The organism is Arthrobacter sp. 2RAF6 (genome assembly GCF_052115205.1).
Taxonomy (GTDB): Bacteria; Actinomycetota; Actinomycetes; order Actinomycetales; family Micrococcaceae; genus Arthrobacter.
The window spans coordinates 1-57,671 of sequence record NZ_JBFRGF010000019.1; the positions used below are offsets into that span (position 1 = coordinate 1).

The following is a 57,671-nucleotide window of genomic DNA, read 5'->3' on the forward strand; positions in this document are numbered from 1 at the left end:
GGCCGCAACGTAGTCGAGCGGAACTTCAACACCTTCAAGCAATGGCGCGGCCTGGCCACCCGATACGACAAACTCGCACTCACCTACCGCGGCGGAGCCGTCCTCCGGGCGGTCACCATCTGGCTCGCCGCTTTAGGAGACACGCTCTAACCCCGGACGCCCGCTCACATATGACCGACTAATCCCGGACGCCGCCCGCTCACATATGACGCAAAACAACGGATCGCTTGTGCAGATCACCTGCAGGAGCGATCCGTCGATTGGGCCCCAAGGTGGGCGAGCGTCAGGGATTCTGACGACATAGGTGAGCGAGCGTCGGGGAAGATCGGCACATAGGTGAGCGAGGGTCGGGGTGTTATCTGCCCAACCCGAGCCCGGGTATCTGCAGCCTAAACATGTCCTTCAAGGCATATTTAGCAGCATGGTATCCGGGCATTCCGGTGACTCCGGGTCCAGGCGGCGTCGATGAGGAGCACAGGTACACGCCCGGAAGCGGCGTCCGCCACGGCACCAGTGAAAGCACGGGACGCTGCACCAATCCCCGAATGTCCATCAGTCCTGCACTGAAGTCTCCGCCAACATAGTTCGCGTTGTAGTCGGCCAAGCCTGCCGCCGTCGTCGTTTTCCACCCGACCACCACGTCGCGGAATCCCGGCGCGAATTCCTCGATCCTGGAGATGACTGCTTCGGCCATGTCCACAGTCGAACCCTTGGGAACGTGGCAATAGGACCAGAGAATGTGCCGCCCAGCCGGAGCGCGCCCCGGATCCACAATGGATGGCTGGGCCACCAGGACGTACGGTTTCGCGGGATGCCGGCCCGCAGCTACCAAGTTCTCAGCCTCGGCCATGACGGCACGCGTGCCACCCACGTGCACCGTCCCGGCGCCGGCCAGCCGTGGAGCTGCCCAGGGCACCGGCCCGGACAGGATGAAATCCACCTTGCATGCTGCATTCCCGAAACGGAATGTTTCCAGCGACCGCCTATATCGATCGGGAAGCGCCGCACCCGCCATACGCAGCAGTCCCGGAGGCGCCACATCCAGCAGGATCGCCTTCGCCGGCCGGAGCTCTTCCAACGAATCGATCTGCACGCCGGTCTCAATCACTCCACCGTGGGCTTCGATATCCCGGACCATGGCCTCCGCCATTGCCACAGACCCACCAACGGGAATGGGCCACCCGCCGGCATGGGCCAACGCACCCAGAAGGAGTCCCGCCCCCGCCGCAGCGAGCGAAGGAAGGGGAGCCACAGCGTGTGCGGCGACCCCGGTCAAGAGTGCGGGAGCCGCATCCCCGGTGAAGCGCCGGTTCCACCACGGCGAACCCTGCTCCAGGGTCGCCAAGCCCAGTCGTAGCGCCGACACCGGATCGGCCGGTATCCGCAGCAGTTGGTTCTGCGTTACGTCCAGCACCCCGCCGATCCGCTCCACGAGCGGTCCCATCAGACGGACAAACGCGGCTCCGTCGGCCCCGAGTTCAGAAGCGGTCCGCTCCAGCGAGCGATACGCAAGGGCTGCCCTGCCGCCGTCGAGCGGAGTTCCGTATTGGACCTCCGGCAAACGCAGCTCCACGCGCCGCTCGAGTTCAAAATCCCGGAAGAAGCGCGAAGCCAACGCCATCGGATGGACCGCGGAACACACGTCGTAGACATGCCCCGGTTCCAGCAGTTCGGCTGTCCGTGTTCCCCCACCGATCGTCCCGGCAGCCTCGTACACCCGCACAGCCAGGCCGGCGCGGGCCATGACCACCGCGGCGGCCAAGCCGTTCGGTCCGGAGCCGACGACGGCGACCTCAGCCATCGCGTTCGGCCTCGCCGTGCGTAGGGAGCACTGAGTCGTAGGAAGGTTTGGGCGCGTCGAGCCCGGACTGCTCCTCCACGGACTTCAAGGCACCGCGCCGCCAAGGCAGCACTGATGCCGCCGGACTCTTGAGGTCTATCCGGAACCAATCCTTGGCCCCGTTGAACACGCCGCCGTGGGGGTCGTCCTCACCCTGGGCTCGGAGGGGATCCAGGTGGGGTTCCCAGACGTCCCAGGCAACCCTCAACATCAAATATGCCGTTGCAACCATATGTAGCATCACGGCCATGACGTAGTACGGCATGTCGATGTTGTTCTGTGCGGCCCCGCCGCTGCTCGTCTGGCCCAGATACATCCATGTGGCGGTCCAATGCAACGCCTCGGCGGCCTGCCAGAGCAGGAAGTCGCGCCAGCGGGGTCTGGCCAAAGCGAGCAATGGCACTAGCCAGAGGACATATTGGGGCGAATAGACCTTATTGCTCAGGATGAAGGCCGCCACAATCAGAAACGTCAACTGGGCCATCCGCGGGCGCCGTGGCGCTGTCAATGCCAATCCAGCAATCAAAACGCAGGCAACGAGGAACATGTCCATCGCCAGGGCATTGATGGCTTCGGGGCCAAGCTGGACCAGTTGAAGGCGTTCCGCAACGAGGTTGTAGGCGAACCACGGCGAGCTGTATCCAGCGGGGCGATCACGGGTGTAGTCGAAAAAGTAGCGCCAACCGGCCGGGTTGATGGCCGCGATCGGGACATTGACTGCCAGCCAGGCTATCGTCGCGGACAGGGTGTTCACAAAGAGGACCCGCAGCCGGCCGCTGCGCAGCGAGAGTAGAAAGACTGCGCCCAGCATGAGCAGCGGGTAAAGCTTGGTGGCCGTCCCCAAACCGATGAACAGACCGGCCAGGACGGGACGTTCCTTTGCGAAGAAGTACATCCCCACCGCGAGCATGGCCACGGCCCACATGTCCCAATTGATGACTCCGGCGAGCACGATCCCGGGCGCCAGGGCCACCATGGCCGCGTCCCAAGGCCGGCGCCGATTGATGCGCGCGGTGGCCAAAACGACCACGATCCACATGGCCGCAATCAGGGTGGCATTCATATCGAAATAGCCAAGGATCCGTTCGGGGCTGGCACCGCGCCCTGGTACGAGCCATGCAGTGACACCCGCTATGAGCCCCGTGATCACGGGATATTCAAAGAGGGCTTTCTGGTCGAAGAGCGGAAACACTCCATCCGCCAGGCCGCGGCTGCTGAAAAGTTCGGGGAAATCCGAGTAGCAGGTGGCGTAGAACTGCTGGGGAGTGTGCCAGCCGTTGACGCGGCAATAGCCCTTGATCATGATCGACAGGAGTGCCGCAACGATCGTGAGGATGATCAGGACCCGTTCAACGGTGAAGAATCCCGGGGAGGTGGCCCCGGGGGAGGACCGCTGCCCGAGGGGTCCACCGATCAACTCGGTGAAGTTCCTGAGCAAGGAATCACTACGGCTGGGAACCACAAAGCGAGCACGCTTTTCCTGGCTGTGCGGCTTCGTCTCCTGCATGGAATCGAGCTTACCTTCAGGCGCGGCGGACAGCCCCGCGCCTAACTCCCGCATTAAAAGGCGGAAGCCCACGCATAGCCGCGTGGGCTTCCGAGGCGAACGATCCGATGTGTGCCATCAGTCCCTCCTGAATTGCAGTGGTGGGGGACACTCAGCGGATGATGCCCATTTGGTGCAGGACGACGTAGACGTCTTCCCGGCGTTGGTCCAGCAGTTGTCCGTTGAAGAGGGTCTTGTCTTTGACGACGGGCTTGCTGTTGAAGACCATCAGGTCCTTGAGGCGCTTGGCCAAGGGTTCACCTCCTTTCGTTTTTGAAGAGAATTGCCGTAATTCGGGCATCACAATTAAGCCCCCTGAATTCGAAGAAAACAGCGGCTGAATTAGGCGTGTGAATGCCGGGCAATGATGGGTGGATTAAGCGGATTTCTCGAACACCGTGTGCGTACCGAAGCATGGAGTTCCGGTACGTGGTATCCGGGGGCAGACGTCCCCAACAAGAAGCTGGTTCCGAACTATGAGGAAACTGCGCACCACGTCAATCGCGTGATACCGCTCAATGGCAAGACCAAACTCGGAGCCTGATTGCACCGTGAACCGCCCCAAATAATCAGGGGAGGAAGTACATCAGGGGGAGTTAGGCCGCAAAACGGCGTCGAGCAGCGAAGGCCGGGGTGCCAGCAACGGTCATCTTCCATCCGCTAGTCAAAGTAATCATTTTCCCAACCTCCTTTTCTGCTTTGGCACTACCGCAGCTGACTGACTGGGTACTGCACGCCTCAATCCCGGCGGATCGCCCTGGGATCAAAAATAAAACTACACCATGAATCGGGCTATTGACCAGCCAATTACAAAGAATTTAGAAATTAATTCTTCCTACAGTCCCCAGCGAAGAATGGCAGGCGTCCGCTTGTCCCATCCCAAGGTACAAACTTTGGCTGTTCCCAGGACAAAGTGGCGTCCTTCCCTGGCATCCAATTCAAGCCAGCGGGCCGTAAGGATGCGGGAGAAATGGCCATGGGCGACAATCAGGACGTTGTCCATTCCAGACTCGAGGACGCGGGCAATGATCTTGTCGGCACGGGCTGCCACAGAGTCGAGAGTCTCGCCGTTGGGAACGCCGTCAGTCCAGATGAGGTAGTCCGGGTTGTCCTTGCGGATCAGGTCCGAGCTGATGCCTTCGTAGTCGCCGTAGTTCCACTCCACAGCGAGCGGTTCATGGACGGCGTCGGGGAAGCCCGCCAACTCCGCGGTGCGCCGGGCTCGGCGCAGCGGCGATGTCAGGACCAGGTCGAAGTCGATGCCTTCCAAGATCTTGCGGGCTTCCACGGCCTGCTGCTCGCCTTCCACCGTCAAGGGAAGGTCCGTCAAACCGGTGTATTGGCCACTCTTGGACCATTCTGTCTCGCCGTGACGCATGATCCAGAGCTGTGGCCGGGAAGGCTTGGCTGCAGGGTTCACTTAGGACTCCTCTGGTTCGGCGGTGCCTGCTTTGGCATCGACGGCTTGTTCCGATGAAAGTTCGACGGCGGACTCGGGTTGCACGGTCCACCACGCCAGGAGCTTGGACTCGGCCTCCTCCTGGGACAGCGGACCGTTTTCCATGCGCTCCTCCAGGAGGAACTTGTAGGCGCGGCCAACGACAGGTCCGGGTTTGAGTCCCAACAAGGCCATGATGCGCGCTCCGTCCAGGTCGGGCCGGATGGCATCCAGCGATTCCTGTTCGGCCAGGACCCCAATCCGTTGCTCAAGGTCATCGTAGGCAAAGGAGAGCCGCTCCGCCTTGCGCTGGTTACGTGTGGTGACGTCGGACCGGGTCAGTCGGTGCAGGCGCTCCAACAAGGGGCCCGCGTCTGCCACGTAGCGGCGGACGGCGGAATCGGTCCAGCCCGCGTCTCCGTAGCCGTAAAAACGCATGTGGAGCTCCACTAGCCGAGCCACGGCTTTGATGGTGTCGTTGTCGAAGCGCAGGGCCTTCATGCGTTTTGCAGTCAGTTTGGAGCCCACCATGTCGTGGTGGCGGAAGCTCACCGCGCCGCCCGGTTCGAAACGGCGCGTCGCCGGCTTCCCGACGTCGTGCATTAGCGCGGCGAAGCGCAACACAAAATCCGGACCCGGCACCGGGCCGTCCGGGCCCGTCTCGAGCGACGCGGCCTGCTCGAGGACCTGCAGGGAGTGCTGGTAGACGTCCTTGTGCCGGTGGTGCTCATCGGCTTCAAGGCGCAGCGCAGAAACCTCGGGCAGGACGAATTCGGCCAGTCCGGTATCCACGAGGAGGTCGATCCCCGCGCGCGGGTGCGCACCATTAATGAGCTTGACAACCTCCTCGCGCACGCGCTCGGCGGAAATGATCTTGATTCGCTCGGCCATCCCGGACATGGCGAGGCGCACGTCGTCGTGCACTGCAACGCCAAGCTGCGCCGCGAAGCGGGCAGCGCGCATCATGCGGAGGGGATCGTCGGAGAACGACGATTCGGGTGCGCCCGGGGTGGCGAGGACTGAGGCATGCAGGTCGCGGACCCCGCCGAACGGATCCACGAGTTCCAGGGTGGGCAGCCGGAGCGCCATGGCGTTGATGGTGAAGTCGCGGCGTAGGAGGTCGTCCAGCAGCGAGGAGCCGAAGGCCACCGCGGGCTTGCGGGAATCGGCGTCGTAAGCCTCGGCGCGGTACGTCGTGATCTCAATCTGGAAGCCGGACTTCTTCATCCCGATCGTTCCAAAGGCGCGGCCGATCTCCCAGAAATTGTCGGCCCACCTCTTGATGATGGAAAGGGTCTGGTCCGGAGTGGCGTCAGTGGTGAAATCCAGGTCCGGCGAGACACGGCCCAGGAAGAGGTCCCGCACCGGCCCGCCAACCAGCGACAGTTCGAATCCAGCGTCCACAAACCGCTGTCCGAGGTCCAGGACCACTGGATCCATCTGGAAATTAACTGAGGAACTGTCCAATACTTGCGCCATAGTTCCTTAAGCTTGTCAGATTTCGCAGCGCCATCCCACCGGATCCTTGTCATTGCGCTGCTATTGCCTGGCGACGGCACCGGGATCACCGCCGAACGCCATCCGCACGTCACCGCGAGTCCATGTCCCGGTCATCACCAACGGGCAAGAGTCGTTAGAGTGGACTTCATGGCCAACCCGATCCCGAGTGCTCCTGGCAGGAGGACGAACGCACCATTGCCGTCGGCAATTGGTGCCCACGTCGCGCCCGCTCCGCACCCGGCACAGGCTGCCCTTCCGACGGTGGAAGAAGTCTCCGCCGGCGGCGTCGTAGTAGACACGTCCGACGGCGAACTGAGGGTTGCGATCATCGCCCGCCTTAATAGGGGTGGCCGGCTCGAGTGGTGCCTGCCGAAGGGGCATCCGGAGGGCAAGGAGAACAACGAGGAAGCAGCCGTCCGCGAGATTGCCGAAGAGACCGGAATCGAAGGCAACGTCCTCGCTCCTCTCGGGAGCATCGACTATTGGTTCACCGTGAGCGGGCACCGCGTCCACAAAACCGTGCACCATTTCCTCCTGCGCGCCACGGGCGGAGAGCTGACCATCGAGAACGATCCCGACCAAGAGGCGATCGACGCCGCTTGGGTTCCCCTTCAGGAATTGGCCCGCAAGTTGTCCTTTCCCAACGAGCGGCGCATCGCCGATCTTGCCCGCGAAGTCCTCCCCGAACACCTCTAACGCGGTCGTTCCTACCGTCTGGCGCCGGTTTGACGCAACAGGCAGCCCGGCTCATGGGACGATAATGACAATGTCTGCCGCCAAAACAACCCAGTCAGTCCAGTCCGGAGAAACCCGTTCCAGCGCCGTCATGGCCGCCGGGACGCTCGTTTCACGGTTCCTCGGCTTCGCCAAAACCTGGATGCTTGGCGCCGCACTGGGCCTGGGCTCGACGGTCAACGACACATTCATCAACGCCAACAACCTGCCCAACCTGATCTTCCTCCTGGTGGCGGGCGGGGTGTTCAACGCCGTCCTTGTTCCGCAAATCATCAAGGCCAGCAAAGGCCCGGACCGCGGCGCCGACTACATCAGCCGGCTCCTCACCTTGGCCGTGCTGGTTCTCTTGACGCTGACGGCGCTGGTCACGCTGGCCGCGCCCATGGTCATCGACCTCACTACCCAGGGCTATTCACCCCAGCAGAAATCGCTGGCCGTAACGTTCGCGTTCTATTGCCTGCCGCAGATCTTCTTCTACGGTTTGTACGCTCTGCTGACCCAGATCCTCAATGCCAACGGCGCCTTCGGACCCGCCATGTGGGCGCCGATCCTGAACAATGTGGTGGCCATCGCCGGACTGGGCATGTTCATCTGGATCCTCGGTGCCAACAACACCAACCCCCACACCTTGGACAATTGGGGACCCTTCCAGACCTTCCTGATCGCAGGCTTCTCCACCGTCGGCGTGCTCGCGCAGACCGCCATACTCCTCGTCCCGGTGATCCGCTTGCGGCTCGGGCTCCGCCCCCGCTTCGGCTGGCGGGGCGTGGGACTGGGCCAGGCAGCAAAACTGAGCGTCTGGACGCTCCTGACCGCCGCCGTCGGGCAGCTTGCTTTCCTTTACGTCATGAGGATCGCCACGATTCCCGGCTCCGAGCGGCTTCGCCTGGAGCACGCGCAGGACCCGGCGGCCGCCACCCTCCCCGGTAACGCGGTCCTGGAAGTAGCCAGCCAGTTGTACCTGCTGCCGCACTCGATCATTGCGTTGTCGCTCGCCACGGTGCTGTTCAACCGCATGGCCCACGCGTCCCAGGCCGGCAACAAAGCCGAGCTGCGCGAAGCACTTTCGCACGGACTGCGGACCATGGCCGTCGCCACTGTGTTCGGGGCACTGGCGCTGTTCGCCCTCGCCGGACCGCTGGGCATGTTTTTCTCCGGCGGGAAGCCCCAGGACGGCGTCATGCTCGCCCAGACGCTGACGATCCTCGCGTTGAGCACGCCGTTCATGAGCGCCAACTTCATGATGTCCCGCGTCTTCTACGCCAACGAAGACGCCCGGACCCCTTTCTACATCCAGCTCATGCTGGCCCTGCTCAACGTTGTGGGCGCGTTCATCATCCAGTTCCTGCCGGTCGGCCGGATCATCTTCGCGATCGCCGTCCTGTACACACTCGGCAATATCCTGTCCGTGGTCATCAGCGTCTGGTTCCTGCGCCGCCTCCTCGGCCACGTGGACGGCCCCCGGATCGCAAACTCGTACATTCGCATGGGCTACGCCGCCTTGGGATCGGCGATCGCTGGCGCCTTGGCCTTATGGCTCCTGGGCAGCTATCACGCCGACGGCTTCGCCTGGAGCAGCAGGCCCGCCGCTTTGGTGACGGTGGTCGTCGTCGGGCCCGTCATGCTGCTTGCGTATCTGTTCCTGCTGCGCGTCTTCCATGTGAGCGAGCTGCGCGATTTGCTCCGACCGGTGCTTGGCCGGCTCGGCCGGGGCGTTCCGGTTGCTAAGACACCGTCCGCGGGCGGAAAGCAGACCCCGACGGCGGTCCGCGCCACAGTGTCCGACGACACCGGGCTCATTCCGCGCATCTCGGGCGAGTTCGACGCAGCATCCTTCCGCGCCGGTCCCGCCTTGCAAACAATCCCTTCCAAGGACGGGTCGGATGGCGGCCACGATCCTGACCACCTTGCCGAGGGGGGCATTGCGAAGGGGAAGGATAAAGTGGACGCTTGGTCCGACGTCGAGAAGTCATATCTGCCGGATGAAGACCTCCCCAGCACCGCGCAAGGGGCCGCAGGCCGCCCGGGCATCCCGTTGCCTGGCCGGCGCACCTATCAGGGGACGCTGGGAAACAACCCATATTTCCGCGGTGGACCCCGCCGCAAAAGGTGACGCATCCTCGCAAACCGGGAGCCGGAACGGCCCAATCAGCTAGGATCAGAAACTAATACAGGTAGTTGCAGACCACGGGTCACCCGGCCGGCCGGATCCCGTATTCAGGACCCGCAGCTTCCGGACAGTCATAGGAGGAACCCGTGTCCCACCCGATCGATGTCGGATCAGTGCTTGGCGGCCGCTACAAAGTCACAGCCACCGTGTTGACTTCGCACGACCAAGATCTGGTGCTCGACGGCGTGGACCAGGTCCTCAACAGGCCTGTCAGCATCCTCGTGGCTGGCCCCGGAAACGCCGATCAGGTTGCCAAGAGCGCCCGCGAGGTAGCCACTGGGGAACGGCCCGGGCATGTCCAGATCCTCGATCTCGGCGTCAGCGACAGCACCACGTACCTCATCACCAACCACAGCAGCGCTCCTGACCTGCTGGATCTCGTGGTGGCCACCAACCCGCCCTACGTCGAACCGTTCTTCACGGACACCCTTGGCAGCGAGATCTTCGGCCAGGCCCGGTCCCACGAGCCCGAGACCTACGACGGACTGTACGACGACGAAGAGCACGACGCCGAGTACATCAGTTACGACGAGGTCGAGCCCACTCCCGCCGGCGAATCACTGCCAGATGCCGCGGCACATGCGGACCCGCGCCGCCCGGTGGTTCCTCCGATGCCCGCCAGCCGGCCGGCGTCGGCCCCTGGGGGCATCGGTTCCCGTATCGCTGCTGCGACCGCGGGAGCAGGGGCGGCTGCCGCTGCGGCCGCGGCCGCCGTGAAGAGTACCGGCAGGGCAAACAGCGACGACGGCGGAGCCGCACCGTCCGGGAGGACTGGATCCGCTTCGGCCGCCGAGTCTGCACCGTCGAACTGGGCCGCTGAGTCGAGCAGCACCGCTCCGCAGCAAATCCAAGAGGCGCCCGCCACGCAGGCTGTTCCGGCGTCCACCCCTCAGGCGCCTACCTCCGCGAACCCCGCCCAGGAATCCAAAGTCTCTCTCTGGTCCGAAGACGACTACGGCTTCGTTAACGACGACGCCGGCTCCCGCGGCGCCGGCGCTTCGCGCGATGCGGCCGCCGCTTCCAGCGGATACAGCCGAGGAGCATCGAGCTTCCCGGCGACTGCACGTGAGCAGGCAGAGCCCCTTGACGAAGACGAATACTACGACGAGGAACCAGTCCGCGAGCCCCGTTCCTTCCGTTGGCTCGTGGGTGGGGTCCTTGCCGCAGTCTTGATCGTGGGTTTGATTCTGGCTGTCACCAACCTCGGCAACCTCATCCCCGGAGGGTCGCCCGCGGCCAAGCAGTCCTCCACAGCGTCCCAACCAGTAACCGGACAGCCGAGTAGCAGTGCATCCGCACCTCCGGTCGCAGCGCCTCCGGCCATTGATGGAGTCACTCGCATGGGCGATTTCGAGTTCGCCGCGACCTACGACAAAGACCTGGTCAAGGCCTACGACGGCAATGCCGCGAGTTACTGGTCGGACATGGAGTTCGCCACTGCGGACTGGGGTGGACTCGCTCCTGACGGAGTTTCGCTGCTCGTCAAGCTCAAGGCCCCCTCACAAGTGACGTCCGTCACGTTGAGCCAGTTGGGCGCGTCCGGTGGAAACATCAACGTTTACACCAACGACCGTCCGGCCATGGACGGCGCCAAATTGGTGGGCACCAACAGCTTCACGTCACCGGAGCTCACCATGCCGCTCAGTTCCCCTGTAACGGCACAGTACGTAATCATCTCCATCAAATCCCTCCCCAAGCTGACCGCGCCCAAGACACGCTACGGGTTCGGCCTCCGCCTTGCGGAGATCAAGGTCCAATAGTCGACGGCGGGAAGCCCCTTCGCGCGTCAACTCCGGTAACGGAGCCTTCGTCCTTCCATGCCCTGCGCTGCCGGAAGGTACCCTGAATGGTGGCGGATATTAGTGTCCCCTGGAACATCGGAATATTCCGCGCCGACAGAGGGTTGTGCCATGTGGCCGGCCGCAAGGATCCGGTGCATCGACTAAGGAAGAGGTTCACCCACCAGTGAGCAACGCAGAAAACACCGCGTCCAGCGTACGTGATGTCATCATCGTAGGCTCAGGGCCTGCCGGTTACACGGCGGCCGTCTACACGGCACGCGCCAACATGAACCCGCTGCTCATCGCCGGTTCGGTGACTGCCGGTGGCGAACTGATGAACACAACAGACGTCGAGAATTACCCCGGTTTCCCAGAAGGTGTCATGGGACCTGATCTCATGGAGAACTTCGAAAAGCAGGCGGCACGCTTCGGGACTGAAATTCAGTTTGAGGATGTCACCGAACTGGACCTCGACGGTGACATCAAGTCCGTGACCATCGGCACGGGGGAGACCTTCAAGGCACGTGCCATCATTCTGTCGACGGGTTCCGCATACCGTGAGCTCGGCTTGGCGAATGAAAAGCGACTTTCCGGCCACGGCGTGAGCTGGTGTGCAACCTGTGACGGTTTCTTCTTCAAGGACCAGGACATCGCAGTGATCGGCGGCGGCGACTCTGCCATGGAGGAAGCACTCTTCCTCACCAAGTTCGCCAAGACCGTCACCGTGGTACACCGCCGCGACACCCTCAAGGCTTCCAAAATCATGGGTGACCGTGCCCAGGCCCACGAGAAGATTAATTTCGTGTGGAACACCGCCGTCGAAGACGTCATCGGTGGCGCCAAGGTGACTGGCCTGAAGCTGAAGAACCTCGTTGACGGCACCGAGTCCGAACTCGCCGTGACCGGGGTTTTCGTGGCCATCGGCAACGATCCCCGCACGGAACTCGTAAAGGGAAAGCTGGAGCTAGCCCCTGAAGGCACCATCGCCGTCGACGGCCGCAGCTCCAAGACCAGCATCAAGGGCGTCTTCGCTGCCGGCGACGTCGTTGACCCCACCTACCGACAGGCCATCACGGCTGCCGGTTCCGGTTGTGTCGCGGCCTTGGACGTCGAGCACTATCTTGCAGACCTGCACGCCTAATCGGCACAGCAGCCATCCATTCGAAGGGAAAGAATTATGAGCAACGCTAAAAACGTTACCGACGCCAGTTTCAGCACCGACGTCCTGGCCGCTGAAAAGCCGGTCATTGTGGACTTCTGGGCAGAATGGTGCGGCCCGTGCCGTAAGTTGGGTCCCATCCTCGACGAGATCTCGGTTGAATACGGAGACAAGGTTGACGTCGTCAAGCTGAATGTCGACGACAACCCGGCCATCGCCGCTGAATACGGCATCACCTCTATTCCGGCGGTTTACCTCTTCAGCGGGGGAGAAGTGAAGAGCACGGTTATCGGTGCCAAGCCGAAGCAGTTCTTCGAAAAGGAATTTGAATCCGTACTGTCCTAGGACCTCGGGCGCTTGTTTAGAAGTCGCTTCTGATTCAGCCGGTGGTTTTCGCTCTTGAGCGAGGACCACCGGCTTTTTCGTGCCTTCGGGTACACGATCCTGGGGTTCGTGGTCACACAGCTAGTGGTGTTAGTGGTGATTGCCGGAGGTATTGGTAGGCACATGGAGACGCTACTGCTGGTTTCCCTTGAATATTGTCGTTTGTGAACCTTTTTCATGTTCACATTGAACAATTCTTCTTGGTAACGGCCTAGACAGGCGTGAGGTGTGGGGGCGACCGGAACCGGGCTGGGATCAGAGCAATTTCAGGCAGGCATGACTTGGAACACGGACGAGGGAACACCTCTGCACTGTCGATTCTTTCCAGTCGTGGATGATGCCGGGGAGTTCACTCTGGTACGGCGTTTTCATATCGGATGGCAAAACCAGCGTAGTAGATTCGACGGTTTCACGTGAAACAGTGCTGGCCTACCGTGGAATTCCGCGCAGATCGCGTCTTCCAAATCGGGTCCGAGTGAGTTCTTGTGCGCGCTCGGCAGGTGCACCGTTTCACGTGAAACATGGCTACCCGTTTGATCACTATCGAACTGCATACGCCTGTTCGCACCCGGTGCGGACAGGCAACGTGGAAGCAGGCAGTTGCGCGGTTTCACGTGAAACCTTGGTGATCACACGCCGTTGCACGAATTGCTGGCACATGCCGAATTCCAGGTTGCTACTGATGCCGCACTGAACTCCGCCCGGATTCCCGATCGATTGATTCCTGCGAGCAAAGCACCTTGCCGACTGCGTAAGGTCGACTCTGGCTCACGTAGGTGGCCGGCCTCGAGTCACCCTTGGCTGTTGGCTAAGGGTGTCCCGCGGGAACTCCTCTATGCGCAATGTTTCACGTGAAACACCGTGCCAGCCTAAAGGTCATCGTCACGTGGACATCGGCCAAGACTCGGTTCGACCTGGTTACCAGCGTCCTTCACCACCGACAAGCACCGGCAAGCCGTGCGGCGGGTTCGGCGCAGCTTAGAACACGGGGGTCCCCGCTCTCGGGACTCGGACCGCAAAGCGACATTCCTAAAGATCGAAGCTGAACGAATCACTCGCCGAGGTCCTCACTTCCGTAAATCTGTCATTCAAAATCCGTCCAGTCCGCGACAACGGTGAAACGCAGCTGCGTCGTTGGGCGTACATTCCACGTCATCCGCCGGTGCAGATATGCTCTGCAAGTCATTTCAGTTGTTTTAGAGTTCATGTTTGAGATTCCGAGCTGTGGAATCCAGTCCGTCATCCATGCGGGACATTGGTAGCTTTCGGATCTAGTTCGACTCTTCGTGCTGCGACGGATATGTAAGGGCCCCTGGCTGGATACTGATCTGGATGAGCCACCGCTGCACTCCGCTTCGATACTGGTGCCAAGATCTGGCCCCTGGCATCTTGACTCTTGCGGGCCGACGCTGCGTCGACACATCTGTCCCAGTAGCCCGAGGAGAGCGACGATTGGCCTTCCCTGCGTCCACACGGGGTAGCTTGCGATGTGGTCATGTAGAGGGCCTCACGCGCCTTCGCAGGGCAGCTCGGATTGTGGGTCGGCAAGAGCGCCAGTGAAGGTGTCGAAGTAGGCGCCTTCAGGTCGGCCACTGCCATCAGAACCAATAACCAGCGATGGCACGGCGCGAGAGCGCCAGTGCCGAATTCACATCTGCACAGCAGCAGCCGGGAGATGGGCCGGCCCTCATCACCTTCCAGCCCAGGCCACGCCTCATTGCAACCGTCGACGCAGCCTTAAGCCGCAGTTCCCACGTCAGAACGTAGTGGGGGCGGGTTCAAGACGGCACGGAGGCAATCCTGCACCGATGCGCGTGCCCATAATGTCTAGTCCTGAGTCGTGGCGCTGCAGCCGGTCCCCAGCTCCCTCCGATCAAGCTACTGCCCCGAACTTCGACAGAGCCGGCTCGTTCCTCCCAGCTACTGACCTGGCCTCACGAAACCAGTGACGTGGCAACGGTGGTCTCCCAGAACGATCAGCCAAACGCGAATGAACCACAGGCGCCGAATCCAGCTTGGATATGCAGCCTTCAACAACCTTCGCGAGTCTGCACCCTCCGTCGCTGACAAGTGCTGACACTAGAACATTAGAACGCGGGGTAGGTTTGCGCGTTGGGTATTCGGGCTTTCCGGTTTGGTCCGGAGCTCAAGCGTACCCACACGCATCGAAGGACGAGTTCTTACCCCGGGGCGTGAGGCCCGAGGACTCGAAGTGCTGAACCTCGGACGGCAATTCCGACAGCCGAGGGGTCGCCCGGACCGTCGGCCTCCCGATCGCCCCCAGTCCTTTACCTCTCAATGTACTGACTCAGGTTCGGCGGGGCGCAGGCGGCCACTGCTTCAATATTGATTGAGAGTCGCAAGGCATCACTCACTGGTTCTGCGGACCGGGCACCGTGTTCGGCCGCAGACCCACGTCATGAATGAATCACCCTCAAAGTCGGAGAGCGTGGTGTCGGTTGGATGTGAGCACTTGAGCCACGTAGTCGCCACGGCTGCTCCCGGCTCGGGCGCGCATTGGTGTTCGTCTGCCAATGGGCAGCCCTCGACCTTCTTTCCCCTTCAAGCCCGGGAGAGTCCCGGCGATTGGTGGCCCGGTGGCGATCGCAGTTTCACGTGAAACATGTCAAAGCCATGGGCCCAAACTCGTTCACGTTAAGCTCAGGAGGCATCAGGAGGCCCGAGCCCGCTGATTGGGATACGGACACTAGTGGACAACATGAGACCGACCTTGGACAGCAGCTGCATCGAGGCTGCGAAGGATATCCACCGGCAGGTCCAAAGTTATGCACATAGTTATCCACAGCGATATCCACCGGGAAAAAGAAGCGGTCCGAACAGCTCCCCAGGCGTGGTAGGCACCGCCGTCGGCGCGAACCAAAGTGGCACTCAGCCCGTCACGCGAAGTGAGACCTACCTTGGCTAGGGAAATGCCCGCAAAAGCGCAGAAATTGGCCAGAATCAGGCCAGATTTGGCTGAGAACGGCGAGTTTGAAGACGATGGCTCTGTTTCACGTGAAACAGAGCCGTTAAAGAGCACAAACATCACGCGGGTACCAGCACCGGGCGGATAGAGACTTGCAGAGCTCAGACCGCCAACGCGTCAACCCGGTCGACTTATCAACAAAGTTATCCACAGTGATATCCACCGCTGCTCTCGGACTTTTCAACAGCGGTTCGTGCACGTCACGCGGGTGGGAGTATCCCACAAGCAGAGCAAGTTTGTTGTTCCGGTTAGCGAAGTGGCCTCGGATCAAGCCACGCTTTTGTACGTCCGTTGGCGTCCCGGACCATCGATAGTTCCAACCGACCTTCTAGAAGTAGCGGCCTGCGTAGTCGCAATGTCCCGACGCAGACCGGCCTAGAGCCCAAGCTGGATGTTCCCACAGCTCCACGATTCGGACAGCGATGTGAACTAGCAGAACCTCGCCTAGCGAGTTCGCTGGCAACATACCGCGGATACGCCCCCGAGATTCACCGGGGCACAGCGTCCCGAGTCCAAACGAAATTCATAGGCCCACCGAATGCCGCACTGATGTGGCGCTTCCAACGAGTGGCTCGCCATTCAGCTTGTCTCAGATCGATCACATCGCACGGTCAAGCGAACCAAAGAACACCCGCACCGGGAAGGCGCCCACGCCGAAGAGGGTAGGACCAGTCAAAGCGCCAAGAGCGAACCTGGGATGACGACTGTGGGGGAGACTACTCTGCTCACAGGTTCATTCCTAACGATCACCGCAGCGCGATACTACGGCTACAAATCACTCGAGCGACTCTCGGCGCAGGCTCGGGTAGCTGAGCCCCTATCGATACCCCCACACCCCGAGTCGCTTGGGACTGCAGGGGACTGCGATCACGTCGTGTCTGGAGCCGTTGGCAATAGTGACCATTCATACCCGAAGCCCTGCTGGGCACTAGCCAGGACGATTCCCGGCCCATGGGTTGGAACGTTCGCGCAGGATCTTGGGCAAGAAGGTGACCACGGAGCGTTTTAGTATGTGCCACTCTCATATTCAAGCCAACAGGGGAGCTGCAACCGAAGGCCCGCATCGACCTCATGCCGCAGATGTGAGCATCCAGAGAGGGTTCAGCATGACTTAGATCCGTACGCCGTTACGGCAATCAATAACAGTCCCGGAACACGACAGCAACAAGGCCGCGCGATCAGCAACCACTCCACCAAACCCCACCTAGCCGCGGGTAGCTCCCGCCCCTGGTCGTTCCCAGCGGTCGCCATCAGCTCGTGGTTATGTCCGGATCCAGACGCGCCCAGAACACCGCCTAACGCACGCCGCACTCCAGTCTTGCGGATCAGACCCTGCAGAGACCTCGAGCAACGGCCAGAACGGGACGCGGGTAGACGATGGCTGGACCCGTCCCCAATAGGAGCCAATTCCTCGACAAGGAGTCTCAGCGGACACTCTATTCTCAGTGTCCTAGAAGGCCGAGCAGGAAAGCTTCGTGTCCTGCTGCATTCAGCGAGCTACTCCTAACGCCAAGCGTGCTCGGCCAGACTGCCAAACAGGATCAGGGTGATAATGATGAGTTCGACGCTCAGGAGGGAGAAGTGCCAAGGCATGGCCGAGCACATCGCTACTCTCGGCAACTTTCCTCCGGTGCCCCAACCGAAGACGCCGCGTCCCTTGAGCGGCCTCAAGCGCATGCCCGATTGCCTGAGATCCCCTTCTAAACGCTAAGTGGACAGAAACGGGCCGAGAGACTCTCGGCATCTCAGCCGTCTCATTGAGGCGGATCGCCAATCAATCACTCCGTACTGCGAGTCAACTACCAAATATCGAAGCCAATGCGCCTGGGTAAATCCCCGGCCCAGCCTGCAATGCACTGTTCCACGTGAAACAAACCTGGCCGACTGTCCATCTCATCGCGACTGCCAGACAACGTGACTGGCTTCCCAGGAACAAGTCTGATCAAGGCCTGCGGGCACACACGGCCGACGCACCCAACGCAGCCGGGCCAGCTGTTTCACGTGAAACATCTGCATCTCCACAACGCACGGGATGCACACTGGCTCGCTCCGCCCAGCATGTTCGGCCTATCACGCCGGCGCTGACCGAAATCGAGTCCAAAGTCTGAAGCCGTGGTGCGAGGTGTGAGTTGAACGTTCTTCAGATGGTGCCCGCTGACCCGCTTTCGTCGGCACGAGACACAAGAGGGGGAGTGGAACAGATCCGGACACCGAAAACCAGATCGCCTCAGGACGGCGGATGCGTGTGTTCACAACGAAGAATCCGTCGAGACTCCCAGCCACGCTCGTCCGTAGGAGATCCGGCCGAACGCCATTTGAAAGCGGACGAGTCCTGTTATCCACGTGAATCGCGAAGAGATGTGCTCGCAGAAAAGGCTGGCGGCCCGGACCTGACGCCCAGGGGAACTCGAAGTTGCCTGTCACGGAGGCACATTTAAGCCGCTCCGACGGAAGCGTTTGAGACGGCATTCAACTGTTCGTCCGCCGAAAAGGCATCCAAACCGGCCCACCGCATCGGCCAATGAGAAGCCAAACTCCTATATTCTTCCGCGCCAATCCCTGTTCGTTTCACGTGAAACACATGACTGACAACACGTAGTGGAGCTGCTCGCCGCAACGGAGACGTCAGGGGTAAGCGTGCAGGACTGCTGCACGCACGGCGGAAGGGCCTCAAACCGACCACGCTTGCGGTACAAGAAAGCTACTCAGAAAGCTACTCTCGGCCATCGACAGCCCAGGCGCACCGTTATGGCGCTCCTTCCACGATGAACCCTGGCAACAGCACCAACTGGTTTCCGTACACCCCTCGAGCACCCCTTAAATGAAAATGGAGTCTGCCTCATCAGAAGCAAACCCCAATTCCGCCGGACTCGAGCGACTAGCCTTCATCCCCGGGCGACAAGACATCCATGATGCGGTTCAGATCCTCGACGCTTGCAAACTCAATACTGACTCGACCCTTTCGAGCACCCAGGGTGATCTTGACGTTGGTGTCCAGCCGATCGGAAAGAGAAGACGCAAGGTAGTCGAGGCGCTCATGGCGCGCATTGGGGCGCGGGATGCTGTTCTTAGGCGGCACCGTAGGATCCTGGTACAACGCGACTGCTTCCTCCGTGGCCCGTACGGACATCCCTTCGGAGACAATCTTCTGCGCGAGGCGCTCCATTGCGGCTGCGTCTGGAAGAGCGAGCAGGGCACGAGCATGGCCGGCCGAGAGCACGCTGGCCGCAACGCGTCGCTGAACGAGGGGAGGAAGCTTGAGGAGGCGAAGGGTGTTGGACACCTGCGGCCGCGACCGTCCAATCCGATCGGCCAGCTGCTCGTGGGTGGTACCGAAGTCCTCCAGAAGCTGTTGGTAGGCAGCCGCTTCTTCCAGAGGGTTTAGTTGGCTGCGGTGGAGGTTCTCCAGCAAAGCATCGCGCAGGAGGTCGTCATCATTGGTGTCGCGAACAATCGCGGGAATGGTTTCGAGCCCGGCGGCCTGTACGGCCCTCCATCGCCGTTCACCCATCACCAGTTCGTACGGTTCTCCACCCTTTTCGGTTGAAGTACGTACAACAATTGGCTGGAGGACGCCTATTTCCTTGACGGAGTGAACCAGTTCCGCCATGTCGTCCTCATCGAAGACGCTGCGCGGTTGCTTGCGGTTGGGATGAATATCCCCGACCGGGATTTCGGCGAAGCGCGCCCCGGGAACCTCGACTAGTTGGACCTGGGGCGATTCCGCGGGAAGCGACTCAGAAAGAACATCATCGGCAGCAATCTCGGCAGGTTCAGACGCGGCCTGTTCTTCACCGGCGGTGACATTCGCAGCGGGCGACTTCGCAGCAGGAGTCTTTGCCGCCGTCGTACTCTTGGACGAAGAGCCTCGCGAAGGCGAGCTTTTCGCTACCTCGGTCTCAGGCACTTCAGGGGTATCCACCGTCTCCGGGGCCTTGCGCGCCTCGGGGAAGAAGAGGTCCACAGGACGGGACGTCGGAACGCCACTGCCCGTTGCACCAGCCGAAGCGGAGCTGGGAATGAGAGCCCCAAGACCCCTACCCAGGCCTCGTCGCTTTTCGCTCATTAGTATGTCCCTCCGGTGGAATGGCAAGAATAGAGCCCGCCAAGGATATTGCAGTGATTAAGGAAGTCTAGCGCTCGGCGATTTCCGCGGCGGCTTCCATGTAGGACAACGCGCCGCTGGATGACGGATCGTAGGTCATCACCGTCTGTTGGTAGCTCGGAGCTTCCGAGATTCGCACGGAGCGAGGAACCACGGCACCGAGAACTTGCTCCGGGAAATGTTGACGGACTTCGGAAGCCACCTGCGCGGCCAGGTTCGTGCGGCCGTCGTACATGGTGAGGAGAATCGTGGAAACGACCAGATCAGCATTGAGGTGCTTCTGGATCATTTCGATGTTCTTAAGGAGCTGGCTCAGGCCTTCCAATGCGTAGTACTCACACTGGATCGGGATGAGGACCTCGCTGGCCGCGCAGAAGGCGTTGACGGTCAGCAGGCCCAGGCTGGGCGGGCAGTCGATGAAGATGAAGTCCAGGCGACCTTCACCGTTCTTTGCACGTTCCTTCGAATACACATCGATTGCACGGCGCAGGCGCTGCTCGCGTGCCACGAGGGAAACCAGTTCAATTTCAGCGCCCGCCAGGTGAATAGTTGCCGGCGCGCAGATGAGATTGGGAATATCAGGGCAAGGAGCCACGACGTCACGCAATGGAAGGTCGTTGATCAGCACATCGTAGATACTGTCGACGTCGGCGTGGTGCTCAATGCCGAGAGCGGTGGATGCATTTCCTTGGGGATCGATGTCGATCACCAGGACATTGAGTCCGGCGGAAGCCAAAGCGGCCGCAATATTGACCGTCGTGGTCGTCTTTCCGACGCCGCCCTTTTGATTGGACACAGTAAATATCCGGGTCTTCTCCGGCTTAGGAAGCTCGCGTCCCACGAGCCGTTCGCGACGTCTGGTCTCGTTGGCGAGCTGGCGCGCAATAGGGCTGGAGTCGTCGATGGAGTCCATGACATTGTCATGTCCGACAATCAGGGTTTCACGTGAAACAGCGGCGTTCGCAACCGAATTCGTGCGCATCAGCGCAGATTCAAAGGACGCCGAGGGTGCAGCCATGGCCCGGGCCGACCCCAAGGAAATAAATGGCGGGATCCGCTGGGTGGAGGTTTCGCTACTGCCCACTGTCACACTCTCACTCTCATTCGGCTCTAGCTGCCGTTCTCTAGCTTAACCGCTCAGTTGCGGACACGCGGGACACAGCGCCGAAGCTAAGCGATCTTCCGCTGTTTGTTAACGACGATCCTGACCACTGTGGTGGGTTCTTCCAAGAGCTCTTGCCCGCAAACTACGACTGACGTTTCCACGCCGCCGAGCCTGCGGATGACTTTCGCTGCTTGCTCAATCTCCTCGGCAGCACTGCGGCCCTTGATAGCCACCACTTCACCCTTGCCGTTAAGCAAGGGAATGGTCAAGCCAGCGAGCTTGGACAAGGCTGACACAGCCCGGGCCGTGACAACGTCGGCGTCGACCATTCCCACTGCGAGCTCGGCCCGGGTGCGCATGACGGTGACATTGCCCAGCTCGAGGTCGTCCACCACTTCCTGAAGCCAAATGACGCGTCGCTCCAGGGGTTCGATCAGCGTGAGTTCAAGATCGGGACGTGCAATCGCCAGGCACAAGCCGGGAAGCCCCGCCCCGGAACCTACGTCTGCAACGTGGCTTCCGTGGGCAATCGCCGACTCGATGACTGCGCAATTGAGAACGTGCCGGGTCCACAGGCGGGGTACCTCGCGCGGGCCGATCAGCCCGCGCTCGGTTCCTGACGTCGCCAGATGTTCTACGTACCGCTGGGCGAGACCAAGCCGGTCACCGAAAATCTTCTCTGCCGCCTGCAATTCGGCTGCCGTAATTTCAACCATGATCCGTTAGTCGGCCGAAACCACGATGTGGCGGCCGCCGCCTTCGCCCTCGGACTCGGAGACAAAGCCAAGGTCCGCAACAGCGTCGTGCACAATCTTGCGTTCGTACGCGCTCATAGGTTCAAGTGCCACAGGGGCTCCGGTCTCCTTGACCTTCGCGACGGCGTCTTCGGCAATCTGCTGCAGATCGCCGGCACGTTCCTTGCGGTAACCGTTGATGTCGAGCACCAGGCGGGACCGGTTCTCAGTCGCCGACAGGACGGACAGACGAGCGAGTTCCTGGAGGGCTTCGAGCACTTCACCGTCACGGCCTACCAGGCTCTCAAGCCCCTCGGAGTCGTCTTCGGCCGCGATGGAGATGTAGGTGCGGCCGTTGCGGATCTCAATGTCGATGTCGCCGTCGATGTCGGCAATGTCGAGGAGTTCCTCAAGGTAGTCTGCGGCGACGTCCCCCTCTTCCTCGAGGCGGCTCACGGAAGTGCCCTTGCCGGCAGCAGCGCCCTCTTCGGAAGTTTCTTCTGTGGCTTCTACCAGTTCCTCGGCGGCAGCGGCCGTTGCCTCTTCGGTGCTTTCAACAGACATTACTTCTTCTTCCTGTTCTTACGTTGTGGCTGGATGCGCTGCTGTGCCTTGACCTCGACGGCGGCCACCTCGGCAGCGACGTCTGCGTCCTTCTTACCGCCCAGCAGGGGGTGGGAAGGCAAGCCCTTGGCTGCGCGACGCTCAGCAAGCGCCTTCGCCGCGGGGGAACCCGGAGTCGGCATGCGGCGGATGACAAAGAACTGCTGGCCCATGGTCCACAAGTTGGTGGTGGTCCAGTAGATGAGCACGCCGATCGGGAAGTTGATGCCACCCACACCGAAAACGAGCGGCAGGATGTAGAGCATCATCTTCTGCTGGCGCATGAACGGGCTGGCCATTGCCTCTTCGGACATGTTCTTGGCCATGATCTGCTTCTGCGTGATGAACTGCGACGCCGTCATGGCCAGGATCATCACGATGGAGAGGATCCACACAACCGTCTGGTCGGTACCTGCAGGGCCGCCGTGAAGCAGGGACGCGGAAAGGGGGGCGCCAAAGATGCTGGATTCGTCGAACTGCACAACCTGCTCGTGGCTCAGGGCTCCAATACCCTGGCCGGCCTGGCGGGCCTGGGTGATACCGGAAAGCACCTGGAACAGCGCGAAGAAGAACGGCATCTGGATCAACATGGGCAAACAAGCGGAGAACGGGTTGGTGCCGTGCTTCTTGTACAGCGCCATCTGTTCCTGCGCCATCGCCTGGCGGGAGAGCTGGTCGGTCTTGCCCTTGTACTTCGCCTGCATCTTCTTCAGGTCAGGCTGAAGCAGCTGCATGCCTCGCTGTGCCTTGATTTGCTTGACGAAGACAGGGATCAGGGCAGCACGGATCACCAGCACCAAGCCGATGATGGACAGCGTCCAGGTCCAGCCGTTCTCCGGCGGCAGGCCGATGAAACTCAGCCCGTCGTGGAACCCCAGCATGATCGCGGACACTAGCCACTTGAACGGGGCCAGAATTGTTCCAAAGATGTCCATACGTTTTCCCTATTTCCTCAGGCCGCTGTGCGGCGACCGTCTTCATCAGACCACACAGCCAGGAACTGGTCCGGGTTGTTCAGTACAACAATTGTGGGCGTCTGGCCTTCGGGCCAGTGACGATGTCCGGCGGGGACGTGGTCCACACCGCCGGCGTTCCAGGGGTGGCAACGCGCAAGGCGCCGCACTGCGAGCCAACTTCCCTTGACGGCACCATGCACCGTCACCGCTTCGAGGGCATACGCCGAGCAGGAAGGGAAGAATCGGCACACCTGGCCGTACAAGGGAGAGATGATCCTGCGATACGTCTTCAGCAAGATGATGAGGAAGTTGCGCGGCAGCTCCCACAAAAATTTTCCGAGGATCTTCGGAGCGACTCTAAAGAAGCGGACGACGGCGGAGCTCAGCTCATGCACGCGGTGTCCCTTCCGTTGTGGTGCCCTGGGTGGGCGAAACAACTCGCGGAGAGGATCCGCCGAGCCGTTTCGTGGTTGCCGCCAAGGCGGCGTTGTAATCCGTCAGCAGCTGGTCCCAGCTCGCCGTCGCAGCCGCGGGCAACGCCCGAACCACAACAGCAAGACCCGTGCCATGCCTATTCAAAGACAAAGCACCTGCTTCTCTCAGTCTCCTCTTAACGAGGTTCCTGGTCACAGCGTTCCCGACAGCTTTGGAAACGATGAAGCCGATGCGGCTCGGTTCTCCGGCACCGATAGGTGCCGTATATAACACTAAGTTCCGGCGTCCATTGCGGACGCCGGAACGTACAGTTGTTGAAAAGTCGGTAGAAGTCCGCAGACGGTTACGGGTGGCTAGCACCTATTGACTCGCTTGGAAGGCTGACCGACGAGTCAGTTATTTAGGCCGACAGTTCGACGCGGCCCTTGCCACGACGGGCGGCCAAGATGGCACGGCCGGCACGGGTGCGCATACGAAGGCGGAAGCCATGCTTCTTGGCCCGACGGCGGTTATTCGGCTGAAAAGTCCGCTTGCTCACGTTAGTTACTCCAGTGGATCAAAGGTGCGCCCACCCGATCAAAAGGGGAAGAACTGGCCGACGCTAAGTTTATTGAGTATCCGCCGCCGCCCAACGCCGGATTTACCGGAGGTGCGGGTGATCAAAAAGCGGACACATAGGACTTCACAACGTTAGGGCAAAAAGACCCCCCAGGTCAAACCGGGAGCCGCGGAGCCCGCTATCCCCAGCTGTGGCTAAGTACCCCCGCCGGCCTGTGGATGAAGTGGCTCACAGACCCCGTTTCAGAACCACAACGGTGTAATTATCCACAAGCTTCTTCCCAGCTATCTTCTGGAGTTTCCATCCCCTAGAGTGTCTCAGTAGCCGATTATCCACGGACTGTGCATAACCCTGTGGATTCGGTTCGGAATCCACTCATGGTTTGGACCTTCGGCTGCCGCAATTCAGGCAAGCAAGCACTCGAGGGAACCAATTGATGACGGTAGACGAAGCCAACCACGCCAACACGGTCGGAAGTTCCTGGCGGCGGGTGCTGAGCCTGCTGGAACAAGACGATCGCGTCACACCCCGGCAGCGCGGTTTCGTTATCCTTGCCCAGGCGCAGGGCCTGATCGGCTCCACCCTCTTGGTGGCCGTACCCAACGAGCTGACCCGCGAGGTCCTCCAGACGCAGGTCAAGGAAGCCCTCGATGACGCCCTCCGCAGCGTCTTTTCCGACGACATCCGGTGCGCAATCGACGTCGACACGGATCTGGTTCCCATCCACGAAGAGCCGGCCCCCGCCGTCGAACTCTCTTCCGCGAACGACCTGGCCGTGGAACTGAAGCCACAGCCCACCCCGCCGAGTACTTCGCACGAATTCGGCCGACTCAACCCGAAGTACGTCTTTGACACCTTCGTGATCGGTTCGTCCAACCGATTCGCCCATGCTGCCGCCGTCGCGGTCGCGGAAGCACCGGCCAAGGCCTATAATCCGCTGTTCATCTACGGTGATTCCGGGCTCGGCAAGACGCACTTGCTGCACGCGATCGGCCACTACGCCCGCCGGCTCTACAGCGGCATCCGGGTGCGATATGTGAATTCCGAAGAGTTCACCAACGACTTCATCAACTCCATCCGCGACGACGAAGGCGCCAGCTTCAAGACCACGTACCGCAACGTCGACGTGCTCCTGATTGACGACATCCAGTTCCTGGCGGGCAAGGACCGGACGCTCGAGGAGTTCTTCCACACCTTCAATGCCCTGCACAACAACAACAAGCAGGTGGTCATCACCTCGGACCTCCCGCCGAAGCAGCTGGCCGGGTTCGAAGACCGCATGAAGTCCCGTTTCGAATGGGGCCTGCTGACCGATATCCAGCCGCCGGAACTCGAAACCCGCATTGCGATCCTCCGCAAGAAGGCCCAGAGCGAGGGATTGTCCGCACCCGACGACGCCTTGGAATACATCGCTTCCAAGATCTCCAGCAACATCCGCGAGCTCGAAGGCGCCCTGATCCGCGTCACCGCGTTCGCCAGCCTCAACCGCCAGCCCGTCGATGTGGCCCTCGCCGAAATGGTGCTGAAGGACCTGATCACCGACGACGGCGCCCAGGAGATCACGGCCGACCAGATCCTGAAACAGACGGCCGAGTACTTCAAGCTGAGCATGGAAGAGCTTTGCAGCAAGTCCCGAACGCGCACCTTGGTGACCGCGCGGCAGATCGCCATGTACCTGTGCCGCGAGCTCACGGACATGTCCCTGCCGAAGATCGGCCAGGAGCTTGGCGGCCGCGACCACACCACAGTGATCCACGCAGACCGCAAGATTCGCGAACTGATGGCCGAGCGCCGTGTGATCTACAACCAGGTGACTGAGTTAACCAACCGCATCAAGCAGCAACAACGCGATTCCTGAGTCACTCCCTCGAGGTACTACATACCTTATTAACAGGCGCATGTGGATAAGCCTGTGGATACTTAAGGGGACAAGCGTGGTTAATGGGCTTAAAACCCTTAAGCCGTCTGTGGATCGTTGAAAACGGCCCTGGGGGTTATCCACGTCCACACCCTGTTTAAAACCCCTGTCGCCCACATATCGTGAACAGGGCTTAACCGCGGAACTACGGCTCCAGGGGAGGTTATCCACAGTTTCCACAGGGGTTATTAACACTACTAATCCCAAAAAAATGAATTCCCTCAAATAACAATCTCCTTTCGCCCACCCATCGACGCAGCCCGTGGCTGCTTCGAACCACAGGCCAGCAGGCCGGGGATGGGTTAATGCCCGAAGTTCCGGCTAAGCTGTCTGCATCGCGTCCATCCTTGGCGCTGCTTTGTAGTTCGCCCACTGCGGACACTGCAGCTTTCGGGTTCCGGGCGCCGGATTTCGGGGCTCCTGGGGGAGTTTCCGGTGGAACACTGGCAGCAGCAATGAAAGGCGGCACCCTTCCGTGAAGTTCAGAGTCGAGCGGGATGTCCTGGCAGAAGCCGTCACATGGACAGCCCGGTCCTTGTCTCCGCGGCCGCCCGTCCCGGTACTCTCAGGTCTCCTGCTCAAGGCAGAAGCCGGAACAGTGAGTCTCTCGAGCTTTGACTATGAGACCTCCGCCCGTCTCGAGATTCCAGCTGACATCACAACCGAAGGAACCATCCTGGTTTCCGGGCGCCTTTTGGCCGATATCTGCCGCAGCCTCCCCTCGGCTCCTGTCGAAATCGAAACCGATGGCAGCAAGGTCACCCTCACGTGCCGTCGAAGCAGCTTCCATCTCGCCACCATGCCGGAGTCCGAATACCCGCCGCTTCCGGCGCTTCCCGCCATCAGCGGAACCTTGCCCGGCGACGCCTTCGCCCAGGCCGTTTCACAGGTCATCATCGCGGCCAGCAGGGACGACACCTTGCCGATCCTCACCGGTGTCCGGATGGAGATCGAGGATGACATGATCACCCTCCTCGCCACGGACCGATACCGCCTCGCCATGCGCGAAGTACCGTGGAAGCCCGTCACCCCGGGAATTTCCACGAGTGCCCTGGTGAAATCCAAGACCCTCAACGAGGTAGCCAAGACCCTCGGTGGCAGCGGCGACATCCATCTCGCCCTCGCCGATGACGACAGCCGACTGATTGGCTTCGAAAGCGGCGGGCGTACCACCACTTCCTTGCTCGTCGACGGCGACTACCCCAAGATTCGGTCCTTGTTCCCGGATTCCACGCCGATCCACGCAACGGTCCAAACGCAGGAACTCGTTGAAGCCGTTCGCCGCGTGTCCTTGGTCGCCGAACGAAACACCCCGGTTCGCCTGGCGTTCACCCAGGGCCAGCTGAACCTCGACGCCGGTACCGGCGAAGACGCGCAGGCATCCGAGGAACTGGAAGCCCAGCTCAGCGGTGAAGACATCACGGTGGCCTTCAACCCGCATTACCTCGTGGAAGGCCTGAGTGTGATCGAGACCAAGTTCGTGCGCTTCTCCTTCACCACGGCGCCCAAACCGGCCATGATCACCGCCCAGGTTGACGCCGAAGGCGACGACAAGGGCGACTACCGCTACCTCGTAATGCCCGTCCGCCTCCCCAACTAGCTAGCAGTTGATGTCGTTTTGGGGGCCCAGAACGACAACAAATGCGAGTCAGTTGGGACAACACAACAACCAACGCAGAAAAGAGTTCACACCGTGCATATCGGACTGATCGGCCTTGGAAAAATGGGTTTCAACATGCGCGAACGCATGCGCAAAGGTGGAATCGAAGTCACTGGTTTCGACCGCAATCAGGAGATCGCCGACGTCGCGTCCGTTGATGAACTGATCGCTGCCCTTCCGACGCCGCGCTTGGTCTGGGTCATGGTTCCTTCCGGCGACATCACCGATGCCGTGATCAGCGAACTCGGCGAGAAGCTTTCTGCCGGTGACATGGTGATCGACGGCGGCAACTCACGCTTCACCGAAGACCAGAAACACGCGGCTTTCCTGGCGTCCAAGGACATCCGCTTCGCCGATTGCGGTGTTTCGGGCGGCGTCTGGGGCCTGCAGAACGGCTACGGACTCATGGCAGGCGGCGCGGACGAGGACATTGAACTCGCCATGCCGGTATTCGACGCGCTCCGTCCCGAAGGCGATCGTGCCGACAGCTTCGTCCACGTGGGCGGCGTGGGAGCGGGCCACTACGCCAAGATGGTCCACAACGGGATCGAATACGGTTTGATGCAGGCCTACGCCGAAGGCTATGAGCTGCTCGCGGCCAAGGACATCATCAAGGACCTTCCCGGCACCTTCCGTGCCTGGCAAAAAGGCACGGTCGTCCGTTCCTGGCTCCTGGACCTCATGGTCAAAGCCTTGGACGAAGATCCGGGCCTGGCCTCCATCGGGGACTACGTCGAGGACTCCGGCGAAGGCCGATGGACCGTTGAAGAAGCCATTGCCAACGCGATCCCCGCACCGGCAATCACCGCTGCACTCTTCGCCCGATTCTCCTCCCGCGAGGACAACTCGCCGGCCATGAAGATGGTGTCAGCGCTGCGCAACCAGTTCGGCGGACACGCCACCCGTCCGGCCAACTAGGCCCCGGTCGACCAGCAGTACGCGTGTACATCGAAGATCTTTCGCTGACCGATTTCCGCAGCTACGCGCAGGTTGACCTCAAGCTCGGCCCCGGTGTCACGGTCCTGGTGGGGTCCAACGGCATCGGCAAGACGAACCTCATGGAAGCCATCGGATACCTGGCCACCCTGAGTTCACACCGCGTGAGCACGGATGCGCCGCTCCTGCGCTTCGGCACGGATCGCGCGTTGATCCGGGCGAAGCTCGTCCGTGGGGAACAATCGACGGTGGTCGAGCTCGAAATCAATGCCGGCCGTGCCAACCGTGGCCGGATCAACCGTGGAAATCCTGTACGCGCCCGAGACATCCTGGGCATTTGCCAGACGGTGCTTTTCGCCCCTGAGGACCTTGCCTTGGTCAAGGGTGATCCTTCCAATCGCCGTCGATTCCTCGACGAACTGCTGGTCAGCCTCATGCCGGTGCACGCGGCGACCCGCAGCGACTATGACCGCGTGCTCAAACAGCGCAACGCCTTGCTGAAATCGGCCCGTACCGGAAAATTCACCCCGGGCCACGAGGCAACGCTCGATGTTTGGGATCAGCACATGGCGCGGGCCGGTGCGGAACTCCTGCATGCACGGCTGGAACTCGTGGAGCGGCTCCGACCACATCTCATGAGCGCTTACGCGCAACTGACGGATGGATCCAAGGAGGCGGGCGCGGTCTACCGCTCCACCATTCAAGGGGTTTTGGACGACGACGGCGGTCCCGCCGAGCGGCTCGCTGAAGGTTCGGACGGGGTTGAGGACCTCCGCTTGCTGTCCGTGGATCAACTCACTGAGCGCTATGTCCAGGCCTTCGCTGCCTCGCGCCGCAAAGAGTTGGAACGCGGGATTTCCCTGGTCGGACCCCACCGCGACGAACTGGAACTGGTTCTGGGCCAAGCCCCGGCCAAGGGGTATGCCTCCCATGGCGAGACTTGGTCCATGTGCCTCTCCCTGCGCTTGGCCTCGTACTACGTCATGCTCGATGACACCCGTACCGGCGGTTCCGCCCCGATCCTCATCCTCGACGATGTGTTCGCCGAACTGGACGTGCAGCGCAGGCGTAAACTGGCTGCAATAGTGGCCGGCGCCGAGCAGGTTTTGGTGACGGCCGCCGTCGACGCTGATATTCCCGAGGAATTGGCGGGGCGCCGCGTGAAGGTTGTGCCCGGAGGCATTGATGGAGAAGGATAGCCCCGGCGGACGCCAGCCGGGCAGGGACCCTGACGAGATCGACGCTGCCCAATCAGCTTTGAATCGGATGCGCGAAGCGGCCGCCGCGCGGGGCGAAATCCGCCGCGCTGCCCCGCGGACGGGCGCCGCTCCTAAACGCAAGGGCGTCCGCGACACCCGTGGATTCAGCCAATTCCACGGCACTGGCCGGGATCCGCTTGGCTTGGGAAAAGTCGTCGGGAGGCTCGTGGCCGAACGGGGCTGGACGTCTCCAGTGGCCGTTGGCTCCGTGATGGCCGAGTGGGATGCCTTGGTGGGGCCGGAGATTTCCGCGCATTGCACTCCGGAGAGCTTCACCGACACCACGCTGCATGTCCGCTGCGATTCCACCGCGTGGGCAACGCAGCTCAGGCTCCTGAGCACCAGCCTCCTGGACATGTTCCGAAGGGAACTCGGAGACGGAGTGGTGACCTCCATTCAAGTGCTCGCGCCCACCGCACCGAGCTGGCGCAAGGGCGGCCGAAGCGTCAATGGGCGGGGCCCCAGGGATACCTACGGGTAACTTCCTTGGCACCCGCGTCAGCGGATTTGCTTGAACGGCGCACAGGGGCGAGAAACCTCCCCGGACCGTACAGCTCCCTAGAGGGTGCTGTTTTGGCGGCTTGCAGATGGGGCCAGCGGCCTCCCAGAGCTAGTTTCCTGAGCATAAGGGCCGGGTTTTGCAAGGAACTGCGCTCAGTCACGATAGAATCGGCATAGACAACTGGGCGCCGGTGAACGTTGATTGGCTCCGCTGAACAGCACTTGTAGAAGCGGATCCGCCATTGACGAAGTAGCCGGCGTTAGCAGTGACGTCCCTGTTGGCGGCTGCCGTATCCCTGTGGTGTGTCCTGGCGGACGTGCTTCCTTGGTGCGGTGACGGCTGGCGACCATCGAACACGGAGGAGTCGAAAGCGCCTGTGGCTAACGACAATGCAGAGACCTTGGCAGTAGATCCCGCGAAGGAGAACGCCCATAAGCCTGACACACCCTCGGGGTCCAAGGAGTACGGTGCGAGCGACATCACCGTTCTTGAGGGTCTCGAAGCAGTGCGCAAGCGCCCGGGTATGTACATCGGATCCACAGGCCCTCGCGGCCTTCACCACTTGGTGTACGAAGTGGTGGACAACTCGGTGGACGAAGCCCTTGCCGGGTACTGCAGCCACATTGAAGTGACTCTCCAGGCCGACGGCGGCGTCAAGGTCGTGGACGATGGCCGTGGGATTCCGGTGGATATGCACCCCACGGAAAAGAAGCCGACCGTCGAAGTTGTCATGACGATCCTGCACGCGGGTGGCAAGTTCGGGGGCAGCGGCTACGCCGTATCCGGTGGCCTCCACGGCGTCGGTATTTCCGTTGTCAACGCACTTTCGCGCAGGGTCGACACCGAGGTGCGTCGCCAGGGCCACGTTTGGCGGATGACTTTCGCCGACGGCGGTAAGCCACAGGGTGGACTCGTCCAGGGCGAAGCAACGGACCAGACCGGAACGTCCCAGACGTTCTACCCGGACGGCACCATCTTCGAGAGCACCGATTTCGATTTTGAAACCCTCCGCGCCCGATTCCAGCAGATGGCCTTCCTCAACAAGGGCCTGCGCATCACCCTCACGGATGAGCGCCCCGTTGCAGGAGCAGGCGACGATGACCTGGATCTTGACGCAGTTGTCACCGACGGCGAAGTGGCGGCAGAACACCGGACGGTGGTCTACCAGTACGACGACGGTCTGCTCGACTACGTGAAGCACCTGAACTCGAACAAGAAGGTGGACGTCGTCCACGAGGACGTCATCGCCTTCGAAACCGAAGACACTGAGCGGCACATCGCCGTCGAGGTCGCGATGCAGTGGACCACGGCCTATTCCGAGAGCGTGCACACTTACGCCAACACCATCAACACGCACGAGGGCGGCACCCACGAAGAAGGTTTCCGTGCGGCGATGACCTCACTCATCAACCGCTACGCGCGCGAGAAGACCATCATCAAGGAAAAGGAAGACAACCTCACCGGTGACGACATCCGGGAGGGCCTCACAGCCGTCATCTCGGTGAAGTTGTCTGAACCCCAGTTCGAGGGCCAGACCAAGACCAAACTGGGTAACTCCGAGGTCAAGGGCTTCGTCCAACGGGTGGTCACCGACCAGCTTGGCGACTGGTTGGAACGAAACCCCGGCCCGGCCCGCGACGTCATCCGCAAGGCTGTCCAGGCGGCCCAAGCCCGTATGGCCGCCCGCAAGGCACGCGACAACGCACGTCGCAAGAGTCCCCTGGAATCTTTCGGGATGCCGGGCAAGCTGTCCGACTGCTCCTCAAAGGACCCAGCGCGCTGCGAGGTCTACCTCGTAGAGGGTGACTCCGCCGGCGGTTCGGCCAAGCGCGGACGCAACCCCGAGACCCAGGCCATCCTGCCGCTGCGCGGCAAGATCCTCAACGTGGAGCGCGCACGCCTGGACAAAGCCCTCGGCAACAACGAAGTCCAGTCCATGATCACGGCCTTCGGAACGGGGATCGGCGAGGACTTCGACATCTCCAAGCTGCGGTACCACAAGATCGTCCTGATGGCCGATGCCGACGTGGACGGCCAGCACATCACCACGCTGCTCATGACGTTGCTTTTCCGCTACATGCGTCCGCTGATCGAGAACGGCTACGTCTACTTGGCCCAGCCGCCGCTGTACCGCATCAAGTGGTCGAACGCACCACATGACTACGTCTACAGCGACCGTGAACGTGACGCCAAGCTGGTCTCCGGCCAGGCCGCCGGCCGCCGGATCCCCAAGGACAACGGCATCCAGCGCTACAAGGGCCTCGGCGAAATGGACTACACCGAACTCTGGGACACCACCATGGACCCGGACCACCGTACGCTCCTGCAAGTCACCATGGACGATGCCCTGGCGGCGGACCAGACCTTCTCCGTACTGATGGGTGAGGACGTGGAATCGCGCCGGAACTTCATTCAGCAGAACGCCAAGGACGTCAGGTTCCTGGATATCTAGAGACTTCAAAGCCCCTATGAATATTCCAGTACTGACATATACCTGAAACGGAAATCATAAACTATGAGTGAAGAAACACCCGAGGTTCCCGCCGAGTCGGCAGGCATTACAGAACCCGTACTTGAGGGCGATGTGCTGACCGACCGCGTAGACCAGGTGGACCTGCAGACGGAAATGCAGCGTTCGTACCTGGACTACGCCATGGCGGTTATCGTTGGCCGCGCGCTTCCGGACGTCCGCGACGGCCTGAAGCCCGTCCACCGCCGAGTGCTCTATGCGATGTTCGACGGCGGCTACCGCCCGGACCGCTCCTTCAACAAATGCGCCCGCGTGGTGGGCGAGGTCATGGGCCAGTACCACCCGCACGGTGACACCGCGATCTACGATGCCCTGGTCCGCCTCATCCAGGACTGGACGATGCGCTATCCGCTGGCGCTCGGCCAGGGCAACTTCGGTTCCCCGGGCAACGACGGCGCTGCGGCTCCGCGATACACCGAAACCAAGATGGCCCAGCTGGCCATGGAAATGGTCCGCGACATCGACGAGGAAACCGTCGACTTCCAGGACAACTACGACGGCAAGAACCAGGAACCCACCATCCTGCCGGCGCGTTTCCCCAACCTGCTGGTCAACGGTTCCTCCGGTATCGCCGTCGGCATGGCCACCAATATCCCGCCGCACAACCTCCGCGAAGTGGCCGACGGCGTGCAGTGGTATCTGGCCAACCCCACGGCCAGCCGCGAAGAGCTGCTTGAGGCGTTGCTCGTCCGCATCAAGGGTCCGGACTTCCCGACCGGTGCAACCATCCTCGGCCACAAGGGCATCGAGGACGCGTACCGGACAGGCCGCGGCTCCATCACCATGCGCGCCGTGGTGAACGTCGAGGAACTCCAAGGCCGCACATGCCTGGTGGTCACCGAACTTCCCTACCAGGCAAACCCGGACAACCTGGCCATCAAGATCGCCGAACTGGTCAAGGACGGCAAGATCCAGGGCATCGCGGACCTCCGCGACGAGACGTCCGGCCGTACCGGACAACGACTGGTGATCGTGCTCAAGCGCGATGCCGTGGCCAAGGTGGTGCTCAACAACCTCTACAAGCACACCCAGCTGCAGGACAATTTCGGCGCCAACATGCTCGCGATCGTCGACGGCGTACCCCGCACGCTGAGCCTGGACGCCTTCATCCGGCATTGGGTGGCCCACCAGGTGAGCGTCATTGTCCGGCGGACCCGCTACCGCCTCCGCAAGGCAGAGGAAGAGGCGCACATCCTGCGCGCGCTTCTCAAAGCCCTGGACATGCTGGATGAGGTCATCGCGCTCATTCGGGCCTCCAACACCACCGAGGCCGCCCGCGATGGCCTGATGGGGCTGCTGGACATCGACGAGCTCCAGGCCCGCGCCATCCTCGACATGCAGCTCCGCCGGCTTGCCGCGTTGGAACGGCAGAAGATCCAGGACAGGCACTCCGAACTTGAGGCCATGATTACGGAGTTCAACTCGATCCTGGCCTCCGAGCAGCGCCAGCGCGACATCATCAGCCAGGAACTGGCCGAGATCGTGGCCAAGCATGGTGATGACCGGCGCACCCACATCCTCATGGGCTTCGACGGTGACATGTCGATGGAAGACCTCATCCCCGAGGAAGAAGTGGTGGTCACCATCACCCGCGGCGGATACGTCAAGCGCACCCGCAGCGACAACTACCGTTCGCAGCAGCGAGGCGGCAAGGGCGTCAAGGGTGCCCAGCTTCGCGGAGACGATGTCGTGGAGCACTTCTTCGTCACAACAACGCACCACTGGTTGCTGTTCTTCACCAACCTGGGCCGCGTGTACCGGGCCAAGGCGTACGAGCTTGCCGAGGCCGGCCGTGACGCCAAGGGACAACACGTGGCAAACCTGTTGGCCTTCCAGCCGGACGAGCACATCGCCCAGGTCCTGGACTTGCGCGACTATGAGCAGGCCCCGTACTTGGTGCTCGCCACCAAGAACGGCCTCGTGAAGAAGACGCGCCTGGAAGACTACGACACCAACCGCACGGCCGGCGTGATCGCCATCAACCTTCGGGATGAGGACGAGCTTGTCTCGGCGCAGCTTGTGTCCGAAACCGACGATCTCCTCTTGGTTTCCCGCAAGGGCCAGTCGATCCGCTTCACGGCGACTGACGAGGCACTACGTCCCATGGGGCGTGCCACCTCGGGTGTGACCGGCATGAAGTTCCGCGAAGACGACGAACTCCTCGCGGCCGACGTCGTCCAGGATGGCTCGTTCGTGTTCGTGGTGACCGAAGGCGGGTACGCCAAGCGCACCGCCGTCGAGGAGTACCGGCTCCAGGGCCGTGGCGGCCTCGGCATCAAAGTGGCGAAGCTCCAGGAGGAGCGAGGCGACCTTGTCGGTGCGTTGATCGTCAACGAAGAAGACGAAGTTCTGGTGGTCATGGAGGGTGGCAAGATTGTCCGCTCCGCCGTGGCCGGTGTTCCTGCCAAGGGCCGTGACACCATGGGTGTCATCTTCGCGAAGCCTGACAAGAACGACCGCATCATCGAGGTGGCCCGCAACAGCGAACGCGGCCTCGAGGAGTCCGACGACGAACAGGGCGAGGGCACAGCCGACGCCTCAAGCGTCAATAGTGTCGAAAATCCTGTCGGAGGAACGTCCGGGACGGACGATGACGTAACGTTGGCTGCAAACGGCGGCGCCGATCAGGCGACCGCGACGGCCGAATCGGGATCGGCTGCAGGATCCGGTAATGGGTCCGGCGTCGAGCTGAACGAAGACAACACCGGAGGTAACGAGTGAGCAATTCGGACTCATATCCCAAGCCGAGTACGGGTGTCCCTGGAGGATTGCGGCAGCCGTCGGCGACTCCGCGGGTAGACGCACCGGCCCGTCCCCAGCAGCGCCCTGTGGCATCCGCTTCGGGTGCGGCAGGAACTGGCGCGGAAAGGGTCCCCGGTCAGCGTCCGGCCGTTCCCGGCCAGCGTCCCGCAGGAACGCAGCGTCCGGCGGGTCAGCGTCCCGCCGTGCCCGGTCAGAGGCCCGTGCAGGGCCAGCAGCGGCCCGCCCCCGGGGCTCCAGGGCTTGTGAAGCCGGCACCTAAGGCGAAGGTTCGCCGCGCCCGCCTGCTCGTCAGCAAGGTTGATCCGTGGTCTGTCCTGAAGATGGCGTTCCTGTTGTCCGTTGCCTTGGGCATCGTGACTGTGATTGCCGCAATAGTGCTCTGGACCGTTCTGGATCTCACCGGCATCTTCAACCAGGTGGACAGCCTTCTGGGCACCCTGGCAGGTTCGGAAAGTGGTGGCTTCGAACTCAAGAAGGTCGCATCGCTCGGACAGGTGGCCTCCTTCGCCACCATCATTGCCGTGGTGAACGTTGTGCTGCTGACTGCCCTGTCCATGCTGAGCGCAGTGCTTTATAACATTGCTGCAACACTCGTGGGCGGCATTGGCGTGACCCTCACCGACGACTGACGAAAACGGTCGGAATTTGGGGGAAACTGCTGGAAAACGGCGGTGAAAATACCTCGATTTGAGATCGGGCCGGGATGTGCTGTAAAGTCATGTCTCGGCCCGAAGAGGTATCGGGGCGTATAGCTCAGGCGGTTAGAGCGCTTCGCTGATAACGAAGAGGTCCCAGGTTCAAGTCCTGGTACGCCCACGGAACCTGCACAGGTTTTGCTAAAGGTTCGGGAAACTGAACCGGAACGGGGTGCATGTGAAGAAGTTGCTCGTAGTTGCAGCTGCGATCGCAGGCGTCCTGCTCTACAGGAAAGTGCAGGAATCCGAAGCCCGGAAAACAGTCTGGAGCAAGGCAACCGACACGGTTGACTAGCAAAGGCGCCCGGTCTGGAGATGGTGAAAACCATCGACGGAACTAGGGTAGTATGGATGGGTTGCTTCTTATGGGGGCATGGCGCAATTGGTAGCGCACCTGCTTTGCAAGCAGGGGGTTCGGGGTTCGAGTCCCCGTGCCTCCACCATAAGAAAGAGTCCCGGTCAGAAATGACCGGGACTCTTTGCGTTAAGGCGCCCCACTAAGGTTGAAATGTGAACTTCATTGTTGCTGCCTTGGGTGTTCTCGGCGTCGCATCATCCGGACCCCTCATCGCCGGAACGCTCGGAGCTACCTCCGTCACGGCACTGGCTATCGCGTTCTGGCGTAACGCAATCGCCGCCGTCGTCATGGCCTCGCCCGTCTTGATCCGCGAGCCGCGCCAGTTTCGCAAGATCACCAGCACCGAGTTCACTTGGTCCGCTGTCGCAGCAGTGGCATTGGCCTTCCACTTCGCTTGTTTCATCACGGCGCTCCAGCTCACGTCAGTCGCGGCTGCTACCGCCCTGGTGTGCCTGCAGTCTGCGTGGATCGCCGTTTTCCAGCTCCTCCGCGGCACGAGGCACCGCTGGCCGGTCCTGGTGGGCCTGGGCATCGCGCTGGGCGGCGTCGCGGCCATCACAGGCTTCGATATGGGAACCTCCCCGAAAGCCCTCCTTGGTGACATCCTGGCCCTTGCCGGAGGCGCCCTGGCCGGCCTGTATACCTTGGCCGGAGGCAAAGCCCGCCAGAGCATGAGCATTGGAACGTACACGACCCTTTGCTATGGAATCTGCGCAGCCATCGTCGCCGTGCTTGCGCTCACGGGCGGCCAGCCGCTTGTAGGGTTCGACGCCGGCGGCTGGCTGGGGATCGTGGCCATCACCGTATCCGCGCAACTGGTGGGCCACACCGCCTTCAACCATCTCCTGGCGACCATGAGCCCGCTGCTGGTGTCCATGATCATCCTGCTGGAGATTCCTGGCGCAGCCCTTCTTGCCGCCGTCTTCCTGCACGAGTCCCTGCCGGCTGGAACCTACGCGGGACTCGCCCTGATCCTGGTTGGACTCGCCGTCGTCGTCGCCGGCCAGCGGCGCGGTAAGGGCGACGCTGAGGGCAAGATTGCCGAGCTCGGTGCTGACTGAGCTGGATTCGCGCGGCTACAGGCCGCCGCGGCGGACGCCTTGGCCTGCATTGGCCGTGTGGATGGCCCGGAGAAGCTTGGCCGGGAAGTAGACGGAGAAGAACACCACCATGGGGGCCTTCAGGGCCATTTTCTTGACGTTGTGGGCCTTGTAGGTGCGGTCGAAGCGGGTCACGTAGTAGCGGTAGTCGCGAGGTGAATCCTCGAGCCGGCGGGCAGACATGCCCGAGACCATCTGCGGCCAGTACTGCACCCTGAGATCGTGGTCGGCAAGGTGCAGGGAAAGATCGATGTCCTCATGCATTTCGTCCTTTTCATCCAGGCAGGTTTCGTCGCGGATGGTTTCCCAGGCGGAACGGCGAAGGGCCATGTTGGATCCAAAAAGGAAGTGGTACTGGTGCTTCGCAAGCCGAAGCATGAGTTGGCGCATTTTGTCGTCGGCTTTGAGTCCGAATCGACGCATGGGCATGTCATAGTAGACCACCGGACCCGTGGCTGCCTGCACCGAGGGATCGGCGAACGCTTTTTGGACCTGCTCAACCCAGTCGGGTTCCACAACCGAGTCGGCATCGATCCGCCCGAGGACATCCGATGTGGCGCTATTGAGGCCAAAGTTGCGGGTGGGGATGAGTCCCTGCGCCTTGTCCTGGCTCAGCAGGATGATGGGGCTCTCCGGGTATTCCTGTTGCATTTGCTGGACGATCTGCGCTGTGCGGTCCGTGGACCTGTTGTCCACGACGATGATCTCGTCCGCAGGTACCGACTGGTAGATGGCCGCGATCAGGCATTGCCGTATGACGCTTTCCTCGTTGTACGCCGGGATGATGATTGAAACACTCGGCTTCACGGGTGCGACGGCTGCGTTGGTTGCTGCATCTACGAAAGATCTATCGGCTGGCATCACCATAAATCTAACATCAGGGCGGTGTTCCTAGAGGTAGCCTCCGGTGACAAGTGGCCAAACAATTGAAGGGATCCCGGCGAACCGGAATCCCTTCAACGTAGAGCGAATATGGCCTTTGCCTAGGCCTCGTGTTTGCCAGCTTCGTCCGTGGCCGCCTGGTCCTTGGCCGCTTCGTCCTTGTGGAGGCTGGCGGCGATGTTCTTTACCGCGGTCTTGGCGTCGGTTGCCACCTTGGCTGCGGTGTCCGTTGCGTCCTCGACGGCGTGCTTTGCCTTCTCAGCTACGGTCTCGGTTTTGTCCGCTACGTTGAGTTTCACGTCTTCGACCACGTCAGCTACCTTGGCGGCGGCTTCGTTGGCCTTGTCAGCGACCTTTTCGGCTGCCGCTGCAACCGGCACGGGTGATGGTGTTACCGGGACCGGGGTCTTCCACGGGTCCTCCACCGGGCGGCTGGCCTTCCACGCGGCGACACCGGCTGCGGCAGCTGCTGCAATAACCGTGAAGATCAGGAGGCCACGCTTTTTGGGCTTCCGGGTCTTGGCGAGTTCTTTCGAGACTGTTTTGGATGCTTCCTCGGCCGCGGCTTTCAACTGGGCCCCTGTGGCTTGTGCTTGCTCCTGCAGATTGTGAACCACTCCCGAGTCGACCAGCTTCTGGGCGACGGCGTCCACCTGCGCGGGTGCGTTCTCAAGGGCTTGGTGGACAACCTCGGAGGCTTGCCCGAGCTGCTCGGAGAGCTTAGGCAGGTACTCCTCAACAACTTTGTCCCGGGCGTGGCTGAGCGCCGGAGTGGCTTTGTTAAGGGCTTCCTGGATCTTGGGTGAGGCTTCCTCGACGACGTCGTGGATCTTCGGCGCGAGGTTCGCCAGGCCTTCCTGGAGCTTCGGCGTAACGGTTGCGACGCCGTCGGCGAGGTTGTATGCAGCTGACTTCAGGCCTTCCTGAAGCTTCGGCGAAGCGGTATCGATTCCGTGCTGGATGCGGGGAACCGCCCAGTTCACAGCTGCTTCGACGCGCGGTGTCGCCCAGTCTTTGGCATTTTCGACACCATTCACGACGGTGTGTTCAAGTTCGCGGGCAATCCGGTCCGATTTCTTCACAACTACCTCCCGATCAACATGCTCGTTTGTTGTTAGCCTACGTCGCTTGTTCGGCACCGGCTATTCATCCAGCGGATTCATGGAAGATTTCACCGAGCGCGGAACCGCCTTCTTGGCCGCCCCGGCGTTGACCCTGCGTGAAACAATGGCGATATGACCATCGCAACCGCAAAAGCAACTTTCCACACGAACCTCGGTGACATCGTGGTTGACCTCTTCGGCAACCACGCGCCCAAGACGGTCGCCAACTTCGTTGGCCTGGCCACGGGCGAAAAATCCTGGACGCACCCGGAGACTGGCGAAGACAAGACCGGTACCCCGCTGTACAACGGCACCGTTTTCCACCGCATCATCAAAGACTTCATGATCCAGGGCGGCGATCCCCTTGGTCGCGGCATCGGCGGACCGGGCTACAAGTTCGACGACGAGATCCACCCGGAACTCAACTTCAACGCCCCTTACAAGCTGGCCATGGCCAACGCCGGCGTCCAGATGGGCAAGGGCACCAACGGTTCCCAGTTCTTCATCACCACGGTCAACACCGACTGGCTTTTCGGAAAGCACTCCATCTTCGGTGAGGTTGCTGACGAAGAGTCCAAGAAGGTTGTAGACGCCATCGAGGCTGTCCGCACCGGCATGGGCGACCGCCCTGTTGAGGACGTCGTCATCAACAGCATTGACATCGTCCAGCTCTGACCCCCGGACCCTGAGCAGCATATGAGTTACGGAATCCCGGCGGCAGAGCCGTCAGCAGACATTCCGGTGTGCCCGAGGCACCCGGACAGGCCCTCCTATGTGCGGTGCCAGCGTTGCGGGCGTCCCGCATGCCCCGAATGCCAGCGGGCGGCCGCCGTCGGGTTCCAATGCATTGACTGCGTCAATGAAATGAGGCGTTCGACGCCGGTAGTGCGTTCCGCGTACGGCGGCGCCGTTGCGACCGGACGTCCTTTGGCGACGTACCTACTCATCGGGCTGTGCGCCCTGGTGTACGTGCTGCAATGGCTGGTTCCCGGCGATGCAGTTTTCCAGCAGTTTGCTTTCGCGTCCGTTTACGCCACTCCGCAGTACGGGGCATTCGAGCCATGGCGGATGCTGACGAGTGCCTTTGTCCACTCACAGGGCTTTGTCCTGCACATCGTGCTCAACATGTATATGCTGTGGATTTTTGGCCAGGTACTTGAGCCCGTCCTGGGGCGTGTGCGCTTCCTCGCCGTTTACCTGTTGTCCGCCATTGGTGGCTCTGTTGGTTTCCTGCTGCTGACGCCGGCGTTGCCTGCAATCCCGGTCGTAGGAGCGTCAGGTGCGATCTTCGGCCTGTTTGGCGCACTGTTGGTCATCCAAAGCCGGCGCGGCGGAGACACTCGGCAATTGTGGATCCTTATTGTCATCAACGGCGTGATTGGCTTTGTTGTCCCGGGAATCGCCTGGCAGGCCCACTTGGGCGGCCTTATCACGGGCGGCCTGTGTGCCGCCGTGATCGCTTTTGCTCCGCGTGGACCGCGCCAAGCGCTGTTGCAGACTGCCGGCATGGCCCTGGTGGCCGGAGTCCTGGTCCTGGCCACCGTCCTTGGGGCCACGGCGGGCTAACAGCTCCCCGGATTTTTACCGTAGGAGTTCCTCCAGGCGGTCCATCGACTCTTTGATGCCCGCATCCATGCCGCTGGCTACGGCCATGTCACGGGCCTCCACCGAGGGAAACACAGAGTGCTGCACCACACGTGTGCGGCCTCCGAGGTCCTCAAACCTGGTGGTATCCAAGGTGACTTGCCCCGGTGCACCGTCGAATTCGAAGGTCTGGATGATCCGTAATGGCTCCTGGACCTCGTGGAAGACCCCGCGGAAACCGAACTCGTTGCCCCGGCCGTCCAAATGTGTGTAGCGGTAGCTGCCCCCCGTGCGCGCGTCGTAGGATTCGAGGCGCATTTCCAGTCGACGCGGACCCAACCATTTGACGACGAGTTCGGGATCGGTGAAAGCCTGGAACACCCGCTCCGGCGCCGCATCGAAGTCGCGGCTCGTGTCGATGAACGGCGTGCCTGCCGCGACGTCAATGGTTGTTGTGTTGGTGCTCATTGTTCTTCTCCTTTTCCGGATTATGCTTTTGGGCTGTGCTGGTCAATAGTTCGTCCAGACGGGCGAAACGTTCCTCGGCCTGAAGCCGGTAGTTCTCGATCCACTCGGCCAAGGGACCCAGCGCCGTCGTGTTCAAGTGGCAGGGACGGCGCTGCGCTTCCCGGCTCCTCGTGATGAGCCCTGCGCCCTCGAGCACTTGAAGGTGCTTGGAGATGGCTTGGAGGGTGACGGTGAAGGGCTGCGCGATCTCATTGACGGTGGCATCGCCCAAGGCCAACCGCGCCAGTATCTTGCGGCGGACAGGATCGGCGAGGGCCATGAACGCCCTGTTGAGCTGGTCTTCCGGATCCAGCACCGCTGTACCAATCGTGTCCGGCATGCGTCTCCCCTGCCTGGCTTCAGACTCAAGCGTTGCGGATTTCCGAGTTCTCCGCAGTACTCAAGCAAATGGTTTATCAACTAATTCGTTGAATAAGCCCAGCCTAGAACTGCGCACTGAGTCCGTCAACACCCCGTGGATATGTTTTCCACAGGGGTTATCCACAATGTGCGTAACTTACAAGCGTGTAGTTCGATGGCAAATGGACCCTCAGGGGCGGGATGGCAAGGGCTGCGCTTTACTCTGGGGATTAACGTCCACATCTGTGGATAACTTTTGCCCACCCGCCTGTGGGTATGTGGATAAGAAGTGCGTTATTCCGGGTTGTGTGGACAACCTCAGGAGTGGCAACCGCGAGAGCGCGGTATCAACAGAGTTATCAACATTGTTAATAACTCACATTGCTGTAGTTCGGTGTCCTTCGCTCCCCTTGGGGCCCGCCGTTCTGGGAGTTTTCCACTTTGTGGGCGCAGTTTTTCCCCAACTGTGGATAACTTGTGGGTAGCTGCCTGTTGTTAAGTGTGTAACTACAGCGCGGACGGCCAGGATGGGCTCGCTAGGTAAGTTCAGCGCCATAGAGCACAGCAGCCGTGTTTCGGTGCCGCTCGCGTACTTCCGTAGTCCACTCCGCGCGTTCGGCGGGATCGACAGCTTGCCGATTGGCGGGTGGCCAATCAGGTAATTCGCCGGTCAAGGCCCATGCTGCTTGGCGGGCCCGAAGCAGCAGGCGAGGTCACTGCCGAAGCCGTGCGGGTGGCAGGCACCCCCCATATCCTCGTCAACTCAGCAGGGATCGCGCTGCTCGATCCGGCAATCGACGTGCCGGCAGCACGCTGGCAAGCGACGATCGACATCAACCTCAGCGCAAGCTTCTACATGGCGCAAGCCGCCGGCCGCGTCATGGTCGAGGCAGGATACGGCCGGATCATCACCCTCGCCTCGCAGGCCGCGGTGATCGGCCTCGACCGGCATGCGGCCTATTGCACCTCGAAGGCGGCGATCGTTGGACTCACCCATGTCCTTTCACTGGAATGGGCGCCCAAGGGCGTGACCGTCAACGCCGTGTCACCCACCGTTGTTGAGACGCCGCTAGGCAAGAAGGCCTGGGCCGGGGAAAAAGGCGAAAAGGCGAAACGCGATATTCCCGTTGGCCGTCGCTCATCGCCTACCTTTGTAGCGACATGGCCGCTATGATCACCGGCACTAACGTCTTGATCGACGGCGGGTTTACGACCGTCTGAGTGCCCTCGATTCGTGGCTCGGCAACCGGAACAGCGCCCGGCGATCATCAGACGGGAACGTGTTCCGTCTGGGAAGCAATTGTTTCGGGCCTGCGGGCTGCGTCGCTGATCCGCAACAGCAGGGCGACGATAATCCAGTTGGCAAGGAGGGAGGACCCGCCCGCGGAGAGGAACGGCGTCGTCAGCCCGGTGAGGGGAATAAGGCGGGTGACGCCGCCGATAATGATGAAGCACTGAAGGGCCATGGAGAAGGCCAGCCCGCAGGCAAGAAGCTTCCCAAAGGCATCGCGGATGCCCAGGGCGCCCCGGAATCCCCTCGTGAAAAGCAGCAAATAGAGGAGAACGATCGCAAACAGGCCGATCAGGCCGAGTTCTTCACCAAGGGAAGCGATGATCATGTCGCTGTTCGCGAAGGGCACAAGGTCCGGGCTTCCGAGCCCGAGGCCTTTTCCGATCAGGCCGCCGTCGGCCATTCCGAAGAGGCCCTGGACAATCTGGGCGCTGCCCCCGGGGAAGCGGGTGAAGACCTGAGGGTCGAAGGCATTGATCCAGGCGTCAATGCGCAAGCCGACATGGGAAAAGATCTTGGCTGCGGCGTATCCGCCCAAAAGCATGAGCACGACGCCGAGGACGAGCCAGCTGGCCCGGCTCGTGGCAACGTAGATCATCACGATGAACAGGCCGAACAGCAGTATGGACATGCCGAGATCATGCTGGAAGACCAGTACGCCCACGCTCGCGGCCCAGGCGGTGATCATCGGCCCGGTGTCCTTGATCCTGGGAAACTGCAGGCGCCCGAATTTCCTGCCGGCCAGCAGGATCAAGTCCCGGTTGGAGGACAAGTAGCCCGCAAAGAAGACGGCGAGCGTAATCTTCACGATCTCGCCGGGCTGGAACTGGAGCGAACCGAGGCGTATCCAGACATTCGCGCCGTTGATGTCGCCGGCCGAAATACCCGGCACGAGGGGAAGGATGAGGAGGGCGGCGCTCACTGCGAGTGCAATGAAGGTGTACCGGCGCAAGAGCCGGTGGTCCTTCAAAAGCCACAGCACGGCGGCCGCGACCAGGACCGAGACGATCGTCCATGTCAGCTGATTGGTCCCGGCAGTCGTGCCGTTTGACGCATCCAGGCGTCGGATCATGGCGATGCCGAGGCCGTTCAAAGCCACCACAATCGGGAGAATCACCGGATCCGCATACCTTGCCTTGAACCGCAGGACGACGTGGAAGATCCCGGCCAGCGCCGTCAAGGTTCCCGCCTGAAGCCAGAATCCAGCGTCGAGGGCTTCCTTCTTGTCCACGCTGGTCAGTGCAAGGGCACCAATGCCGACGCCAAGTGCCAGCACGAGCAGCACCATCTCCACGTTCCGGCGAGGCTTCGCCAGAATCGCTTGCTGGCTCATGGGCATCTTCTTTCGTGGATCTCGGGCGGCCGGTCGGGTCCGGTTCGGTGGCTCAAGATCGGGTCAGTGGCTCAACATAAGGTTCAGTGGGCCATCATAGCCGCCGCGGCTGGGCTGCGGTTGGGAACAGGATCCGGTCGATCAGCGGCCAGTTCCCGTAACGGTCTGTATCACCATGTCGTCGAGCTTTGGGAGTGCGTGCGCAAGCCGATGCCTGGCGTCGGCGACAGTTTCCTCCACTGCTGACAGCGGCGCGTTGGCGACGATGATGGTGGTGGCGCCCTGCAGGCGATGGCCGACCCAGCGCAGTTGCAGCTTCGGCACGGAGAGAACGCCCGGTGTCGCTTCCAACGCCGACTGGGCGCCGTCCAGCAGTTCGGGTTCTATACCGTCCATCAGGCGTCGACCGATGCTGCGTACGGTACCCCAGAGCAGGACGATGATGGCCGCCGAAATCAGCAGGCCGACAATCGGGTCCGCCAAAGGGAACCCGAGCAGAACCCCGCCGGCGCCAAGCACCACTGCGAGGGAGGTGAATCCGTCAATGCGCGCATGCACGCCGTCGGCAACCAGCGCAGCGGACCCGATCTGCCGGCCGACCCTGATCCTGTAGACGGCCACAATTTCATTGCCCGCAAAGCCGATGAGTCCGGCCGCAAGGACCCACCAAAGATTGTGCAGGGGTTGCGGATGGAACAGGCGATCGATGGATTGCCACGCGGCCACCACTGCCGAAAGCGCAACGACGCCGACAATGAACAGACCGGCAAGGTCCTCTGCCCGTCCGTATCCATAGTTGTAGCGTCGAGTTGCCGCACGACGTCCCAGGATGAACGCAATCCACAGTGGCACTGCGGTGAGCGCGTCCGAAAAGTTGTGGATGGTGTCGGCCAGCAACGCGACCGAGCCGCTGATGAGGACCACCAGGAACTGCAGGACGGTGGTGCCAAGGAGTATGAAAAGACTGATCTTAAGTGCCCGGACGCCCTGTGTACTGGACTCAAGCGCATCGTCGATTGAATCGGCGGCATCGTGGGAGTGCGGGACGAAAAGCTCGTACAGCCACCCCTTGAGACCTTTGTGATGCTCGTGCGAGTGTCCGTCGTGGTCGTGGTCGTGGTCGTGGTCGTGGTCGTGCACGTGGTGCTCGTGACCAACTTGCTGGTGACTGCTCATGCCTGTTCCTGTTCCGCCCGGTGGTGTGCAGGGGTGCCGCCCAAGGCGTGTTCCGCTTGGAATATTGCATCCGCGACCAGCTGGCGGGCATGCTCGTTCTCGAGCCGGTACATGACCCTGGTTCCGTCCTGCCGCGTGGAAACCATTCTCGCCAAGCGCATTTTGGCAAGGTGCTGCGATACCGCTGCCGGGGACTTGCCTACGAGTTCCGCCAGCGCTCCGACGGCCATTTCGCCGTTCCGGAGCGCGAGGACGATCCGGACCCTCGTGGCGTCAGCCAGCATCGCGAACACTTCGACAGCCAATTCAACGTATTGGCTGTCGACCCCGAGCGAGCAGGCGCTCTTATCTGCATTCATACGCAGATTCTTTCACACATCCCGGCCAGTCGAGGACTCGGGATAGCGAACAGGAAGTCCGAGGTGCCACGATCAGTGGGGGCCTGAATGAAGTTCTCAATGCCTCGGGAGTGAACTCTCAGTGAACCTGCGGACACTATCCACAGCCTTGTGCACATTGGGTAAAACCACGTGTCCATGGCGCGAGGGCATGGTTAGCACCTGAATGTCGGGGATCCCGGCTTCATGTACGTGGATGTCCACATGAATTGTCCACAGCTGTGGATAAAGTTACGCACTTCTGTGGAAAGAGGGTGGATATCAGAGCCAAACTCCGGAGCTCCCCCGACGATGGCTGTCGAGCAGATGCGTATCGATCATGCCGATCGCCTCCATCAGCGCGTACATGGTGGTGGGGCCCACGAAAGCGAAGCCCTTCTTACGCAGGGCCTTGGACAGCGCAATCGACTCCTGCGACTGGGTAGCGACGTCGGCAAACGTCCGCGGTTCCGGCGTCGACTCCGGTTGGAACGACCACACGAAGTCCACCAAGCCGCCCTCGCTCCGCAATGCGATGGTGGCTTTGGCGTTGGTGATGGCTGCGCGGATCTTGAGGCGGTTGCGCACAATTCCCGAATCCTGCATCAGCCGTTCGACGTCCGCCTCCGTGAAAGCCGCAACGCTTTCAGGGTGGAAGTCCAGGAAAGCGGACCGGAACGCGTCGCGCTTGCGCAAGATGGTGGCCCAGGACAAGCCTGCTTGGAATCCCTCGAGGCTGATGCGCTCATACAAGCCCCGTTCGTCCCGTACAGGCATGCCCCACTCGTGGTCGTAGTACTCGCGCATGAGAGGGTCAACAGATGCCCAGGGCGGACGCGCAAGGCCGTCGTCGCCAATGATGGTGCCGTTCTCGGGCGGGTTCATGCGTATTCCTCCACAGGGAGCCGGGCAGAAGCTGTTGTTGACATTGTGCCCCGGTCCTACGACATTCCAGTGACGCGCATGGTGATGTTGATCCGCCCTCTCGGCAGCCCGCAGCCTTCAGGAGCCGTTCCGGGGAGCACTTTGGTGATGCCGTGGTAGGCAAAACGGGATGCACCTCCGAAGACGAACAGCGACCCTGAAGACAGTTCGACGTCGGTATGCGGCTTGGTGCGCGTCTCCGTGTTTCCGAAGCGGAAGACGCAACTGTCTCCGATGCTGAGCGACACCACGGGGGCCCCGGACTTTTCGTCCTTGTCCTGGTGCATCCCCATCTTGGCGGCCTCGTCGTAGAAATTCACCAGCGCAGTGTCCGGCGTGTAGCCGGCGGCTTCGGCGGCGTCACCGTAGGCCTCGAACAGTGCTTTGCGGCCCAGACGAACCATCCAGTCAGGAAAGTCGAGCACCCGCCGCCCGTTGACGTCAAAGGCCTCGCGTGTGTACCTATAGGGCTGCCAGTGCCAGCCGAGGCAGACCGTCCGGACGGACATCGGGTGCCCGCCTGGAAGGACGGCGGCGCGCAAGGGGACGGGACCCCTCGTCCACTCTTCGAAACGGGCCGCGGTCCACTGCTGCTGCCCAAGGCTCAGCCAACCCGGAACGTGCACGGCGCCGGGCGCGATCTCCCGCGGACCGGCGTCGGGCGCGTCCGGCAACTCAAGCGGAAACAGCGGTTCCGTCCATCCTGAGCTCATGCTGCCTCAAGAGCCAACAAAGTTCGTTTGGCTTCCGTGCCGCCGAGGTAGTTGCCAAACGATCCATCCGATTTCACCACCCGGTGGCAAGGAACAATCACCGGCAGTGGGTTCGTGGCGCAAGCAGTGCCGACGGCACGCACGGCTCGGGGGCTTCCAGCCGCCAAGGCCACTTGCGCGTAGCTTTCCGTGTGGCCGTAGGCGATCTGCGGCAAATGTTCCAGGACGCTGAGTCGGAACCCGCGTGAAAGGCTGAAATCCAGGGGCAGGTCGAAGCGGTGCCGGGTCCCGGCAAAGTATTCGTCCAGCTCACGGGCCGCGGGATCGAGGCGGTTCGCAGAGGAGAGGATCCGCGGACTGAGCTTTTCCGCGAGCAGCTGCAATACGGCGTCGTGGTCTTCCACTTCGAATGCCACGCGCACCATGCCGCGTTCGGTGGCGGCAAGGAGCAGTTTACCGATCGGCGAATCCACCGTGCGGTAGGCAATATCGAGGGTGTGCTGCTCCGCTGCCGCCGTTGCGAGGCGGTCGTGGAGCCGCTGCATGACAGCCGGTTCTGCGGAGTCAAGGGGTGCGAGGAGTGCGGAGACGTCTGGTTCATCGTGGTGGATGGTCATCGGGTTTCTTCCTTCACGTAGCTCACCGAGCTGTCGTAGCTGTTTGTGAGGATGATGCGCAGCGCCTTGACGCCGTCGGCTCCCGCTCGACGCGCGGCGTCGGGGGTCCCGCCGAGAAGCCCGGCGACGTCCTTGTAGGGGAGCCCGGCGAGGTAGTGGTACGCCACCGCTTGGCGCTGCTTCGGCGGAAGCTGCCCGACGGCGTCGAGCACCTCCCGGTGACCGTCGCCGGGGATTCCGAGGCCGGAAGGTCGCACAGGCAGTTCGTCCACGGGAAGCGGCTGGCGGCTCCTGGCGCGGACAATGTCGATGGATTTGCGGTGGGCGATGGTGACGAGCCAAGCCTGGACGTTGGCACCGGCCGGAAGATCGGGGTAGGCCTTCAGGGCGGAGAGGAAAGTCTCCGACCAGCCGTCTTCCGCGTCGTGGGCGCCGAGAACCGCGCGGCACACGCGCAGGACCGTGGGTCCGTGCTCCCGGACGACCAGCTCGAACGGCTTCTTGGGCTCCATTAGAAGAGCTTGCTTTCCTTCGTCGCCGCTGGTTCTTCGAGTTCCAGGAGGAACCGTTTGTTGTCGAGTCCGCCGGCGTATCCGGTGAGCTTCCCGTCGCGCCCCACAACCCGATGGCACGGGATGATGATGCTCAGCGGATTGCGGCCAACTGCCGAGCCGACGGCCTGGGAAAGGTTGCGATCGCCCAGTTCGGTGGCCAGTTCTCCGTAGCTGACCGTTTCCCCGTACGGAATTTCTTCGAGTCTGGCCCAGACGTGCTGCTGGAACGGATTCCCTGAAGCCTTGAACGGGACGTCGAATGCGGTTCGCTCGCCCGCCAGGTATTCGCCGAGTTCAGCGGCGGTTTGCCGGAACAAGGGATCCTCGGCGGGGACGGCTTCACCGAAGAATTCCGAGGGTGGCATATGCCAATGACCCTCGAAAAAAATGCCGGTGAGCAGCTCGTCCTGGGCAGTCAGCGTGAGCCGGCCCAGCGGCGAATCAATGGCTGTGTGCCTGATGGTCATGTCTAGTAGACGCTGCAGGCGGCCGAAATGTGAGGTCGCCGCTCAGGAGCGCCAGCGGGTGGTCATAAGGAAGCCGACAATCGCGATGCCGAAGCCCGCCACGATGTTCCAGGACGCCCACGCGGGCACGGGAAGCTGGCCGCTCGTGATGTAGAAGGTGATGATCCACAGGAGGCCGATGATCATGAGACCGAACATGACTGGCTTGTACCAGATGGGGTTCGGCTTGTACTGCTGTGCGGTGGCCGCTTCGGTGGGGCGGGCGGCCCTCTTGCGGGGCTTGGACTCGGGCACGGATCCTCCTTGGCCGGCTGAATGAAAGGCCACGCGCCAGCTTGATATCCTGCAGGAAGGAAAATTCCAGCGGTCAACGCGCACGCGGCAATTCCGGGGTTCGTTCTAGCAGTCAAGTCTAGCGGGATTCCGGAGACTGCTCGTCGTCGGGTATCCGCGCCTGTATAGAGGAGATCCAGTGGCGCAGCAGCAGACGCAGCAAGCCGCTGCCGTGCCGGACGACGGCACAGGAACCGGCGCGGATTGTCCCCGCCCCGCGGGACGCAAGCCGCGCTCGGCGAGGCGCAGGGGCCGGCCCAGCACGGGCGACATAGTGCGCAAGATCGTGCAGATCGTGGGCGAGTTGCTCGTTACCGCGGGACTCATCCTGTTGCTCTTTGTGGCCTGGGAGCTGTGGTGGACCAACGTTGAAGCCGACGCCAAGCAAAGCCAGGCCGTCCAGGGATTCGCCAAGGATTTTGCGGGACCTGTGGCACCTGTTGCCCCTGCCAACCCTGCTGCGCCGCCCGACTATGGGAAGCCCGTGGTTGCCGAGGCCCCTGAGCACGGCGGCATGATCGGCATTATGTACATTCCGCGGTTCGGCCCGGATTATTCGCGGCCCATCATCGAGGGAACCGGTTCCGACATTCTGGACACGCTGGGCCTTGGCCACTACGGAACCACCAGCATGCCCGGAGCCCCGGGCAACTTCGCCGTCGCGGGACACCGCCAGACACATGGCGCTGTGCTGGACAACATCCATCTCCTGGTTCCGGGCGACAAGATATATGTGCAGACCAAAGACGGTTACTACACGTACGTTTTCCGCAACAACCAGATCGTGTTGCCCTCGCGGACGGACGTCCTCCTTCCGGTCCCCACACAGCCCGGCGCGACGCCTACCGAAAGCTACCTGACCATGACCAGCTGCAATCCGCGCTTCGGTGCCGAAGAACGCATCATCGCGTACTCCTTGCTGGAAAGTTGGCAACCCGCCTCCGCCGGCCCTCCGCAGGAGATCGCCAAGCAAGTCGCCCAGACGCGCGGAAAGGGTTAATCCATGTACGGATGGATCTTCCGCCACCTTCCGGGACCCCTGTGGGTGCGTATCCTGACATCAGCGGCCCTCGTGGCATGCGCGCTTGTCCTGATGGTCCAGTTCCTCTTCCCCTGGATGTCACAGTTCACTACCTTCACCGACTCAACGATTGGTTCAGCACAGCAGCCATGAGCACAACAAAAATCCTCGTCGTGGACAACTACGACAGCTTCGTCTACACCCTGGTCGGCTACCTGCAGGAACTCGGTGCGGAAACCACAGTGGTCCGGAACGACGACGTCACCCTCGCCGAGGCGATCGAACTGGCGGACGCGCGGGACGGCGTGCTGATCTCCCCCGGCCCCGGCACCCCTGCCGAAGCGGGCGTCTGCATTGAGCTGATTAAGTGGTGCGGAGACAATAACAAGCCGATGTTCGGGGTCTGCCTCGGGCACCAGGCGCTGGCCGAAGCCTACGGCGGGACTGTCACGCACGCACCGGAGCTGATGCACGGCAAGACATCACCTGTGCAGCACGAAGGCAAGAGCGTTTTCGCCGGTCTGCCTTCGCCGGTGACGGCCACCCGCTACCACTCCCTCGCGGCCGTCCGGGAAAGCATTCCCGACGTCCTGGAAATCACCGCCGAAACCGCCAGCGGGGTTGTCATGGGCCTGCAGCACCGTTCGGCGCCGCTGTGCGGTGTGCAGTTCCATCCGGAATCGGTGCTTACCGAAGGTGGCTACCTCATGCTCGGCAACTGGCTTGAATCACTCGGGATGTCCGGGGCGGCCGCCCGTGCGGCCACCCTGAGCCCCCTGATCCAGCGCTAGCCGCCTAATCCGCCCAAGCCTCCGCCGCCCTTGGTGTCGCTAGGAGACGGCGTAGGCGTCGGCGTGAGGCTCGGGGACGGGGCGGGAGCCTTCGCGACAATCACGCTGATGGTCTTGCCCTGCTCCACCAGGGAATTGAAGGCATCGCCCTGGCTCGTCACCTTTCCGGGGGCTACTTGCGAATTCTCCTGTTCGGTGACCGCGATGGCCAGGCCGTTCGCTTTGAGCAGCGCTTCGGCATCGGCTTGACTCAGACCAACGAGTTGAGGCACGGATACCTTGCCTGTGGACACCACCAAGTCAACCGTGCTGCCCACGCCTACTACAGCTCCGGAAGACGGCTTGGTACTGATGACGGAGCCTGCGGGAACCGTGGCACTATTGGCCAAGGTACTTGACCCACCCACGAGGCCGGCCTGGCGCAGGAGGTCGCGGGCCGCGGCTTCGGTGAGGCCGCTCAGTCCTGCCGGGACAGTCGCCGAGACCGGCCCATTTGAAACGTTCAGCATGACTTGTGATTTCGGCGCCACTTGGGACCCCGCGCCAGGATCGGTGCTGATTACGGTCCCTTTGGGGACCTTGTCGTCCGGGACGTGGTTCGACTCCGGGCTGAGATTGGCGCCGTACAGCGTTTGCAATGCCGTGGCCTCGCTCATGCCGGCGACCGCCGGTACCTGGACCAACGCGGGCGGAGCCGGCTTCTGGTTCACCGTGCTGTACACCCAGAATCCGCCGCCGGCCAAGACCAGCAGCACCAAAATAACCACCACCGCGGTCCACGCACGACGGCGGGACTTCTGCCGGACGGTCCGCTCGCGTTCAGGGGCGAAACCAAGCGGCATGGCGCCGTCGTGGTCAGCTTCAAGTTCCCGTTCGCCGGCCTGCAGGGCCAGCATGTCCCGGTCGCCGGCAGCCTGGCCGTTGCCCGACGCTCCGATCAGGGTGCTGTCCAGGAATTCGGCGCCCGTCAGGCCGCGCACGAAGCCGCCTTCCGGAATCTGCTGTGTCGAGGGAACCACGTCCTGGACGTCCGTGGGTGTTCCGGCGGCAAGGGCCGGGACTGCCACGCCGTTCTTGGCCGCACGCAAGGCACGCCGGAACGCGGCCGCATCCTGGAAACGATCGGCGCGATTCTTCTGCAGGCCCTTGGCCAAGACGCTGTCCAGTGCCCCCGAAACGGCCGGATTGAACGTGCTGGCGGGCTCCGGGGCCTCGCGGACGTGTTGGTAGGCCACCGAGACAGGGCTGTCGCCCGTGAACGGGGGGCGGGACGTGAGCATTTCAAACAGGAGGCACGCCGCAGAGTACAGATCGCTGCGGGCATCCACGGTCTCGCCGAGGGCTTGCTCGGGCGAAAGGTACTGGGCAGTACCAACCACGGCCTGTGTCTGGGTCATGGTTGCCGCGGAATCGGCCATTGCCCGGGCGATTCCGAAGTCCATGACCTTCACATCGTTTGACTCCCCGGTCACCATGACGTTGGCTGGCTTGATGTCCCGGTGGACGATCCCCGCCTTGTGGCTGTACTCCAGCGCGGCAAGGACGCCCAGGATGAACTCGATGGCTTGATCGATGTCCAGTTCCTTGGCGCGGATCAGGTCGCGGAGAGTCCGGCCGGACACGTATTCCATGACGATGTAAGGGACCCGGACGTCCTCGCCCGGGCCGCCGGACACGGTGTACTCGCCGGTGTCGTAGATGGCGACGATCGAGGAGTGGTTCAGGGCCGCCACAGCCTGAGCCTCGCGTTTGAAGCGCGCGTGGAACTGCGGATCGCGGGCAAGGTCGGCACGGAGCAGCTTCACCGCTACGGTTCGTCCGAGCACCGTGTCGGTGCCCTTGTAGACATCGGCCATGCCACCACGGCCGAGCAATTCACCGAGTTCGTACCGCCCGTTGAGGACGCGCTGGGATGTCATGGGGGTGCTGTCCTCTCTGTGGGCAGGGGTGGAGCGTCCGGTTGGCATGGTGTCCTACGGGGTGGTCTTAGGAGAAGCAGACGGGGCCGACTTGGACAGGTGATAGGTCACAACGGAACCGGAAGGTACTTTTTGCCCGGCCGCGGGATTGGAACTGACGAAAGTCCCCGGCGCCTGGCCGGTTGCTCCATCAACGGGGGCTCCAGTGACCCATCGCAGGCCGGCGCCCTCGATGGCGGCCTGCACCTGCGACTCGGCGGCGCCCTGGCCGATGGTCGGCACCGTAACCATTTGCGGTCCCTTGGAGTAGCTGACGGTGATGGTCGATCCCTTGGCCACGGGACCGGAAGGATTGATGTCGATGACAGTGCCGGGCGTGGATGGATCGAAGACCTGGACACCGCTGACCACGAGGCCGAGTGCATTGAGGTCCGAGCGCACCTTGTCGTACGGCTGTCCCTTGTACTGCTCCGGAATCAGGTTGATGGTCTCGGGGGTGGCCGTGGTGGGCGTCGGGGTTGCCGAGGTCTCCGTGGGGCTCGGACTTGCCGAGGTTGGAGGTGCGCTCGAGACCTGGGCCGGAGGAGTGTTGCTCGCCGGTGCTGGACTGTTGGGCGAGAACAACCCGGACTGGGTCAGGATCGCCCCCACCACGGCAAGCAGCACGAGCACGATCAGCGCAATGAGCGGCCACGTCCACGGGCTGCGTTTCTTCCGCTGCGGCTCCTCCTGGTAATCCTCTTCTTCATGGATGTACTGGTTGTGCTCGTCGACCTGATCCAAACTGCGTTCGGCGGCCAGGGCATTGGCACGGGCCAGCGGGTTTCCACCTTCGGCTGCGGCTCCTACCGCAGCGGCTCCCGCAGCGGCGGCGCCGACCACCGGGAGCGCCGACGTCGACGTCGACCGTGCTTCCCTGCCGTACGGCGAGGTGACGATGCCGGTGGGCGCGGTGGCGATGTCCGTAGGTGCGGTGATCGGGCCCGTGGCGGATTCGAACAGCAACATCCCGGGCACGGCCGCGTGTGCCGTCGCGATATCGCCGGCGCGGATCGCTTCTGCGGCTTCAGCCAACTTGATGGCACTTGCTGGACGGTTCTTCGGATCCTTGGCGAGCATGGACATGAGCAGGGCGCGTACCGGGGTGGGCAGGCTTTCAGGCAGCGGCGGCGGGGCGTCGTTGACCTGGGCCAGGGCAATAGCGATCTGGGACTCACCGGAGAACGGACGATGCCCTGTAAGGCACTCGTAGCCGATAATCCCGAGGGAATATATGTCCGAGGCGCCCGTGGCCGTTTGTCCCGTGGCCTGCTCCGGTGCCAGGTACTGCGCCGTACCCATGACCTGGCCGGTCTGCGTGAGCGGAACTTGGTCTGCCAGGCGGGCGATACCGAAGTCGGTGATCTTGACACGGAAGTCCGGCGTGATCAGGAGGTTGCCCGGTTTGATGTCCCGGTGCACCAGGCCCTGGGCGTGCGCGGGGGCCAGCGCCCGGGCGGTCTGGGAAATGATGGACAGGGTGCGGTCCGGGGAGAGGACCTGCTCGTGTTCCAGGATGCTGCTCAGCGGCTGACCTGGCACCAATTCCATGACCAGGTAGGCGGAGCCGTCTTCCTCTCCGTAGTCGAAGACGTTGGCGATCCCCACGTGATTAAGCAATGCGGTGTGGCGGGCCTCGGCGCGGAACCGCTGGAGGAACCCGGGATCACCCGTGTATTCCTCTTTGAGTACCTTGATGGCGACGATCCGGCCAAGGATCTGGTCCTTGGCCCTCCAGACCTCTCCCATGCCGCCAATCGCAATGCGACTGGTCAGCTGGAACCTGCCGCCGAGGGTGATTCCTGACGTAGGCCTCACTTGTTCAACACCGCCTCAAAAATCTTCTTCGCATTCGGACTGGTTAGCTTTGCGCCGGTAGACACATCAACGCCTTCCATGACAATGGTGACGGCTACCTGCGGGTCGTTCGCCGGGGCGAACCCGGTAAACCATGAGTTGTTCAAACCTGAATCGCCGAGCTGCGCCGTACCGGTCTTGCCGGCCACCTGGACTCCCGGTACCGCGGCACCGCTCGCAATGCCCTGGGATACGACGTCGGTCATCCATTGTGTGATCTGGCTGGCGATATCAGGCGTGGTGGAAGTACGCAGCGCCTCGGCCTTGGGCTCGCTGATGACACGCAGGTCAGGTGCCCGCACAGTCTTGATGAGGTTCGGCTTCATCTGGACGCCCTTATTGGCAATAGCGGCGGTCATCATGGCGATTTGCAGCGGAGTGGCCCTGACGTCACGCTGCCCGACGGCGGACTGGGCCAGCGCTGCCTGGTCCAGATTCTTGGGGAAGATACTGACCGCGGACTGAAGCTTGAGCTGGTCCCCGAAATCCTGTCCGAAGCCAAACTTGCTGGCCTGATCCGCGATGGCCTGCTGGCCCAGGTCCAGGGCGATGCTGGCGAAGGGCGTGTTGCACGACTGTTCCAAGGCGAAAGGGAAATCGGCCGTGTTGCGGGTCGAGCAGTTGCCGCCGGCATAGTTGGGCAGCGAGGCGCTCGAACCGGGCAAGGGAAGGCTGTCCGGGTTCGGCAAGACACTATCCTTGTTGTATTTCCCGGAGCTCAAGGCAGCCGCGGTATCGACGAGCTTGAACACGGAACCGGGCGCCAGCAGCTCGCCGGTGGGTCCGCTCACGGACTGGTTGAGGTTGATGCCGGGGACCTGGTTGATTTGGTCGTAACCGGCCTTTTCCTTGGCGGGATCATGCGTGGCGATCAGGTTGGGATCATAGGACGGCTTGGAGACCATCGCGATGATGGCACCCGTCTTCGGGTTGGTGACGACAATCGAGCCACGCTGGCCATCAGGAATGAGGTCGTAGGCGAGTTTCTGGATCACGGGATCGAGGGTCAATTCCACCGAGGCGCCCTTCGGCTGGCTGCCGAGGAAGATCTGGCTCACTCGGTCCAGGAAGAGTTGGTCGGAGCTGCCGGCCAGTTCATCCCGAAGCTGCTGCTCAAGCCCGGTGGACCCGTAGGTCCTGGAGAAGTAGCCCGTGATCCCCGCATAGAGCTCCGGTTGGGCATAACTGCGCTGGTACTTGCAGGTTTCGTCTCCAGCAACGGATTCGGCGATTGGCTTGCCGCCCACGATGATGGCGCCGCGGTCGTTGCAGTAGTTCGCCAGGACGGCGCGCTGGTTCCACGGATTGTCATTGAGGTCGCCGGCGCCGATGACCTGGACATAGCTGATCGCGCCAAAGAGTAGGGCGAACATGGCAACTGCTGCCATCCACGAATTGCGTATGGAATGGTTCATGAGGTCTGCACCGCCTCTGTGGGGGCATGGGTAATGGGCGTAGTGTCCACCGGGCCGCGCGCGGTGTTCGAGATCATGAGCAGCAAGCCCACGATGATCCAGTTGGCAAGCAAGGAAGAACCGCCTGCCGCAAGGAAGGGAGTGGTGAGCCCCGTCAGCGGGATCAGCCGCGTCACCCCGCCGATCACCACGAAGCACTGCAACGCTATGGCAAAGGACAGGCCACAAGCCAAGAGCTTGCCGAACGCGTCCCGCGCGCCAAGAGCCGCGCGGAACCCTCGGGTGAAGAGCAGCATGTAGAGCATAACGACGGCAAAGAGACCGATCAGTCCCAGTTCCTCACCGATGAGGGCTACGATCATGTCGCTATTGGCGAACGGCACCAGATCCGGCCGGCCTTGTCCGAGCCCTGTGCCTCCGAGACCGCCGTCGGCCATGCCGAAGAGACCTTGGACGATCTGTCCGCTGCCGCCCGGAGACCGGTCGAAGACTTCCGGGGTGAAGGCGTTCCACCAGCTGTCCAGGCGGAAGGCGACGTGCGAGAAGAACTTGGACGCCAGGAATCCGCCACCAAGGATCAGTGCGACGCCGATGACCACCCAGCTGATTCGGCTTGTTGCGACGTAAATGATCACGATGAACAGGCCGAAG

General features: G+C 62.0%; 52 protein-coding genes, 2 tRNA genes and 1 pseudogene (1 of these 55 running past the window's edge). 24 read left to right on the forward strand and 31 right to left on the reverse strand.

Going from position 1 to position 57,671, the window contains the following annotated elements; translation table 11 throughout:
• A pseudogene (locus AB4Z38_RS14255) lies at positions 1 to 150 on the forward strand (IS5/IS1182 family transposase); the annotation flags it as partial.
• A gap of 205 nt (positions 151 to 355) precedes the next feature.
• On the opposite strand, the gene AB4Z38_RS14260 reads toward AB4Z38_RS14255, so the two are convergent.
• The 5 genes from AB4Z38_RS14260 to AB4Z38_RS14280 form a co-directional block, all read right to left on the reverse strand.
• A complete protein-coding gene (locus AB4Z38_RS14260; RefSeq protein ID WP_441430323.1) occupies positions 356 to 1,801 on the reverse strand; it encodes a phytoene desaturase family protein in 1,446 nt (481 codons plus the stop codon).
• Positions 1,794 to 3,347, reverse strand: coding sequence for a glycosyltransferase family 87 protein (locus AB4Z38_RS14265; protein ID WP_441430324.1), 1,554 nt, complete (start codon positions 3,345 to 3,347; stop codon positions 1,794 to 1,796). The genes AB4Z38_RS14260 and AB4Z38_RS14265 overlap by 8 nt, the downstream gene beginning before the upstream one ends.
• A gap of 151 nt (positions 3,348 to 3,498) precedes the next feature.
• Complete coding sequence (locus AB4Z38_RS14270; RefSeq protein WP_234752948.1) at positions 3,499 to 3,639, reverse strand: hypothetical protein; 141 nt, start codon at positions 3,637 to 3,639, stop codon at positions 3,499 to 3,501.
• Between the two features lie 582 nt (positions 3,640 to 4,221).
• Positions 4,222 to 4,806, reverse strand: coding sequence for a histidine phosphatase family protein (locus tag AB4Z38_RS14275; RefSeq protein WP_269998356.1), 585 nt, complete (start codon positions 4,804 to 4,806; stop codon positions 4,222 to 4,224).
• Positions 4,807 to 6,303 (reverse strand): CCA tRNA nucleotidyltransferase, encoded by a 1,497-nt coding sequence (locus AB4Z38_RS14280; protein ID WP_441430325.1) that lies wholly within the window; start codon positions 6,301 to 6,303, stop codon positions 4,807 to 4,809. It abuts the gene before it with no gap.
• A 216-nt stretch (positions 6,304 to 6,519) separates the two neighbouring features.
• Here AB4Z38_RS14280 and AB4Z38_RS14285 point away from each other — a divergent pair, with 216 nt between their 5' ends.
• The 5 genes from AB4Z38_RS14285 to trxA all read left to right on the forward strand — a co-directional run bounded on the left by AB4Z38_RS14285 (position 6,520) and on the right by trxA (position 12,514).
• On the forward strand, positions 6,520 to 7,020 hold the full coding sequence (locus AB4Z38_RS14285; RefSeq protein WP_059388857.1) for an NUDIX hydrolase: 501 nt from the start codon (positions 6,520 to 6,522) through the stop codon (positions 7,018 to 7,020).
• A 70-nt stretch (positions 7,021 to 7,090) separates the two neighbouring features.
• Positions 7,091 to 9,172 (forward strand): murein biosynthesis integral membrane protein MurJ, encoded by a 2,082-nt coding sequence (gene murJ, locus AB4Z38_RS14290; RefSeq protein ID WP_441430326.1) that lies wholly within the window; start codon positions 7,091 to 7,093, stop codon positions 9,170 to 9,172.
• A gap of 143 nt (positions 9,173 to 9,315) precedes the next feature.
• Complete coding sequence (locus AB4Z38_RS14295) at positions 9,316 to 10,989, forward strand: ABC transporter substrate-binding protein (protein WP_441430327.1); 1,674 nt, start codon at positions 9,316 to 9,318, stop codon at positions 10,987 to 10,989.
• Between the two features lie 205 nt (positions 10,990 to 11,194).
• Positions 11,195 to 12,151, forward strand: a complete 957-nt coding sequence (gene trxB / locus AB4Z38_RS14300; protein ID WP_441430328.1) for a thioredoxin-disulfide reductase — start codon at positions 11,195 to 11,197, stop codon at positions 12,149 to 12,151.
• A 36-nt stretch (positions 12,152 to 12,187) separates the two neighbouring features.
• Complete coding sequence (gene trxA, locus AB4Z38_RS14305) at positions 12,188 to 12,514, forward strand: thioredoxin (RefSeq protein WP_078107075.1); 327 nt, start codon at positions 12,188 to 12,190, stop codon at positions 12,512 to 12,514.
• Between the two features lie 4,528 nt (positions 12,515 to 17,042).
• On the opposite strand, the gene AB4Z38_RS14310 is transcribed toward trxA, so the two are convergent.
• The 9 genes from AB4Z38_RS14310 to rpmH all read right to left on the reverse strand — a co-directional run bounded on the left by AB4Z38_RS14310 (position 17,043) and on the right by rpmH (position 24,015).
• Positions 17,043 to 17,216 (reverse strand): hypothetical protein, encoded by a 174-nt coding sequence (locus tag AB4Z38_RS14310; protein WP_441430329.1) that lies wholly within the window; start codon positions 17,214 to 17,216, stop codon positions 17,043 to 17,045.
• A gap of 1,201 nt (positions 17,217 to 18,417) precedes the next feature.
• Entirely contained in the window at positions 18,418 to 19,605 is a 1,188-nt protein-coding gene (locus tag AB4Z38_RS14315; protein ID WP_441430330.1) for a ParB/RepB/Spo0J family partition protein, read from the reverse strand.
• A gap of 67 nt (positions 19,606 to 19,672) precedes the next feature.
• Complete coding sequence (locus tag AB4Z38_RS14320) at positions 19,673 to 20,728, reverse strand: ParA family protein (protein WP_441430331.1); 1,056 nt, start codon at positions 20,726 to 20,728, stop codon at positions 19,673 to 19,675.
• An 86-nt stretch (positions 20,729 to 20,814) separates the two neighbouring features.
• On the reverse strand, positions 20,815 to 21,465 hold the full coding sequence (gene rsmG, locus AB4Z38_RS14325) for a 16S rRNA (guanine(527)-N(7))-methyltransferase RsmG (protein ID WP_441430332.1): 651 nt from the start codon (positions 21,463 to 21,465) through the stop codon (positions 20,815 to 20,817).
• 6 nt (positions 21,466 to 21,471) lie between these two features.
• Positions 21,472 to 22,047, reverse strand: a complete 576-nt coding sequence (locus AB4Z38_RS14330) for a Jag family protein (RefSeq protein ID WP_441430333.1) — start codon at positions 22,045 to 22,047, stop codon at positions 21,472 to 21,474.
• Entirely contained in the window at positions 22,047 to 23,021 is a 975-nt protein-coding gene (yidC, locus tag AB4Z38_RS14335) for a membrane protein insertase YidC (protein WP_441430334.1), read from the reverse strand. Before yidC ends, AB4Z38_RS14330 begins: the two co-directional genes overlap by 1 nt.
• 17 nt (positions 23,022 to 23,038) lie before the next feature.
• Positions 23,039 to 23,437, reverse strand: coding sequence for a membrane protein insertion efficiency factor YidD (gene yidD / locus AB4Z38_RS14340; RefSeq protein ID WP_441430335.1), 399 nt, complete (start codon positions 23,435 to 23,437; stop codon positions 23,039 to 23,041).
• The gene (gene rnpA, locus AB4Z38_RS14345) at positions 23,430 to 23,837 is read right to left on the reverse strand and encodes a ribonuclease P protein component (RefSeq protein WP_078107069.1); all 408 of its coding nucleotides are present in this window, start codon (positions 23,835 to 23,837) and stop codon (positions 23,430 to 23,432) included. Before rnpA ends, yidD begins: the two co-directional genes overlap by 8 nt.
• A 40-nt stretch (positions 23,838 to 23,877) precedes the next feature.
• Positions 23,878 to 24,015 (reverse strand): 50S ribosomal protein L34, encoded by a 138-nt coding sequence (gene rpmH / locus AB4Z38_RS14350; RefSeq protein ID WP_011776797.1) that lies wholly within the window; start codon positions 24,013 to 24,015, stop codon positions 23,878 to 23,880.
• Positions 24,016 to 24,472: 457 nt separating this feature from the next.
• On the opposite strand from rpmH, the gene dnaA reads away from it, so the two are divergent.
• The 12 genes from dnaA (at position 24,473) to AB4Z38_RS14410 (ending at position 37,718) form a co-directional block, all read left to right on the forward strand.
• A complete protein-coding gene (dnaA, locus tag AB4Z38_RS14355) occupies positions 24,473 to 25,894 on the forward strand; it encodes a chromosomal replication initiator protein DnaA (protein WP_441430336.1) in 1,422 nt (473 codons plus the stop codon).
• A gap of 535 nt (positions 25,895 to 26,429) precedes the next feature.
• Complete coding sequence (gene dnaN / locus AB4Z38_RS14360) at positions 26,430 to 27,554, forward strand: DNA polymerase III subunit beta (RefSeq protein ID WP_441430337.1); 1,125 nt, start codon at positions 26,430 to 26,432, stop codon at positions 27,552 to 27,554.
• An 18-nt stretch (positions 27,555 to 27,572) separates the two neighbouring features.
• Positions 27,573 to 28,532, forward strand: coding sequence for a phosphogluconate dehydrogenase (NAD(+)-dependent, decarboxylating) (gnd, locus tag AB4Z38_RS14365; RefSeq protein WP_441430338.1), 960 nt, complete (start codon positions 27,573 to 27,575; stop codon positions 28,530 to 28,532).
• 23 nt (positions 28,533 to 28,555) lie between these two features.
• Positions 28,556 to 29,749, forward strand: coding sequence for a DNA replication/repair protein RecF (recF, locus tag AB4Z38_RS14370; protein WP_441430339.1), 1,194 nt, complete (start codon positions 28,556 to 28,558; stop codon positions 29,747 to 29,749).
• Positions 29,736 to 30,290, forward strand: coding sequence for a DUF721 domain-containing protein (locus tag AB4Z38_RS14375; RefSeq protein ID WP_234752970.1), 555 nt, complete (start codon positions 29,736 to 29,738; stop codon positions 30,288 to 30,290). Before recF ends, AB4Z38_RS14375 begins: the two co-directional genes overlap by 14 nt.
• Before the next feature lie 397 nt (positions 30,291 to 30,687).
• Entirely contained in the window at positions 30,688 to 32,763 is a 2,076-nt protein-coding gene (gene gyrB, locus AB4Z38_RS14380; RefSeq protein ID WP_441430340.1) for a DNA topoisomerase (ATP-hydrolyzing) subunit B, read from the forward strand.
• 63 nt (positions 32,764 to 32,826) lie between these two features.
• Positions 32,827 to 35,562, forward strand: coding sequence for a DNA gyrase subunit A (gene gyrA / locus AB4Z38_RS14385; RefSeq protein ID WP_441430341.1), 2,736 nt, complete (start codon positions 32,827 to 32,829; stop codon positions 35,560 to 35,562).
• A complete protein-coding gene (locus AB4Z38_RS14390) occupies positions 35,559 to 36,233 on the forward strand; it encodes a DUF3566 domain-containing protein (RefSeq protein ID WP_441430342.1) in 675 nt (224 codons plus the stop codon). Before gyrA ends, AB4Z38_RS14390 begins: the two co-directional genes overlap by 4 nt.
• Before the next feature lie 113 nt (positions 36,234 to 36,346).
• Positions 36,347 to 36,420 (forward strand) — tRNA-Ile (locus AB4Z38_RS14395).
• Between the two features lie 57 nt (positions 36,421 to 36,477).
• The gene (locus AB4Z38_RS14400) at positions 36,478 to 36,594 is read left to right on the forward strand and encodes a DLW-39 family protein (RefSeq protein ID WP_234752975.1); all 117 of its coding nucleotides are present in this window, start codon (positions 36,478 to 36,480) and stop codon (positions 36,592 to 36,594) included.
• Between the two features lie 72 nt (positions 36,595 to 36,666).
• Positions 36,667 to 36,742: transfer RNA gene (locus tag AB4Z38_RS14405), tRNA-Ala, on the forward strand.
• A gap of 67 nt (positions 36,743 to 36,809) precedes the next feature.
• Positions 36,810 to 37,718: a DMT family transporter gene (locus AB4Z38_RS14410; protein WP_441430343.1), complete on the forward strand. Its 909-nt coding sequence runs from the start codon at positions 36,810 to 36,812 to the stop codon at positions 37,716 to 37,718.
• 15 nt (positions 37,719 to 37,733) lie between these two features.
• On the opposite strand, the gene AB4Z38_RS14415 is transcribed toward AB4Z38_RS14410, so the two are convergent.
• Entirely contained in the window at positions 37,734 to 38,618 is an 885-nt protein-coding gene (locus AB4Z38_RS14415; RefSeq protein WP_441430344.1) for a glycosyltransferase, read from the reverse strand.
• 122 nt (positions 38,619 to 38,740) lie between these two features.
• Entirely contained in the window at positions 38,741 to 39,721 is a 981-nt protein-coding gene (locus AB4Z38_RS14420) for a hypothetical protein (protein WP_441430345.1), read from the reverse strand.
• A gap of 153 nt (positions 39,722 to 39,874) precedes the next feature.
• Between AB4Z38_RS14420 and AB4Z38_RS14425 the strand changes: the two genes are divergently transcribed.
• Positions 39,875 to 40,417: a peptidylprolyl isomerase gene (locus tag AB4Z38_RS14425; protein ID WP_441430346.1), complete on the forward strand. Its 543-nt coding sequence runs from the start codon at positions 39,875 to 39,877 to the stop codon at positions 40,415 to 40,417.
• Between the two features lie 21 nt (positions 40,418 to 40,438).
• Positions 40,439 to 41,308 carry a rhomboid family intramembrane serine protease gene (locus AB4Z38_RS14430; protein ID WP_441430347.1) on the forward strand — a complete coding sequence of 290 codons (870 nt, stop codon included), beginning with the start codon at positions 40,439 to 40,441 and terminating at the stop codon, positions 41,306 to 41,308.
• Positions 41,309 to 41,323: 15 nt separating this feature from the next.
• Here the strand turns inward: AB4Z38_RS14430 and AB4Z38_RS14435 are convergent, their stop codons facing one another.
• The gene (locus AB4Z38_RS14435; RefSeq protein WP_441430348.1) at positions 41,324 to 41,794 is read right to left on the reverse strand and encodes an SRPBCC family protein; all 471 of its coding nucleotides are present in this window, start codon (positions 41,792 to 41,794) and stop codon (positions 41,324 to 41,326) included.
• A complete protein-coding gene (locus AB4Z38_RS14440; RefSeq protein ID WP_441430349.1) occupies positions 41,769 to 42,173 on the reverse strand; it encodes an ArsR/SmtB family transcription factor in 405 nt (134 codons plus the stop codon). The genes AB4Z38_RS14435 and AB4Z38_RS14440 overlap by 26 nt, the downstream gene beginning before the upstream one ends.
• 699 nt (positions 42,174 to 42,872) lie before the next feature.
• Between AB4Z38_RS14440 and AB4Z38_RS14445 the strand changes: the two genes are divergently transcribed.
• A complete protein-coding gene (locus AB4Z38_RS14445; protein ID WP_441430350.1) occupies positions 42,873 to 43,367 on the forward strand; it encodes an SDR family oxidoreductase in 495 nt (164 codons plus the stop codon).
• Between the two features lie 94 nt (positions 43,368 to 43,461).
• Here the strand turns inward: AB4Z38_RS14445 and AB4Z38_RS14450 are convergent, their stop codons facing one another.
• From AB4Z38_RS14450 to AB4Z38_RS14490, 9 genes are all read right to left on the reverse strand, one after another.
• A complete protein-coding gene (locus AB4Z38_RS14450) occupies positions 43,462 to 44,817 on the reverse strand; it encodes an FtsW/RodA/SpoVE family cell cycle protein (RefSeq protein WP_441430351.1) in 1,356 nt (451 codons plus the stop codon).
• A 141-nt stretch (positions 44,818 to 44,958) separates the two neighbouring features.
• Complete coding sequence (locus AB4Z38_RS14455) at positions 44,959 to 45,993, reverse strand: cation diffusion facilitator family transporter (RefSeq protein ID WP_441430352.1); 1,035 nt, start codon at positions 45,991 to 45,993, stop codon at positions 44,959 to 44,961.
• Entirely contained in the window at positions 45,990 to 46,352 is a 363-nt protein-coding gene (locus tag AB4Z38_RS14460) for an ArsR/SmtB family transcription factor (protein WP_441430353.1), read from the reverse strand. Before AB4Z38_RS14460 ends, AB4Z38_RS14455 begins: the two co-directional genes overlap by 4 nt.
• 300 nt (positions 46,353 to 46,652) lie before the next feature.
• Positions 46,653 to 47,255, reverse strand: a complete 603-nt coding sequence (locus AB4Z38_RS14465; RefSeq protein WP_441430354.1) for a DNA-3-methyladenine glycosylase I — start codon at positions 47,253 to 47,255, stop codon at positions 46,653 to 46,655.
• Positions 47,256 to 47,311: 56 nt separating this feature from the next.
• Positions 47,312 to 48,007, reverse strand: a complete 696-nt coding sequence (locus AB4Z38_RS14470; protein ID WP_441430355.1) for an alpha-ketoglutarate-dependent dioxygenase AlkB family protein — start codon at positions 48,005 to 48,007, stop codon at positions 47,312 to 47,314.
• On the reverse strand, positions 48,004 to 48,624 hold the full coding sequence (locus tag AB4Z38_RS14475; protein WP_441430356.1) for a methylated-DNA--[protein]-cysteine S-methyltransferase: 621 nt from the start codon (positions 48,622 to 48,624) through the stop codon (positions 48,004 to 48,006). Before AB4Z38_RS14475 ends, AB4Z38_RS14470 begins: the two co-directional genes overlap by 4 nt.
• Positions 48,621 to 49,136 (reverse strand): RNA polymerase sigma factor, encoded by a 516-nt coding sequence (locus AB4Z38_RS14480; protein ID WP_441430357.1) that lies wholly within the window; start codon positions 49,134 to 49,136, stop codon positions 48,621 to 48,623. The genes AB4Z38_RS14475 and AB4Z38_RS14480 overlap by 4 nt, the downstream gene beginning before the upstream one ends.
• On the reverse strand, positions 49,136 to 49,645 hold the full coding sequence (locus AB4Z38_RS14485) for a methylated-DNA--[protein]-cysteine S-methyltransferase (protein WP_441430358.1): 510 nt from the start codon (positions 49,643 to 49,645) through the stop codon (positions 49,136 to 49,138). Before AB4Z38_RS14485 ends, AB4Z38_RS14480 begins: the two co-directional genes overlap by 1 nt.
• A 42-nt stretch (positions 49,646 to 49,687) precedes the next feature.
• The gene (locus AB4Z38_RS14490) at positions 49,688 to 49,939 is read right to left on the reverse strand and encodes a cell division protein CrgA (protein WP_078107039.1); all 252 of its coding nucleotides are present in this window, start codon (positions 49,937 to 49,939) and stop codon (positions 49,688 to 49,690) included.
• 310 nt (positions 49,940 to 50,249) lie between these two features.
• On the opposite strand from AB4Z38_RS14490, the gene AB4Z38_RS14495 reads away from it, so the two are divergent.
• Genes AB4Z38_RS14495 through AB4Z38_RS14505 form a run of 3 tightly spaced genes read left to right on the forward strand, consistent with a single transcriptional unit; the run spans position 50,250 to position 51,790 of the window.
• Entirely contained in the window at positions 50,250 to 50,978 is a 729-nt protein-coding gene (locus AB4Z38_RS14495) for a class E sortase (RefSeq protein ID WP_441430402.1), read from the forward strand.
• 3 nt (positions 50,979 to 50,981) lie between these two features.
• A complete protein-coding gene (locus AB4Z38_RS14500; RefSeq protein WP_284982801.1) occupies positions 50,982 to 51,152 on the forward strand; it encodes a hypothetical protein in 171 nt (56 codons plus the stop codon).
• Positions 51,149 to 51,790 carry an aminodeoxychorismate/anthranilate synthase component II gene (locus AB4Z38_RS14505; RefSeq protein WP_284750980.1) on the forward strand — a complete coding sequence of 214 codons (642 nt, stop codon included), beginning with the start codon at positions 51,149 to 51,151 and terminating at the stop codon, positions 51,788 to 51,790. Before AB4Z38_RS14500 ends, AB4Z38_RS14505 begins: the two co-directional genes overlap by 4 nt.
• Here AB4Z38_RS14505 and pknB read toward each other — a convergent pair.
• The 4 genes in view from pknB to AB4Z38_RS14525 are tightly spaced (at most 6 nt apart) and all read right to left on the reverse strand, a layout consistent with a single transcriptional unit that may run on beyond the window.
• Positions 51,787 to 53,757 (reverse strand): Stk1 family PASTA domain-containing Ser/Thr kinase, encoded by a 1,971-nt coding sequence (gene pknB / locus AB4Z38_RS14510; RefSeq protein WP_441430359.1) that lies wholly within the window; start codon positions 53,755 to 53,757, stop codon positions 51,787 to 51,789. The two genes, AB4Z38_RS14505 and pknB, sit on opposite strands and share 4 nt — an antisense overlap.
• 6 nt (positions 53,758 to 53,763) lie before the next feature.
• The gene (locus tag AB4Z38_RS14515; RefSeq protein WP_441430360.1) at positions 53,764 to 55,566 is read right to left on the reverse strand and encodes a protein kinase domain-containing protein; all 1,803 of its coding nucleotides are present in this window, start codon (positions 55,564 to 55,566) and stop codon (positions 53,764 to 53,766) included.
• The gene (locus tag AB4Z38_RS14520) at positions 55,563 to 57,020 is read right to left on the reverse strand and encodes a penicillin-binding transpeptidase domain-containing protein (RefSeq protein WP_441430361.1); all 1,458 of its coding nucleotides are present in this window, start codon (positions 57,018 to 57,020) and stop codon (positions 55,563 to 55,565) included. The genes AB4Z38_RS14515 and AB4Z38_RS14520 overlap by 4 nt, the downstream gene beginning before the upstream one ends.
• A protein-coding gene (locus AB4Z38_RS14525; RefSeq protein WP_441430362.1) for an FtsW/RodA/SpoVE family cell cycle protein crosses the window boundary here: on the reverse strand, positions 57,017 to 57,671 show its 3' portion. 713 nt of this gene lie beyond the right edge of the window; the window shows 655 of its 1,368 coding nt (coding positions 714-1,368); the start codon falls outside the window, past its right edge — the gene reads right to left on this strand; its stop codon occupies positions 57,017 to 57,019. The genes AB4Z38_RS14520 and AB4Z38_RS14525 overlap by 4 nt, the downstream gene beginning before the upstream one ends.

Bases quoted from the DNA above. Each gene is read 5' to 3' on its own strand.
- pknB (WP_441430359.1), bottom strand. From the start codon at position 53,757: ATGCCAACCGGACGCTCCACCCCTGCCCACAGAGAGGACAGCACCCCC.
- AB4Z38_RS14465 (WP_441430354.1), bottom strand. From the start codon at position 47,255: ATGAACCCGCCCGAGAACGGCACCATCATTGGCGACGACGGCCTTGCG.
- AB4Z38_RS14265 (WP_441430324.1), bottom strand. From the start codon at position 3,347: ATGCAGGAGACGAAGCCGCACAGCCAGGAAAAGCGTGCTCGCTTTGTG.
- rsmG (WP_441430332.1), bottom strand. From the start codon at position 21,465: ATGGTTGAAATTACGGCAGCCGAATTGCAGGCGGCAGAGAAGATTTTC.
- AB4Z38_RS14520 (WP_441430361.1), bottom strand. From the start codon at position 57,020: ATGAACCATTCCATACGCAATTCGTGGATGGCAGCAGTTGCCATGTTC.
- AB4Z38_RS14450 (WP_441430351.1), bottom strand. From the start codon at position 44,817: ATGAGCCAGCAAGCGATTCTGGCGAAGCCTCGCCGGAACGTGGAGATG.
- AB4Z38_RS14430 (WP_441430347.1), top strand. From the start codon at position 40,439: ATGAGTTACGGAATCCCGGCGGCAGAGCCGTCAGCAGACATTCCGGTG.
- AB4Z38_RS14310 (WP_441430329.1), bottom strand. From the start codon at position 17,216: ATGCGCTTGAGGCCGCTCAAGGGACGCGGCGTCTTCGGTTGGGGCACC.
- AB4Z38_RS14480 (WP_441430357.1), bottom strand. From the start codon at position 49,136: ATGGAGCCCAAGAAGCCGTTCGAGCTGGTCGTCCGGGAGCACGGACCC.
- AB4Z38_RS14470 (WP_441430355.1), bottom strand. From the start codon at position 48,007: ATGAGCTCAGGATGGACGGAACCGCTGTTTCCGCTTGAGTTGCCGGAC.
- AB4Z38_RS14330 (WP_441430333.1), bottom strand. From the start codon at position 22,047: ATGTCTGTTGAAAGCACCGAAGAGGCAACGGCCGCTGCCGCCGAGGAA.
- AB4Z38_RS14500 (WP_284982801.1), top strand. From the start codon at position 50,982: ATGTACGGATGGATCTTCCGCCACCTTCCGGGACCCCTGTGGGTGCGT.
- yidC (WP_441430334.1), bottom strand. From the start codon at position 23,021: ATGGACATCTTTGGAACAATTCTGGCCCCGTTCAAGTGGCTAGTGTCC.
- AB4Z38_RS14475 (WP_441430356.1), bottom strand. From the start codon at position 48,624: ATGACCATCCACCACGATGAACCAGACGTCTCCGCACTCCTCGCACCC.
- dnaA (WP_441430336.1), top strand. From the start codon at position 24,473: ATGACGGTAGACGAAGCCAACCACGCCAACACGGTCGGAAGTTCCTGG.
- trxA (WP_078107075.1), top strand. From the start codon at position 12,188: ATGAGCAACGCTAAAAACGTTACCGACGCCAGTTTCAGCACCGACGTC.
- AB4Z38_RS14375 (WP_234752970.1), top strand. From the start codon at position 29,736: ATGGAGAAGGATAGCCCCGGCGGACGCCAGCCGGGCAGGGACCCTGAC.
- AB4Z38_RS14435 (WP_441430348.1), bottom strand. From the start codon at position 41,794: ATGAGCACCAACACAACAACCATTGACGTCGCGGCAGGCACGCCGTTC.
- AB4Z38_RS14460 (WP_441430353.1), bottom strand. From the start codon at position 46,352: ATGAATGCAGATAAGAGCGCCTGCTCGCTCGGGGTCGACAGCCAATAC.
- AB4Z38_RS14280 (WP_441430325.1), bottom strand. From the start codon at position 6,303: ATGGCGCAAGTATTGGACAGTTCCTCAGTTAATTTCCAGATGGATCCA.
- AB4Z38_RS14425 (WP_441430346.1), top strand. From the start codon at position 39,875: ATGACCATCGCAACCGCAAAAGCAACTTTCCACACGAACCTCGGTGAC.
- gyrA (WP_441430341.1), top strand. From the start codon at position 32,827: ATGAGTGAAGAAACACCCGAGGTTCCCGCCGAGTCGGCAGGCATTACA.
- AB4Z38_RS14440 (WP_441430349.1), bottom strand. From the start codon at position 42,173: ATGCCGGACACGATTGGTACAGCGGTGCTGGATCCGGAAGACCAGCTC.
- murJ (WP_441430326.1), top strand. From the start codon at position 7,091: ATGTCTGCCGCCAAAACAACCCAGTCAGTCCAGTCCGGAGAAACCCGT.
- AB4Z38_RS14505 (WP_284750980.1), top strand. From the start codon at position 51,149: ATGAGCACAACAAAAATCCTCGTCGTGGACAACTACGACAGCTTCGTC.
- AB4Z38_RS14455 (WP_441430352.1), bottom strand. From the start codon at position 45,993: ATGAGCAGTCACCAGCAAGTTGGTCACGAGCACCACGTGCACGACCAC.
- AB4Z38_RS14260 (WP_441430323.1), bottom strand. From the start codon at position 1,801: ATGGCTGAGGTCGCCGTCGTCGGCTCCGGACCGAACGGCTTGGCCGCC.
- AB4Z38_RS14445 (WP_441430350.1), top strand. From the start codon at position 42,873: ATGCTGCTTGGCGGGCCCGAAGCAGCAGGCGAGGTCACTGCCGAAGCC.
- AB4Z38_RS14485 (WP_441430358.1), bottom strand. From the start codon at position 49,645: ATGACCATCAGGCACACAGCCATTGATTCGCCGCTGGGCCGGCTCACG.
- AB4Z38_RS14415 (WP_441430344.1), bottom strand. From the start codon at position 38,618: ATGCCAGCCGATAGATCTTTCGTAGATGCAGCAACCAACGCAGCCGTC.
- AB4Z38_RS14315 (WP_441430330.1), bottom strand. From the start codon at position 19,605: ATGAGCGAAAAGCGACGAGGCCTGGGTAGGGGTCTTGGGGCTCTCATT.